Annotated in this window: 31 protein-coding genes and 1 pseudogene; 20 read left to right on the forward strand and 12 right to left on the reverse strand. The window is 62.6% G+C overall.

Annotation, left to right across the window (positions count from 1 at the left end):
- The first annotated feature begins 1,491 nt into the window (after positions 1-1,491).
- Both VLU25_06775 and VLU25_06780 read left to right on the forward strand, forming a co-directional pair.
- The gene (locus tag VLU25_06775) at positions 1,492-1,827 is read left to right on the forward strand and encodes a helix-turn-helix transcriptional regulator (GenBank protein HSR67628.1); all 336 of its coding nucleotides are present in this window, start codon (positions 1,492-1,494) and stop codon (positions 1,825-1,827) included.
- The gene (locus VLU25_06780) at positions 1,820-4,516 is read left to right on the forward strand and encodes an ABC transporter permease (GenBank protein HSR67629.1); all 2,697 of its coding nucleotides are present in this window, start codon (positions 1,820-1,822) and stop codon (positions 4,514-4,516) included. Before VLU25_06775 ends, VLU25_06780 begins: the two co-directional genes overlap by 8 nt.
- 439 nt (positions 4,517-4,955) lie before the next feature.
- Here the strand turns inward: VLU25_06780 and VLU25_06785 are convergent.
- Both VLU25_06785 and VLU25_06790 read right to left on the reverse strand, forming a co-directional pair.
- Positions 4,956-5,924: pseudogene (locus tag VLU25_06785) on the reverse strand (glycosyltransferase).
- A 7-nt stretch (positions 5,925-5,931) separates the two neighbouring features.
- Positions 5,932-9,189 carry a hypothetical protein gene (locus VLU25_06790; protein ID HSR67630.1) on the reverse strand — a complete coding sequence of 1,086 codons (3,258 nt, stop codon included), beginning with the start codon at positions 9,187-9,189 and terminating at the stop codon, positions 5,932-5,934.
- A 91-nt stretch (positions 9,190-9,280) separates the two neighbouring features.
- Here VLU25_06790 and VLU25_06795 point away from each other — a divergent pair, with 91 nt between their 5' ends.
- Both VLU25_06795 and VLU25_06800 read left to right on the forward strand, forming a co-directional pair.
- Complete coding sequence (locus VLU25_06795; protein HSR67631.1) at positions 9,281-9,835, forward strand: CDP-alcohol phosphatidyltransferase family protein; 555 nt, start codon at positions 9,281-9,283, stop codon at positions 9,833-9,835.
- Positions 9,836-9,854: 19 nt separating this feature from the next.
- Positions 9,855-11,027, forward strand: a complete 1,173-nt coding sequence (locus VLU25_06800; GenBank protein HSR67632.1) for a glycosyltransferase — start codon at positions 9,855-9,857, stop codon at positions 11,025-11,027.
- Here VLU25_06800 and VLU25_06805 read toward each other — a convergent pair.
- The 5 genes from VLU25_06805 to VLU25_06825 all read right to left on the reverse strand — a co-directional run bounded on the left by VLU25_06805 (position 10,987) and on the right by VLU25_06825 (position 16,957).
- Complete coding sequence (locus VLU25_06805) at positions 10,987-11,463, reverse strand: YbaK/EbsC family protein (GenBank protein ID HSR67633.1); 477 nt, start codon at positions 11,461-11,463, stop codon at positions 10,987-10,989. The two genes, VLU25_06800 and VLU25_06805, sit on opposite strands and share 41 nt — an antisense overlap.
- A 276-nt stretch (positions 11,464-11,739) precedes the next feature.
- Entirely contained in the window at positions 11,740-13,818 is a 2,079-nt protein-coding gene (locus VLU25_06810; protein HSR67634.1) for an acetate--CoA ligase family protein, read from the reverse strand.
- Positions 13,818-15,524: a CRTAC1 family protein gene (locus VLU25_06815; GenBank protein HSR67635.1), complete on the reverse strand. Its 1,707-nt coding sequence runs from the start codon at positions 15,522-15,524 to the stop codon at positions 13,818-13,820. Before VLU25_06815 ends, VLU25_06810 begins: the two co-directional genes overlap by 1 nt.
- Positions 15,521-16,072, reverse strand: a complete 552-nt coding sequence (locus tag VLU25_06820; protein ID HSR67636.1) for a hypothetical protein — start codon at positions 16,070-16,072, stop codon at positions 15,521-15,523. The genes VLU25_06815 and VLU25_06820 overlap by 4 nt, the downstream gene beginning before the upstream one ends.
- 465 nt (positions 16,073-16,537) lie before the next feature.
- Complete coding sequence (locus VLU25_06825) at positions 16,538-16,957, reverse strand: hypothetical protein (protein HSR67637.1); 420 nt, start codon at positions 16,955-16,957, stop codon at positions 16,538-16,540.
- A 181-nt stretch (positions 16,958-17,138) separates the two neighbouring features.
- On the opposite strand from VLU25_06825, the gene VLU25_06830 reads away from it, so the two are divergent.
- The 5 genes from VLU25_06830 to VLU25_06850 all read left to right on the forward strand — a co-directional run bounded on the left by VLU25_06830 (position 17,139) and on the right by VLU25_06850 (position 23,449).
- Positions 17,139-18,083 (forward strand): MoxR family ATPase, encoded by a 945-nt coding sequence (locus VLU25_06830; GenBank protein ID HSR67638.1) that lies wholly within the window; start codon positions 17,139-17,141, stop codon positions 18,081-18,083.
- Between the two features lie 102 nt (positions 18,084-18,185).
- Complete coding sequence (locus VLU25_06835; protein HSR67639.1) at positions 18,186-19,394, forward strand: VWA domain-containing protein; 1,209 nt, start codon at positions 18,186-18,188, stop codon at positions 19,392-19,394.
- Positions 19,395-19,593: 199 nt separating this feature from the next.
- Positions 19,594-20,514 (forward strand): xanthine dehydrogenase family protein subunit M, encoded by a 921-nt coding sequence (locus VLU25_06840; protein HSR67640.1) that lies wholly within the window; start codon positions 19,594-19,596, stop codon positions 20,512-20,514.
- Positions 20,511-21,014 carry a (2Fe-2S)-binding protein gene (locus VLU25_06845; GenBank protein ID HSR67641.1) on the forward strand — a complete coding sequence of 168 codons (504 nt, stop codon included), beginning with the start codon at positions 20,511-20,513 and terminating at the stop codon, positions 21,012-21,014. Before VLU25_06840 ends, VLU25_06845 begins: the two co-directional genes overlap by 4 nt.
- 113 nt (positions 21,015-21,127) lie before the next feature.
- The gene (locus VLU25_06850; protein HSR67642.1) at positions 21,128-23,449 is read left to right on the forward strand and encodes an aerobic carbon-monoxide dehydrogenase large subunit; all 2,322 of its coding nucleotides are present in this window, start codon (positions 21,128-21,130) and stop codon (positions 23,447-23,449) included.
- 45 nt (positions 23,450-23,494) lie between these two features.
- Here the strand turns inward: VLU25_06850 and VLU25_06855 are convergent, their stop codons facing one another.
- Positions 23,495-25,183 (reverse strand): NAD-binding protein, encoded by a 1,689-nt coding sequence (locus VLU25_06855; GenBank protein HSR67643.1) that lies wholly within the window; start codon positions 25,181-25,183, stop codon positions 23,495-23,497.
- A 197-nt stretch (positions 25,184-25,380) separates the two neighbouring features.
- Here VLU25_06855 and VLU25_06860 point away from each other — a divergent pair, with 197 nt between their 5' ends.
- From VLU25_06860 to VLU25_06875, 4 genes are all read left to right on the forward strand, one after another.
- A complete protein-coding gene (locus VLU25_06860; protein HSR67644.1) occupies positions 25,381-26,214 on the forward strand; it encodes an XdhC family protein in 834 nt (277 codons plus the stop codon).
- A gap of 122 nt (positions 26,215-26,336) precedes the next feature.
- Positions 26,337-29,711 carry an RHS repeat-associated core domain-containing protein gene (locus VLU25_06865; GenBank protein HSR67645.1) on the forward strand — a complete coding sequence of 1,125 codons (3,375 nt, stop codon included), beginning with the start codon at positions 26,337-26,339 and terminating at the stop codon, positions 29,709-29,711.
- 11 nt (positions 29,712-29,722) lie between these two features.
- Positions 29,723-30,166 carry a carboxypeptidase-like regulatory domain-containing protein gene (locus tag VLU25_06870; protein ID HSR67646.1) on the forward strand — a complete coding sequence of 148 codons (444 nt, stop codon included), beginning with the start codon at positions 29,723-29,725 and terminating at the stop codon, positions 30,164-30,166.
- Between the two features lie 127 nt (positions 30,167-30,293).
- Complete coding sequence (locus tag VLU25_06875; GenBank protein ID HSR67647.1) at positions 30,294-30,560, forward strand: hypothetical protein; 267 nt, start codon at positions 30,294-30,296, stop codon at positions 30,558-30,560.
- Positions 30,561-30,575: 15 nt separating this feature from the next.
- Here the strand turns inward: VLU25_06875 and VLU25_06880 are convergent, their stop codons facing one another.
- On the reverse strand, positions 30,576-31,178 hold the full coding sequence (locus VLU25_06880) for a response regulator transcription factor (protein ID HSR67648.1): 603 nt from the start codon (positions 31,176-31,178) through the stop codon (positions 30,576-30,578).
- A gap of 183 nt (positions 31,179-31,361) precedes the next feature.
- On the reverse strand, positions 31,362-32,081 hold the full coding sequence (locus VLU25_06885) for a hypothetical protein (GenBank protein ID HSR67649.1): 720 nt from the start codon (positions 32,079-32,081) through the stop codon (positions 31,362-31,364).
- A 216-nt stretch (positions 32,082-32,297) separates the two neighbouring features.
- Between VLU25_06885 and VLU25_06890 the strand changes: the two genes are divergently transcribed.
- From VLU25_06890 to VLU25_06920, 7 genes are all read left to right on the forward strand, one after another.
- A complete protein-coding gene (locus VLU25_06890; GenBank protein ID HSR67650.1) occupies positions 32,298-32,690 on the forward strand; it encodes a BlaI/MecI/CopY family transcriptional regulator in 393 nt (130 codons plus the stop codon).
- Between the two features lie 21 nt (positions 32,691-32,711).
- The gene (locus VLU25_06895; protein ID HSR67651.1) at positions 32,712-35,966 is read left to right on the forward strand and encodes a M56 family metallopeptidase; all 3,255 of its coding nucleotides are present in this window, start codon (positions 32,712-32,714) and stop codon (positions 35,964-35,966) included.
- Positions 35,967-36,059: 93 nt separating this feature from the next.
- A complete protein-coding gene (locus tag VLU25_06900; protein HSR67652.1) occupies positions 36,060-36,692 on the forward strand; it encodes a hypothetical protein in 633 nt (210 codons plus the stop codon).
- A gap of 28 nt (positions 36,693-36,720) precedes the next feature.
- Complete coding sequence (locus tag VLU25_06905; GenBank protein ID HSR67653.1) at positions 36,721-37,182, forward strand: acyl-CoA thioesterase; 462 nt, start codon at positions 36,721-36,723, stop codon at positions 37,180-37,182.
- Positions 37,183-37,281: 99 nt separating this feature from the next.
- Entirely contained in the window at positions 37,282-37,719 is a 438-nt protein-coding gene (locus VLU25_06910) for a hypothetical protein (GenBank protein HSR67654.1), read from the forward strand.
- Between the two features lie 24 nt (positions 37,720-37,743).
- The gene (locus VLU25_06915; protein HSR67655.1) at positions 37,744-38,355 is read left to right on the forward strand and encodes an RNA polymerase sigma factor; all 612 of its coding nucleotides are present in this window, start codon (positions 37,744-37,746) and stop codon (positions 38,353-38,355) included.
- Positions 38,352-38,828, forward strand: a complete 477-nt coding sequence (locus VLU25_06920) for a hypothetical protein (protein HSR67656.1) — start codon at positions 38,352-38,354, stop codon at positions 38,826-38,828. The genes VLU25_06915 and VLU25_06920 overlap by 4 nt, the downstream gene beginning before the upstream one ends.
- Before the next feature lie 82 nt (positions 38,829-38,910).
- Here the strand turns inward: VLU25_06920 and lpxC are convergent, their stop codons facing one another.
- Positions 38,911-39,774 (reverse strand): UDP-3-O-acyl-N-acetylglucosamine deacetylase, encoded by an 864-nt coding sequence (gene lpxC / locus VLU25_06925; protein ID HSR67657.1) that lies wholly within the window; start codon positions 39,772-39,774, stop codon positions 38,911-38,913.
- Between the two features lie 155 nt (positions 39,775-39,929).
- Positions 39,930-41,483 carry a cellulose synthase family protein gene (locus tag VLU25_06930; protein ID HSR67658.1) on the reverse strand — a complete coding sequence of 518 codons (1,554 nt, stop codon included), beginning with the start codon at positions 41,481-41,483 and terminating at the stop codon, positions 39,930-39,932.
- Positions 41,484-41,694: the final 211 nt, after the last annotated feature.

A 41,694-nucleotide genomic window follows, 5' to 3' on the forward strand; every position in this document is an offset into this window, starting at 1 on the left:
GCCTATCGATCTTGAGTTGTCCGAGATATGGAGGGACACCTGAAGCCAGCGCTCTGAATGAGAGCATATATGAGGAGAAGGCTTAGAGTTTCGGCGGTGTGATAGTATCTACATTCAAGACAAAGCTTCATTATCCTGTTATCGACTGACTTTTCTGGAGGCCGTCCGGAAACCAAAGCTGCGACTGCGCCACGTTCAATCCCGAGTTTCAACGCCTCGAGGATGCCTTGATTGCGGCCCGATGACGAGAAACCAATTAGAAGTGTCTTGCCGATGGACTCCTTCGATTGCCCCCGCAGGTGAATCTCCAACCATTTGGCCAGCCATGCCCTGTACGTGAAATCCTTGATATGGGCAGAGATGGCGGCTCCGCTGGCAGGTGCGAGTGTGCGCTTGGGAGTAAGCCGCGCAATATCTGAAGCGGCGTGATCGGCTATGGCCAGATTGCCTCCGCTGCCGAAGAGAGCGATGCAAGTAGCTCTGGAAAAGGCTTCCGCTAACTCTCTCCAAGTATCGGACCTCGTGACCTCGGAAAAACGGTTCTCAAGATTCTCGATGTCTAGAGTTGACCGTCGATAGCCAGAAGATGATAATCGGGAGTTATCACCTAATAGTCTTTTGCAGAAAGGGTCTGGATCTCGATTGTGCGGCCGCATTGGTGGGCAAACACGATGCGTCATGGCGGATCGCTGAGCCGGCCTCGGACTCAGAGCCGGTCCTCACTCCGCTATTCCAGGTTCAGCCCTGGGAGGAACCCGAAATCGCCGTCGGACAGCCTGCGCCATCTTTCTCGCTGGAAGACCGCACCGGCGAGACGGTCACTTTGGAACAGCTTCGAGGACGCCTGGTCGTGCTTTCCATCTGGTTGTCGAGCTGGTGCCCCAAGTGCCGCCAGCTCAAGGGCGAACTTGAAGACATCGCGGCCCGACACGCCGATGATCCCCTAACGGTAGTCGGTATCAACGTCTGGGAGGTTTCCCAAGCCAACTTGAGCCGCTATCTGCAAAACCACAACCCCTCCTACACCATCCTCCTGGAGGGAGACGCCGTGGCCTCCAGCTACCGCCTGCCCATGCTCCCCGGCATCTTCCTCATCGGGGCCCGACGGCCGCTTCCTGGAAGTCGACTCGGGAGTCGGCTGGCGACACCTGTCGGAACTGCGCATGATGATCGAGTCTCACCTGCCGTAGTGGCCGTCTCAGTCGTGCCGCTTTCGCTTCTTGTCGGTTTCACCTTCGCCAGGCTCGATTTCGGTAATGTAGTCATCCGCCTCGTAGGCCAGGACGGCGTGGCCCGCCCGATTGACGTAAGCAAAGCGGTTGTCGCCTATTCGAACATGGGCGAGACCCATCACGAAAGAAGTGGCGAAGCGGGAATCGATTCGAAAGACTTCTGCTCCGTTCCAGTCCAGGTCGTTGGGACAAACTTGAGGTTGTCATCCGTCTTTCGACAGTATATATTGGAGCGCAATATATTGGAGGTCAACAAATCTTGGATGCCATCGAAGAACTCAAGAAGGGCACCGGCGAGATGCTGGTTCTGTGCGTGCTGGCCCACAAGCCGAGGTATGGATACGACATCGCCGGAGAGATCGGACGGCTGACGGAAGGGGCCGTCAGCTACAAGGCGGCTTCCCTCTATCCGCTTCTTTATCGCATGGAGCGGCGCAAGTGGATTGAGGGGAGATGGGTGGAGAAGGCCGGCCAGCGCAGGCGCCGCTATTACCGTGTCACCGACAGGGGGCAGGAGATTCTGCGGTCCAAGTCCAAGAGCTGGGAAGGTTTCGTCAGGGCCATAGACAAGGTGCTCGAGGTGCAGCATGCCTGATTGGAAGACCTACGTAGTCAAGAACCTGCGCGGCCGCGGGCTGACGGGTGAGCGGCAAGAGGAATTCGCCGAGGAGCTGTCGCAGCAGATGGAGGACGCCTACGCCGCCGCCCGACGCCAAGGGTTGTCGGAGGAGGAAGCCGTCGAGAGTGCCAAGGCCGAGGTCGAGGACTGGGACCGGCTGGTCCGCGACATCCGCACCGCTGCCAATCCCTTGACCAAACCCCTTCCCGAGTCCTGGATCGTGCGACGGAGGGAGATGGGATTAGTGCCCATTTCGGGGATCCGGATGGCTTGGCGTTCACTGTCGCGGCGGCCCGGCTTTCTGCTGGTCACCGTAGTGGCGCTGACCCTGGGCGTGGGAATTCCCACCACCATGTACTCCATCGTCAACGGAGTGCTGCGCGACTTGCCCTTCGAGGATGGCGACCGCATTTTTTACATCGGGCTCTCCAACCCGGTACGCGGATACAACCTGCGTCAGGCCCCGGCGGACGTTTTCCGCTACTGGCGCCAGCACCAGACCAGCTTCGAGGAACTGGCTGCCTACGGCGATTCCACCGCCAGTCTGAGCGGGGACGGCCATCACGCCGAACAGGTGAGGATTGGCTATCTCGATCCGCAGGTGCTCGGCGTCCTGCGGGTGGAGCCCCCGCTGGGACGCGGATTCGTCGCTGAGGACGCCGCCGCGGGAGCCGAGCCGGTGGTCCTGCTGGGACACTCGGTGTGGGAGAACCGTTACGCTTCCGACCCGAGCGTCTTGGGACGTCAGGTCCGCGTCGACGCCCAGCCTCACACCATCGTCGGAGTGATGCCCGAAGGCTTCCGCTTTCCCGCCAAAGAAGTGCTGTGGACGCCCCTCAGCCTGGAGGCTCGGGAGCAGGGCACGGACCCGCTGTCGGTCGATGTCCGCGCCAACGTCCTGGGCCGCCTCGAGGACGGAGCCACGCTTTCTCAGGCGCGGGCCGAGTTCGAGACCTTCTCGATGCAGCTTGAGGACGTGGGACCCGAGGAGCGCAAGGCCGACCGGGCCGTCATCGTCCCCTACACCCAGGAACGCATGGGCGATGTGGCGCCCATCCTCTACACCATGCTGGCGGCGGTTTCCTTCTTGCTCATCGCCGCCTGCGCCAACGTGGCCAATCTATTGCTGGCGCGCTCCCTCTCGCGCACCCGCGAGATCGCCATCCGCTCGGCTCTGGGAGCCAGCCGCTGGAGGATCGCCTCCATGGTCTTCGGCGAGTCCTTCCTGATCGCGGCTCTGGGCGGAGTGCTGGGACTGGCGATAGCCACCTTGGGCGTCATGTTCTTCAACCACGGCATTGCCGGGATGAGCGGCGACATGGCCTTCTGGATCGACATCAGGGTGGACGCACCCACACTGCTCTTCGCTGCAGCCATGGTGTTCCTGGGCAGCCTGGCGGCGGGAGCCGTCCCGGCCTGGCGCACCTCGCGCACCGACATCCAGCAGGTGCTTCAGCAGGAATCGCTGACCGGGACCCTCAAGATGGGCCGTTTCAGCCGGGTGATCCTGGGAGGTCAGATCGCCCTCTCCTGCGCCCTGCTGGCCATCTCCTGCCTGATGATCAAAGGCGTCATTCAGCTCAAGACTTTCGACTTCGGCATCCCCGCCCAGCGCACGCTGACGGCGGCCATCGAGCTGCCCCGCACTTCCTACCCGGAGCATGCCCAGCGTTACGATTTCTATTCCCGTCTGGGAGAGGAGATGCGGGCCCGGCCCGGAGTGGAAGAGGTGGCGTTCACCTCCACCCTGCCCGGACGCGGCAGCGCCGGCTGGCCGGTGGAGATCGAAGGGCAGGCGGTCGAGCGCCAAGAGGACCTGCCGCTGACGGCACGGGTGACCGTCTCCGAGAACTTCTTCAGCCTGCTGCAAGCCCGCGTCCTGAGCGGACGCGACTTCACCGCTTCCGACGATCTCAACGCTCTCCGGGTGGCCATCGTCAACGAAGGCTTCGCCCGCCGCTTCTTCCCCGGCCAGAATCCGCTGGGCAAGCAGATCACGCTGGGGCGGAGTTCCTGGAAAGAATCTCCCCGCACCATCGTGGGGGTGGTCCCCAACCTGCTCATCGTCAACCTGGAGTTCAATCTGCCCGACGCCGACGGGGTCTACGTGCCCATGAGGCAGAGCGCCAACTCGATGGACATCTTGGTGCGGGCTTCCGCGCCCATGGCCATGGCGGGTGTGTTGCGCGACGCCGTCGAGCGCCTCGATGCCGACTTGCCCGTGGCCCAGGTCGATCGCCTCGACCGGGCCGTCCTGGAAGACAAGGCCCTGTTAGAGGTCTTCGGCGGACTCTTTCTCTTCTTCGGTCTGGCCGCCCTTTTCCTCTCCACGCTGGGACTCTACGGCATCGTGGCCTTCACGGTGCAGCAAAGGGTGCGCGAGATGGGCATCCGGCGGGCCTTGGGAGCCTCAAGCGTCCACATCCTCTCCCAGTCCCTGCGTCGCGGGACACTGCAGGTGGGGGCCGGGATCGTGCTGGGCCTGACCATCGCCGCGCTTATGAGTCCGATGCTGGCGGAAGGCTTCTTCCGCACCGATCCCCACGATCCCTCCGTCTTCCTGCTGACGGCCGCCGTCCTGGCCGGCACCGGACTGCTGGCCTGTCTGGTTCCGGCCCGGCGCGCTTTGCGGACCTCACCGCTGGATGCGTTGCGCTACGAGTGACCTCGGCTAGACGGTCCTTAAGGCCCAGCGTGAACGCTCCCAGCAGTCCCACGGCGCAGAGGGCGAAGAAGAAAACGGGGCGGAGATTGGCCAGGTAGAGGCAAAGCGCGATGCCCAACATGGCGTAGAGCCCAGCCGCCAGCTCGATCCAGAGAGTCGGATCCCGAGGCACCCGATAGCTGCCTCCGCCCTTGGGAGTGCGGAGGAAAGACGCTCGCCGCCTGGTGAGTCCGGCCAGGACGCCGCAGGCCACGGCGGGGGCGATACCGACGGCGACGATGGGCAACATCAGCAGGCCCGGCATCCGGCGCAACCAATCTTTGTAAAGAATTGTCTGGGACTGAAAGAAGAGAACGGGCTGCGCCAAGCCAAAGACGCCGAAGATGAGCAACTGAGGAGGAAACCGGTACTCCAGATAGACCAGGGGAGGCAGCGAGGCCAGCAGCACCAGGACCGCCCAACTGGTCAGGTAGCCCATCATGGTCAGCAGCGCGTAGGAGCGCGCCATGAGCGAGAATTCGGCGGCTTGCAGAATCGCTCTTCCGGACTTCACGACACATTGCGTCGAGCCCTGGGCCCAACGGTTCTGCTGGCTCTTGTAAGCTGAAATGGTGGCCGGGAGCTCCGCCGGTGCGCCGATTTCGGGCAGGAAGAGGAATTGCCATCCTTTCAAGGCGGCGCGAATGCTCAGGCAAAGGTCTTCGCAGAGGGTGTCGGACTGCCAGCCTCCGCTGCTCTCCACGCACTGGCGCCGCCACACCCCGGCGGACCCATTGAACTTGGGGAAGAACCCGGCTTCGAAGCGAACGAACTGTTCCATGGCGAAGTGCTTGTCGATAGCGATGGCTTGAGCCCGGGTGACCCAGGAATCCCGCCAGTTGCGGTGCTCCCAGCGCACCTGTACGAGGCCCAGCCTGGGATTGCCCATCAAGTGGGGGATTGTCGTTCGCAGAAAGTCGCGGGGAGGGAGAAAGTCGGCATCGAAGAGGGCCAGAAATTCACCCTCCGCGCTGCTCAGAGCCGCCTGCAGCGCTCCCGCCTTGAAACCCGTTCGTGCGTTGCGGTGAATCAGTTCGATGGACACACCTTGAGCCTGGTGGAAGGCGACTCTTTGTGCGGCGCGCTGGGTGGTGTCATCCGAGGAATCGTCGATTACCTGGATCTGCAGCCTGTCCCGCGGATAGTCGAGAGCCACCGCCGAATCGATGAGTTCTGCGACCACGTATCGTTCATTGAAGACAGGCAATTGAACGGTCACCTTGGGGAGTTGCGCCCCAGGTGGACTGAAACAGGGGTGCCGACGGTCCTTTAGCCCCTCTCTCAGCGCCAGCGTGAGAAAGCCCAACGCCCCGAAGACTGCCAGAGTACCGAGAGCGGCGAGGTAGCAGGCGATGAGGATGGTGGTCATGAACCCCTCAGTTCAAGCTGGGAATGACCGGCTGGGTGGCAAAGACCCCGGGTTGCGTCCGAAGCACCAGTACCGACACTTTTCCGCTGGTGGAAGCTGTCAGCAGCCCGCTGAAGCGGGAGAGATCCAGTTCCTCCTCGGCCCAGGGGATCTCGTTGACGAACAGGGCCCGGTGACCGAGTGGCGGAAGCGTCAACTCGGCGGAGGCGATCTGATCCCCGTCGCTGTTGTGGAGCCGCAGCTCCAATGCGACGCTGCTTTCCTCCAGGTTCATCAGAGCCAGACCCGTGTTCAAAGACTCCTCCTCAATTCGCTCCATGGGCGAGAAGAAGCCGTTCCTCAGCAACGAGCCGGCTCCCACGCCAGCCACGCCGACATCTCCACCGAACAGGATGAGTCCCGCCAGAGCCTGATCGGAGCAGACGGTCACTGAGCCGGTTACCAGCGGGCCTTCTCCGTCCGTGGTGAGGATTCGGAGTGCTCCTGCGGGAAGCGTTAGATTTCTTTGCCCTTCCGCCTCTTCCCCCTCCAGGTCGACCGTCAAGGGAGCGCCTTGATCATCGCGCAGGATGATCCTGACCGAGGCCTGCCTGGAACTGAGATTCAAGAGCAGAATCTGGCTGAAGAGCGAAAGGCCTTCGCCCCCGTCTCCGAAATGGGCGAAGTAGAGTTTCTGAAACAGGTCGGCCGGCGGAGTTTGGCCGCGGGACCGCCTTGAGGCAATCGCGATCTGATCCCGGGACAGGAAGCGGTTGGCCACCGGCAAGGTGGCAATCTCCCCCGGACGCGACTGCAGGACCGTGGCCGCCAGGGGCATCGGGCTGTCGGCCTCCAGAACTCCGCGAAACTGTGAAAAATCGAGTTCAGATCCGTTCACGCTCTGCCACTGGAACTCATCCACGAAGAGGGCGCGGTGCCCTCGCGCCGCCAGGGACAGGTCGTTGCGCGCCAGTAAAAGGCTGTCGGAATCGAAGAGGCTGAAGCGGACTTGCGAGGGCGAGCCGCCCAGATTGTGGACGGCGATGCCGGTCCGCGTGCCACTGGCCTGGTCGCTTTCCATAATGGCCGAGAAACCGCCCTCCATGACGTGCGAGATGCCCACGCCGGCGAATCCGGCGCTGCCGCCGAAGAGCAGGTTGCCGCCAATGGCCCGATCAGAGGTCACGCTCACCGACCCGGCCGTGATCTCGCCTTCGCCATCGGTCTGCAGCAGTCTGAGCCCACCCGCCGGGATGCTCAGCGAGGTGGTGCCCTCCACCGGGGCGCCGTTGATATTCACGGTCAGCAACTGGCCGTCGTCGCCCCTGATCTCGACTTCCACTTCGGCGCTCGCTGCTTCATTGGGATTGAAGAGGGCGACGGTGCTGGACAGGTTCACCCCCTGAGAGGCGCCGCCGTTGGCAAACTGGGCGAAATGAAAAGTCAGTTCGGCGTCACCCGGGGGAGGGCCTGTCAAGAATTCCGCCAAGCGCGGACCGCCGGGGTCGGGCAAACCGTTGCGGTCAAAGTCGAGCAGGGTCGTGTCGGGGACGCCGTCGCCGTTGCTGTCCGCAAGGGGAAGAAAGTAACGGCCTCCCTCAAAAGTGATGGGCCATCCGGCGAAGTCGGGATTGCCGTCGCCGGTCACATCCGCCAGAAGCGGGTTGAGGCTGAAGGAGGGCAAAAAGAGGAAGCCGCCGATTTCGATGTCGTCCGTCACGCCGTCCTGATTGTTGTCCTGGAACGCCACGCTGCTCATCTGGGTGCTTTGACCTTCGACTTCGCTCTCCACCACCAGGGAGCGCAACCGGTAGCTCTGGTCGAATCTGTCGGCTGAGATGATGTGCCTGTCGGCATCTACACCCATCACCTGCCGCAGGAAAGCTTTCTTGAGGCGCTGCCAGAAACTGCTGGGCGGCGGAAAAGTGGGCGGATCGACCGCGCAGGATTGAAAACGCCCGGTCACCGGATGAGGGTCGCTGCAGATAACCTGCCAGACGATGTCGGGGGTATCAGCTTGGAAGACGCGTATCAGGTTGCCCTCCCGCTCCACGATCAGGCGGTTGTCCTGGCCCGGCTCCGGAACATCGTCGAAATCGCTGTCGACCAAGGCCTGCCGCAGCACGTCCAAATCGGGCGCGGGGGAGAGAAAGGGGCCCGTGTCATCCTCCAGATCGACGACGTGAATGTTGAAGTTGGGATTGCCTCCGTCCTGGTCGAGAACAGAGAAGGCGATTCGCCTTCCGTCGGGCGACCAAGTGGGATGGGATGCCGGCGATTCGGTGATTTGAGTCAACTGGGTGCCGTCGAGGTTGACCGTGTAGATCTGATTGGGTCCCCCGGCAGTGCGCCGTGTAAAGGCGACCCGGGTCCCGTCGGGAGAAACGCGGGGAAAGAAATTAGCCACCCCGTAGCTTCCCGAGTTGGTCAGGAACTGCCCGCTGCCGGAACCGTCGCTGTTGAGGATGACCAGATCCCCGGGGACGGCTCCGATCCCGTCGAAGGTGTTTTGCTCATCGCGGGGCAAGCTGATCACCAGCCGCGAACCGTCAGGAGTCAGGTCGAACCCGTCAATGAAGCGCGGCCGCTGGGGAAATGTACACTCCTCCTCCAGCACTAGGGTTCCGGACTGGTCCGCGAACTGCCCGTCCAGTTCGGCGAAAAGCCCCACCCGCATCTCGGTGTCCCCGCAGCGCCCGACTGAACTGACGCGCCAGGCCGCCCTGGAACCGTCCCGGGAGACGATGACGTGATACCCGCCCAGTCCCCCTCCGATGTTGGCGAAAGCCGCCCGCAGCTTCACATCGAAGGCTGGGTCCGAGCCATCTTCGACTGTCCGCGTGAAGGGCGCCAGGCTGCTGTCGAAGGTCAGGTACTCGTGGTTGAGGGTCGTTTCAGCCAGCATCAAAAGCCCCGATTGGCCGACCCAGCTCAAAGACCCCGCAAATCCAAGCGGGGATGGCGGGCCGATGGCGGCCACCCCTTCCGAGGTCCCGTCTGCGCTGGCCAGACCGATCGCGGCACCGCTCCCGAACTGGTTGGGGTCGATGATGTAGGCGATTTGCTCTCCGCCGTTATCCCAGGCCGGATAGGCTTCGTGCCGGGGGCTGAAGGTGATCCGGCTCGACTCGGGGAAGGTCTGTCCCAGCCCCGGCAATCGGTTTTCCGTGCCGGCCACACGACTTGCCCTCGGGATCTTCTCCTGGAAGCCGCCCAAGACGCCGATGAGTACGATGAGGGTGATCGATGCGGCCGCTGCCCAACGGAACAGTCGACCCTTTCGCATCGAATCAGTCTAGCATCGCCCCTCAGGGCTCCACAAATCCTCAGGCGCGGGACAGCCGGTTGCCGGTCGAGTATGATGATGTCGCTGACCTATGATTCCCAGAAAAGGACTCCATCTCTCGGCCGCGGATTGGGCCACGGCCTCGCGTATCGCACTGACCCTCCCCATCACTTTCGCCCTGGCCTGGGAACTGTCGGGAATCGCTCTCGTCCTCTACCTGCTGGCCCCTGTCAGCGACCTCATCGACGGGCCTCTGGCGCGCCGTTCCGAGAGACCGACTCTGGGACCGGCCTTCGATGGCGTCGCCGACGTGATCTTCGCGGTCTTTGGCATCGGATGGGCCTACTGGAAGCTGCCCCTACAGCGCCCCTGGATGGAGATCTACCTGGCTTTGCTCCTGCCCCTGGCGGCCGTCTATGCACTCGTCTGCTGGCGCAAGACAGGCCGCGTGCTGCTGCTGCATTTGTGGAGCGGCAAGCTGATGGGTTGGGCCGGCTTTCTCTGGTTCGGGCTGGCCTACTGGGCGGATGCCGGGCTGTGGACGGTGCACCTGGCGGCCTGGGCGGCACTCTTCCACTACTCTGAGAGTCTCATCTACATTCTCCGCGGACGCCGCGATCCTGACGGCCGCAGCGCGTTTTCATAAGTCCCGGGAAGGCGGTCTGTTGAAAATCGGAATGCTGGCCGATCTCTACCACCCTCACCTGAGCGGGGTCACCATCCACATCGACCAGCTCAAGCGGTACCTGGAAGGCGCCGGCCATCAGGTCTGGACATTTACTTTCGGTCCCCGGCTGCCGCAAGATGCCGCTCATCGGATCGTACGCTCTCCTCCACTCCCCGTGGCCCCGCGCTATGGGGGCAAGCGGTTGCACCTGGGTGCCCGCTTGAGCCGCTCAGCCCGCGAGAAGCTCGATTCCATGGACCTGATTCACGCCCATCATCCCTTCATCTCGGGATGGCTTGGAACTCGCCGCGCCAAGCGCCGACAGCCCCTGGTGTTCACGGCCCACACTCGCTACGATCTTCATCTCGCCGCCCTCGCCCCGCGGCCCTTCCTGGGGGTCGGCCAAGTGCTGCTGCGCAGCTATTTGCGCTGGTTCTGCCCCCGTTGCTCCCTCGTCCTCGCGCCCTCTCGGGCCATGCGCCAACGGCTGGAGGGCTGGAAGGCAAGAGGGCGATTTCAAGTCATCCCCCATGGGATCGATCTCGAAGCCTTTGCAGGTAAAAACGGCCTTGCCCAGCGCCGCCGGCTCGGTCTTCCTGAGGACGCCAAGGTCCTCATCTTCGTCGGCCGGCTGGGCAGGGAGAAAGATCTCGACGTCCTGCTAGAGGTCTTGGAGGCCTTATCACTCCGTTGGAGCGGACTTCGCCTGCTCTTGGTGGGAGACGGCCCCGAGCGTGCCCGCCTGGAACGCAGGAGAACTCGCCTGCAGGCGCCTGATTCGGTTGGCCTGTTGGGCACTTGCCCGCCACAGGAGATCCCTGCTCTCCTGGCGGCGGCAGACCTCTTCGTGACGGCCTCACGCAGCGAGGTCTTCCCCCTTTCAGTCATCGAAGCCCAAGCCGCCGGACTGCCTGTAGTCGGTTTTCGGGCCCCGGGGCTGAACGACATCGTGGCCGACGGTCATAGCGGACTGCTGGCGCGCTCCAGGCGGGGCCTGAAGGAGAGCATCTCCAGATTGCTGGAGGACAGGTCCCTGCGCCGCCGAATGAGCCGGAACGCACGCGTCCGCTCCCGGCACTTTGCGCTGGAGTCCATGGGAAGCAGGACGCTGCAGGCGTACCTGGAACTTCTCAATTCGGAACGGCCTGCACTGAAAAGTCGAGCACCTTAGGCTGCACCAGTTTTTCGAAGTCCTGGTAGCGAAGCTGCATCAACTCGGTGTGCGTGCCTGCGTTGAACGCGATCTCCTCGTCCTCGCTCAGGGCGCCGGCCACGTAGACGGGCATCCCGTAGAGATTGCCGAAGGGCGGCATGGCGCCAGGCTCGCAATCCGGGAACAGGCCCTTGAACTCGTCTTCTGTGGCCAGTTCCGCAACCTCAGCCCCGCTCAGTTCTGCCAGCTTGTCCAGATCGACTTGCCGCGATGCCGGAAGCACTGCCATGGCCATTTCCCCGTCCAGGCGGACCATGACCGTCTTGGCCAGTTCCATGCCGGGAATCTTGGCCGAGGCCGCGATCTCCTGGGCGGTATAGGCGGGAGAGTGGCTGATCATTACGTACTTAACGCCGTTCTCATTGAGAAATGCTTTGAGTTTTTGGACTGGCATGGGTATGTCCCTCCTCGTCTCCAGTCCAATTATCCCCCCATGCATCAACGGACACAAACCGTTTGCAGTGATCCTTTTTGCCCGTCATCCGGCTCCGGATGTCATATATGAGATGCAGTTCGGCCACTCATCGATTGAACGAACATAAGCAAGCCGATCCCCTCGAGGGCCATCTCTTTCCACCTGAGTTGGTCATGCAGCACCAGCGGGCTCTGCAGTTGTCGCCTGAGCAGCAGCGATACATCGTTTCCGAGGTCCAGCAAGCCCAGTCGCAGTTCACGGGACTGCAGTGGAAGCTGCGGGACTCCCCCGCACGTCCAGGGCGACGCAGCCCTGGCCTTGGGGCAGGACGGCCAGGGGGTTGATTTCCAGTTCCTCGATCTGGGGCAGGTCGAGGGCGATTTGGCTCAGGCGCAGGATGACGTCGACCGCTGCCTCGATGTCCGCCGGAGGGAGATGGCGCCAGCCTTTGAGGCGGACTCCGGCCCGGGTGGCGTCGAGCATCTCCCGCGTCTGGCGCGGGCTTAATGGCGCAACCGCGGTGGAGATGTCGCGAAGCAGTTCAACCTCAACGCCGCCGCGGCCCGCCACCACCAGGACGCCGAACTGCGGATCGCGGCGCACTCCGGCCAGGATCTCCTGTCCGCCGCTGATCATCTTCTGGACCCAGACGCCGTCAACCGACAGGCCGGGCCGGGCGCTGCGAGCCGAGTCGATGATCCTCTCGAAGGCCTCCCTCACCTCGGCTTTGCTTTCCAGCTCCAGGACGACTCCCCCCACGTCGGTCTTATGGGAGATCTCGGCGCTTCGCAGCTTGAGCGCCACCGGGAATCCGATCTCTTCGGCCTGCTGGGCGGCTTCTTCGGCATCAGCGGCGGGCAGCGATTCCGCTATGGGAATGCCATAGGCTGCCAAGAGGGCAGGGAGGTCGGACTTGTGCAGGGCGCGGGCGGCCGCCTCAGGGTCGGGTGCCTGAGGATGTGCGGGGGGCTCAGGCGGCGTGTCCAGCCAAAGCCGGCGGGCCCGCATGGCCTTGAGCGCCGAAACCGCCCGCTCCGGGAAGGCGAAATTGGGAATGCGGCGCCGGTGCAGGATGCGCAAGGCTTCATCCACCGAAGCCAGTCCCATCATGGATGCCAGGACCGGCTTGCTGTGAGCGGCGGCTACCTCGCTCACGACCTCGGCCAAGCTGGTGGGCAAGAACCAGTTCTGAGGAGCCTGGATGACCAGTGCCGCGTCCACCGACGGATCGGAGAGAAGCGCGTCCAGGGCCACCCCGTAGGTGCCCGGTCCTGAACCGGCCAGTACGTCCACCGGGTTGGCCACCGAGGCCGCCTGGGGAAGACGGGTCCGCAAGTAGTCTCGCGTCTGGCTGCTCAAGGGCGCCAATTCCAGACCCGCGGACTCGAACAGATCCACCGCCAATATGGCCGGCCCCCCTGCGTTGGTCAGCACCGCAACCCGGTTGCCGGATGGAAGCGGCTGCCAGGCCAAGGCTCGGGCCCAGTCGAAAAGCTCCTCCACGCCATGGGCGCTGAGGGCGCCGCTTTGACGGAAAGCGGCTTGGTAGGCTTCGGCGCTTCCCGCCAGGGCGCCGGTATGCGAGGCTACAGCCTGGGCGGCGCTTTTGGCTCGCCCGGCCTTGATGACGACCACAGGCTTCTTGCGGGCCGCCTTCTCGATGGCTTGCATGAAGGCCAGCCCATCGCCAACCCCCTCCAAATAGGCCGCAATAACCTGGGTCCTGTTGTCGGAGGCAAAGGTCTCCAGCACCTCGGTCTCACTAACGTCCATTTGGTTTCCCAGGCTGACCATGCGCGAATAGCCCACTCCCGAAGCCCTGGCCCAGTCGATGACGGCCGCGCACAGAGCCCCCGACTGGGAAAGAAAGCCGATACCGCCGGGCCGCGGGGTGCCGGTTACAAAAGTGGAGTTGATGGGACAATGAGTGTCTATGGTGCCGATGCAGTTGGGACCCAGGATACGCATCCCGTAGCCGGCAGCGACTTGGCCCACCTCTTTCTCGCGCCGGCGCCCCTCGGGACCGATCTCGCGGAAGCCTCCGCTGATGATGATGGCGTGCCGGATGCCCCTCTCCCCGCATTCTCCGACGATGGAGCCGACCATCTCGGCGGGAACGACCACGACCGCCAGATCGACCGGGTCGGGAACCTCAGTCACGGTTGGATAGCATTGCAGGCCGAGTATCTCCCCCGCCTTGGGGTTGACCGGGTAGATGCGGCCCCGGTAACGGCTTTCCACCAGGTTGCGGACCACTCCGTGGCCCAGCTTGAGCGGATCGGCCGAGGCGCCGATGACGGCCACGCCGCGGGGTGTGAAAAAAGCTTCCAGCATCAGTCTTTCGCTGCGGCTTCTTTTGGTATTTCTAAGAACTGGTTGACGGCCACCTTTTCCAGCAGGGTTTTCTTGCCATCAGGCCAGACCACTTCCACGCGATCCGCTTCGCGGGCGCTTCCCAGTCCGAAGTGGAGGCGAGGGTCGTGGGCCGAGAGGAAGGAGCCGCTGCTGGCGATGTCTCTCCGTTGGGTCGTTCCTTCGGCCGTCACGTAAACCGAGGTTCCGATCACGCCGCCGGCTCCCGGCGGAGCCTGGCAGGTCACGGTCAGCCAGTTGCCGCCTTGGGTGTCGTTTCGCAGGAGAGTGGGAGGCGCGTCCAGATTGGTGAAGAGCAGATCGAGGTCTCCGTCGTTGTCGAAGTCGGCCACCGCCAGCCCCCGGCTCGAGTGGGCAATCCCGAAGGCCGGGCCGGCCGCCGCAGTGGCGTCCTGAAAGGTCCCGCGGCCGGAATTGAGCAAGAGCTGGTTGGTCTGACGATAGCGCATCCCGACCTCCGGATGGAGATCGACCTGGGGGTAGATGTGGCCGTGGGCGATGACCAGGTCCAGGTCGGCGTCCTGGTCCAGGTCGGCAAAGGCGGCGCCCCAGGAAAGCGGGGCGTAGGTGGCGTCGCCGACTCCTGACTCGATGCTGGCGTCCTCGAAGAAGCCTCCTCCCAGACCCTTGTAGAGGGTGCTGAAGTCTTCCGAGAAATTGGTCACGAAGACGTCCAGGAAGCCGTTCAGGTGGGCGTCGCCGACGGCGATTCCCATTCCTGCCTGGGCGGATCCGTTGTGATCGAGGGCCGATCCGTTCCAGAGTCCGATCTCTTCGAAAGTGCCGTCGCCTCGGTTGCGGTAGAAGTAGTTGGCATCGGAGTCGTTGGCCACGTAGAGGTCGCTGTCTCCGTCGCCGTCGAAGTCGGCGGCCCGGACCGCGAAACCGAATCCTCGTCCCCGGTCTTCCAGCCCCGCCGAGTCGGTGGCCTCCTCAAACCGTCCGTTGCCGAGCGCCAGGAAAAAGCGGTCCCTGGCGCCTTCCAGTCCGAAGGGCCCCATGGCCACCTTGGCCACCCCCTTCCAATCCAGCGAGGGGCTGGCCTTGAGGACGTCTTCAAGCGAGGCCTCGATGTAGGCGGCGATGTAGAGGTCGAGGTCGCCGTCCCGGTCGGCGTCGAAAAAGGCGGCACCCGTGTTCCAGCCCGGCGTCTGGATGCCGGCCTGGGCTGCTACGTCCCGGAAGGTTCCGTCCCCCTGGTTGCGGAAGAGGACATTGGGGCCGAAGTTGGTGACCAGGATGTCGGGCCAGCCGTCGTCGTCGAAATCGGCCACCGCCACACCGCTGCCCCAGTGGTCGGGGTCGCCCACGCCGGCCTGGCGAGTGACATCCCGAAAGGTGCCGTCGCCCTGGTTGCGGTAGAGCGCGTTCTGCCCTTTTTCCACAACCTGGCTGCCCTCCAGCTTCCACCCGTTGACCAGATAGAGGTCCATCCATCCGTCGCGGTCATAGTCCAGCCAAGCCGCGCCGGCACCGGCCGAGTCGAGCAGATGATCTTTACCGGGCCGTCCGGCCAGGAGGACTCTGGTCAGCCCGGCTTGGGCCGAGACTTCCTCGAAGTGGATCCGAGGCTCTTCAGCCCAGGCACCGGCAGACGCCACTGCCATCGCCACGGCAAGTGCCGGAAGGAGCTTGGGGGTGCGGTTGTTGAGAAAGGAAAGGCTCATTCCATTGACGCCATGAGCCTCTCGTATTCGTCGGCGACCTTCTGCCATTCCTCTACCAGCTCGGAGGCGTCGGGATCGGCGGCCATACGCGCGATCCTGTTGGCCGAGTCGAGAAAGGACTTCTTGGCGGCGCGGGTCACGATAACGAATCCCTCGTCGTAAAGGCCCTGCCGCTCTCCCTCGGCGTTGTGATGGTGGCCTCCTTCCAGAAGACGCTTGCGCACGGCCGCCACCGCCGCATCTCCCTCGTTGGCCAGTTGAGAAACGAGGGTCGCCAGTCTTTCCAGGTCGGCCTTCACGTCCTCGCCGGCCTCGATGCCGGCCCTGGCGCGCATCGCCACTGCCCTGGCGTGGGTATAGGCGGTGGCCAGAATGGAACGGACCAGGTTCTCTTCGGATTCCTTGGCGCTTAAAATCACGTCGGCCAGGCTCTCGTAGGTAGCGACCAACTCGGCTGGAGTCGATGTCGCCGGGGAGCCCTCCTGAGGGGGCGAAGCGGTGGCCGAACCAGTCAGGCCGAGAATAACGATCAGCAGGAATGCTTTCATGGAATCATCCTCCTTTATGATGAAATCCGGGTACGGTTTCCTCACATTCCTGTATAGCTTCTCGGGCCTTGCGGAGCAAGCAAGTCACTAAAACAGTTCACTGCGGTTCGAGAGGTTCAAGGCTGAAGGTACCCAAAGCCTCGACGAGGGAGCGGCCCTCTGCCACGCTGCTGAATACATAACTCGTGTAGGATCTGAAATGAACGAATAACGCGATGAAACTGAACAAAACGTTAAGTTGGCCTGGTGTCACCTTCTGCAATTTGTAGCGAGCGACCTCATACCGCCGAGGGCAATTGAGCCTTCACCGCGGTCGCTGAAACTTGACCCGTGTGTGAACTTGTTGGCCACCTAGTGGCCCTAGGGCGCCCCTAGCCGATCTGCCAACGCCAAGAAAAACGAGTCCCGGCAGCCGCGCCCGGCGGCCAGGACCCGCCTCAGTCAGCCCCAATTTGCGCCTTGGCGTCAGGATATGCTGTTGATCTTGTCGATCAGGCCCTGTCGACCGGCCTCGGCTTTCTCGGCGGTGGCGTACTGGAGGTTGACGGTCACTCCGTCCATCTGAACCAGGAAACCGGCGCCTTCCGGGTCCTCGCGGGTCGGCTGGGATGTGATCGCTCCAATACTGTTGACGGCCGTGACGCTCAAGGTAACCCCACCGCTGGAATAGAGAAAACGAGGGTTGATTTTGCTCTTGACCTTTTCATGCATGGCCTTGGCCCGTGCCTCGTCTTGGCTGACTACTCCCGTCTCCGACCCCTCCAGGTAAATCGAGAAGCTAAAGCTGGCCTGACCGCCATCCGGTGGCGGGATCTTCTGCACGTCGGAAAGGCCCGTAAGATTGGCGGAATTGATGTAAATGGAACCGACTTGAACCAACGACATGGGCTACCTCCAAGAATCAATTGTTTAGGCCATTCACCAACCTTATTTGTACTCCCTTAGATTCGTGAGCGCAACCTCAAAACAACAGGATACTCTCTCCTGCCACCAGCTTGTCTCACCTAAGGGACCTGGCTTGGAGCCGGATTCCCCTTGGGCCTTCCTCTGGTATCCTGAATAACTTATGGGCTCAAAGGCAGCATGGGGCAGCATACCGGAGTCGATCGGCGAGACTCTGAAGGGACTGGATCAGCAGGGTTATCTGGCCGATGAGGCGCTGGCGACTTGCCTCTACCTGGCGCTGCGCATGCAGCGTCCGCTCTTCTTGGAGGGCGAGCCGGGGGTGGGCAAGACCGAACTGGCCAAGGTGGTCGCCAAAGTCCTGGATACTCGATTGATCCGGCTGCAATGTTATGAAGGGCTCGATCTGAACCAGTCCGTCTATGAATGGGACTATCCCAGGCAGTTGCTGGAGATTCAGGCGCGGGGCAGCGGCGCTTCTCATGAAGGGGAGGGCATAGCCGATCTCTTCAGCGAGAAGTTTCTCCTCAAGCGTCCGTTGCTGCAGGCCATCGAAGCCAGCCACGATCAGGCTCCCGTTCTGCTGATCGATGAACTGGACCGGGCCGACGAGGAATTCGAGAGCTTTTTGCTGGAGTTGTTGGCCGACTTTCAGGTCACCGTTCCCGAGTTGGGGACGCTCAAGGCGGAGCACAAGCCGGTCGTCTTCCTGACCTCCAACCGCACCCGCGAGATCCACGACGCACTCAAGCGCCGCTGCGTCTATCACTGGATCGAGTACCCCAGCTTCGAGAAAGAACTGGCCATCGTCCGCCGCAAGGTGCCCGGCCTGGAGGAGCAGGTCAGCCGTCAGGCGGTGGCCTTCATCCAGAAGGTTCGCGAGCAGGACCTCTACAAGCTACCCGGCGTGGCCGAGACTCTGGATTGGGCCGAGGCGCTCTGCCAGCTCGATCTCAAGAGCCTGGATGCGGCTGCGGTGGGAGCCACTTTGGGCTTCTTCCTCAAACACCAGGACGACATCGAACAGCTTCGCGATTCCACGGCTGAGATCTTGAACTCCGCTCAGGCTATTGACAGCGAGCAGCCTCATGCCGCCGAGAGCAATTAGGCCTTCAGCGCGGTCGCTGAAACTTGATTCGTGTGTGAACTTGTTAGCCACCTGGTGGCCCTAGGCCATAATGAACCACTTGAGGATCTGATCGCTGGCGTCATGAGCAGCTTTACGGGGAGCCCATTTCCAGGTGACGGTTTGGAGGGCCAAGGCCTTTTCGCACGCATCGTGCGTTTCGGGAGGGAACTGCGCGCCGCCGGACTGCCCGTGTCTCCTCAACAAAGCCGGGGGCTGGCCCGCGGTCTCAGGTGGATCGATCCGCTCTCGCGGACTCAGTTCTACTGGGCCGCCCGCGCCCTGCTCGTCTACCGCAAGGAAGACCTTGAGCTTTTCGCCCGGCTTTTTGAGCGCTTCTGGGGATACGGGGGGGAGACGGGTGAGGCGTCTCCCCGCAAGGCTCCCCGGGCTCCCCGCCACCGTCCCCGGACGCTGCGCTCGGCACAGCCCCTGATGCTGGCTTCGATGATGGCGGCCCGGGCCTCGGCCCACCATCCCGAGCGGGAGGTGGCTGACCGCAGCCGCGCCTACAGTTCGGCGGAAGTCCTGCAACGCAAGGACTTCGCCCGCATGAGCGAGGAAGAGCGGCAGGCCGTCCGCCGCCTGCTTTTGCAGATGGACTGGGACATCAGCCGCAGGCGCAGCCGGCGCCGCATAGCGGACCGCCGCCGGGGCCAGCTCGACCTGCGCAAGGTCTTGCGCCAGGCTTCCCGGCAGGACGGGAAGGTGATCCGCCTGCCTCGCCGCCGCCGCAAGATCAAACCGCGTCCCCTGGTGCTGATCGCCGACGTGAGCGGATCGATGGAGCTCTACGCCCGCCTGCTGCTTCAGTTCTTTCACGTCATCAGCCTCTCGTCGCTCCAGGTTGAGAGCTTCGTCTTCGCCACCCGCCTTACCCGCATCACCAACGCCTTGGGCTTGCGCCACCCCGAACAGGCTTTGCAGGAGGTGGCGGAGGAGGTCTTCGACTTCGCAGGCGGCACCCGCATCGGCGAGTGTTTGGGCCGCTTCAACCGCCGCTGGGCAAGGCGCGTCCTGCGTCGCGGAGCCGTGGTGATGGTGGCCAGCGACGGCTGCGACCGCGGCGATCCCGAGCAGCTCAAGCGCGAGGTTCAGCGCCTGAGACGGAGCTGTCACCGCCTCATCTGGCTCAATCCCCGCCTGGGACAGGCCTCTTATCAACCCCTGGCCCAAGGCATGGCGACCGCCCTGCCCTTGGTCGACGATTTCCTTCCCGTTCACAACCTGCGCTCGCTGCAAGAACTCGCACGGCATCTGCAGAGTCTGTCCGGTGTCCGCGCCCGCGCTTGAGTCCGCCTGCCGCCATTGACGCTGGGGGCGGCGAGCCTGGATGATCGGGTGGCGATCCGGGGGGCAATCATGAAGCCTATTCCTTGCTGGCCCTGAGTGCCTTTCAGCCCCTTGGACGTCGTTTTGCTGCCTCTGGTGGGCGGTCGTCTCCTGCTGACCCGCAATCCGCACTTTGAAACTTGACATGTAAAGCTTTAAGGTGAAAGCTAGAATCTCCACCACTCAGTTCGGAAAGGAGACCGACGTGATTCCAGGGCCTTTTGATTACCACGCTCCAGACTCGCTCGAGGAGGCGCTTTCCCTTCTCGGCGAGCACGGGGATGACGCCAAGATCCTGGCCGGTGGACAGAGTTTGATCCCGGCCATGCGATTTCGGCTGGCCTTGCCGGCCGTCCTCATTGACATCAACCGTTTGAGCGATCTCGAATACGTGCGCCAGGACAACGGCAGCCTGGCCATCGGCGCCATGACGCGCGAAACCCACATCGAGCACAGCGAGCAGGTCAAAACCGCTTACCCCATGCTGGCCGACGCCGCAGAGGTGATTGCCGATCCGCTGGTGCGCAACCGCGCCACCGTGGGCGGAAACCTGGCTCACGCCGATCCGGCCAACGATCATCCGGCCGTTATGCTGGCTTATCAGGCTGAACTGGTGGCCGCAGGACCTGGGGGAGAGCGGGTTATCCCCATCGACGAGTTTTTCACTGGATTTTTCGAGAACGCGCTCTCTTCCGACGAGATCCTGACCCAGATTCGGATTCCAAAGCCGGGCGCGGACTGGGGAGGCGCCTACCTCAAGATCGAGCGCAAGGTAGGCGACTACGCGGTCGCCGCCGTGGCCGTCCAGCTTCAGATCAATGACGGCGCCTGCGCCAGCGTCAGAATCGGCCTGACCAACGTCAATCCCCAGCCCATGCGGGCCACCGAGGCCGAACAGGCCCTGGCCGGACGCGAGTTGAGCGACCAGGTATTGGAGGAGGCGGGCAAGGCGGCAGCCGCCCAGTGCGAGCCCTCCCCCGACCTGCGCGGCTCGGTGGAATACAAGCGCGACCTGGTGCGCATCCTCACCAAGCGTGCCATCCGCAAAGCCCTGCAGCGTGCGAAAGGAGCGTCCTCATGAGCCGTCACGATGTCAGCCTCACAGTCAACGGCGAGCAGGTCACGGGCCAAGTCGAGGCGCGCCTGCTGCTGGTCCATTTTCTGCGCGAGAACCTTTCCCTCACCGGCACCCATATCGGCTGCGACACCACCAGTTGCGGAGCCTGCACCGTGCTTCTCGATGGAGAACCGGTCAAGAGCTGCACCGTCTTCGCGGTCCAGGCCCAGGGCGCCCGGGTGGAGACCATCGAGGGGGTGGCGCAAGATGGCCAACTGCATCCCTTGCAGGAGGGATTCTGGGAGAAGCACGGGTTGCAATGCGGCTATTGCACTCCCGGCATGATCATGACCGCCAAGGCTTTCCTGGCCTCCGACCCCGATCCCAGCGAGGAGGCCATCCGCCGCGCCATTTCCGGCAATCTGTGCCGGTGCACGGGCTACAACAAGATCGTTGAGGCCGTTCAATACGCCGCCCGGAAGCTGTCACAGCAATCCAGCGAGAAAGAAGAGGCCACCGCATGAGCAAGCATTTGGAAGACCGTTTCGAGCATCACACTCCGCTCAAGGAAGGCGTCTCAGCTCGGGTCGACACGCAAGACGACGTCCAAGTCAAGACTCCCGGCAAGATCTGCGGCATGGGCCACCGCATGAAGCGCAAGGAAGATCCCCGCTTCATCCAAGGCCACGGACGCTACATCGACGACATCAAGCTTCCCGGCATGCTCTACATGGACATCGTGCGCAGTCCTCACGCCCATGCCAAGATCGTCAACATCGACGCCTCCGCCGCTCTTGAGATGGACGGTGTTCTGGCCGTCATCACGGGCCAGGACCTGAAAGAGGCGGGCGATCTGCACTGGATGCCCACCCTCATGTCCGACACCCAGATGGTGCTGCCCATCGAAAAGGTGGTTTACGCCTCTCAGGAAGTCTGCGTCATCATCGCCACCGACCGCTACATCGCGGCCGATGCGGTGGAGCAGGTCTTCGTCGAATACGAACCCTTGGATCCGGTCATCGATCCCTTCCAGGCCCTGGAAGACAAAGTGATCGTGCGCGACGACAAAGAGGAGAAGACCAACCACATCTGGCACTGGGAGGCCGGCGACAAGGAAGCCGCCGACAAGGTCTTCGCAGAAGCCGCCACGGTGGTCGAGCAGAAGATGTACTTGCCGCGCATTCATGTCTCTTCCATCGAGACCTGCGGGATGGTGGCAAACTACGACAAGGTGCGGGAACGCATGCAGATCTACATGACCTCCCAGGCGCCCCACGCCCACCGCACCGTCTTCTCCATGGTCAGCGGACTGCCCGAGCACAAGGTGCAGATCATCTCTCCCGACATCGGGGGAGGCTTCGGCGGCAAAGTGCCCGTCTACCCCGGATACGTCTGCTGCGCAGTGGCCAGTCTGGTCACCGGCAAGCCGGTCAAATGGATCGAGGACCGCAGCGAGAACCTGCAAGCCGACAGCTTTGCCCGCGACTATCACATCGAGGCCCAGATGGCGGCCGACGAAGACGGCAAGATCACGGGACTGCGGGTCAAGACGGTTTCCGACTGCGGAGCCGCCGACGCCGCCGCCAATCCCTCCAAGTTCCCGGCCGGACTCTACTCCATCTGCACCGGCTCCTACGACATGAAGGCGGCCCACGTCGAAGTCGACGGCGTCTACACCACCAAGCCTCCCGGAGGCGTGGCCTACCGCTGCTCCTTCCGGGTCACCGAAGCCGTCCACATGATCGAGCGGATGGCCGACATCATGGCTCATGAACTGGGTGAGGACCCGGCCGACTTCCGGCTCAAGAACTTCATCCAGCCCGAGCAGTTTCCCTACAAGTCGCCCACCGGATGGGAATACGACAGCGGAAACTACCCGGCGGCCCTCAAGAAGGCCATGGACATCATCGACTACCCGGCCTTGCGCAAGGAGCAAGCCGAGAAGCGTGAGCGCGGCGAACTGATGGGGATCGGCATCAGCAGCTTCACCGAAGTGGTGGGCGCGGGGCCTTCCCGCGACTTCGACATCCTGGGCATCAAGATGTTCGACTCGGCGGAGATCCGCATCCATCCGACGGGCAAGGCCATCGCCCGCTTCGGCACCAAGTCGCAGGGACAAGGACACGAAACCACCTACGCCCAGATCATCGCCGAGGAACTGGGACTGCCCGCGGCCGACGTGGAGGTCGAAGAGGGAGACACCGAGACCGCACCCTACGGATTGGGCACCTACGCCAGCCGTTCCACCCCAACGGCGGGCGCGGCGGGGGCGGTGGCGGCCCGCAAGATCAAGGCCAAGGCCAAGAAGATCGCCGCCTACCTGCTGGAGGTCAAGGAAGACGACCTGGAATGGAACGTCGACCGCTTTCAGGTCAAGGGATCGCCCGATCAGGCCAAGACCATCCAGGAAATCGCCTTTGCCGCCTACACCGACCATCCGCCCGGCATGGAGGCGGGGCTGGAGGCGGTCGACTACTACGACCCGCCCAACCTGACCTTTCCCTTCGGCAGCTACATTTGCGTGGTCGATATCGACAAGGGCACCGGCGAGGTCAAGGTGAGGCGTTTCGTGGCCGTCGACGACTGCGGACACATCATCAATCCCATGATCGTGGAGGGACAGATCGAAGGCGGTCTCACCATGGGCCTGGCTCCCGCTCTCTTCGAAGAGATCGTCTACGACGAGACCGGACAGAACCTGACCGGCACCTTCGCCGACTACCTGGTGCCCACGGCCATGGAATCGCCCAAGTGGGAATTGGGCAAGACCATCACCCCCTCGCCCCACCATCCGCTGGGAGCCAAGGGAGTGGGCGAGTCCCCCACCGTGGGCGCTCCGCCGGCCATCGCCAACGCCGTGGTCGACGCCCTTTGGCACCTGGGAGTCCGCCACCTGGAGATTCCCATCACACCCCAACGGGTTTGGCAGGCCTTGAGGAAGGCGGGGGTCAGCGAGTAGAGTCGAAGAGCCTTCCGCCCTGGAGTCTCGGCTCGCCTTGCACTCTCATCCCTGCATGGCCATAAAGCGGTTTTCCGACTCCACCGTGCCGATCAGCACCAGTTCGGCGCCAGCGGTCAACAGGAAGTCGGGCCCAGGATTGATCACGGTTCGGCCGTCCATGTTGACGGCGATGATGCTGCAGCCGGTTTGCTCGCGGATCGATGTCTCGCCGACCTTGCGGTTGACGAGCGAGGCGGGCAGGGGGGCGCTGAAAACGTCCAGGCCCTCCGCCACCATCAAGACGTCGCTGCGCTTAAGCAGGTTGAAGACAGTGGCCGCCCCCATCGAGGCATACGAGATGACGAAATCGCACCCGGCACGGTGCAGCGTGCGGACGTTGCGCTCCAGGGTCACCCTGGAGACGATCTGGATGTCGGGGCGGACCCGCCGACAGTGAATGGCCAGGTAGATATTGGTGTCGTCGTCATGGGTGGTGATGACGACGGCCGGAGCTTTGCTGATGCCGGCCTGCTCCAGCGTTTCAGCATCAGATGCGTCGCCCAGCACGAGCTTGTCGACTTGCCTGACCCGGTCGGGGACGCGCTCTACGATGCGGAAGTCGAGTCCTCTGGCCGTCAGGGTCTTGATCATGGCGCGCCCCACGCGTCCGCCCCCGATGATCAAGACCGGGGCCGGCGCCGTTGCCTCCAGGTCGGCGAAGAGTTCGTCGAATGCTTCCAATTGGGCGCGTGATCCTGCCAGAACCAGCACGGTGTCGGACCGGATTTCCGTCTCGGCGCGCGGGATTTCGAATTTACCCCTCTGCCAGACGCCGGCGATCGTCACCCCGGCCTGCTGGCGGATGCCGCTTTCCGCGATCTTCTTGCCCACCAGCGGCGTGTCCGCGGCCAGAGCTTCGGCAATCAGCACCTGGCCGACCTGGCCGAACACCTGGGATACGGTTTTGCCGCCGCGCGTACGCCTGGCCAGGGCCTCGCCCATCATCTGGCTCAGTTCCAGCACGCGGGTGACGCCGCTGATGCGCAGAACCTGGGCCGAATTGGCACTGTCGGCAGTGGCTGCGATAGGCACCTCGGGGCTGATGTCGCGGACGGCGAAAGCCACGCTGGTATTGGCGATGTCGCTGCCCGTGCTGACCACCATGGCGGCCTGCTCCACCCGTACCCGCCGGTAGACCTCCGAGTCGTCATGTTCGCCCCTGACGACAGTCAGCCCCTCGTCGTGAAGGCGCAACGCCTCCTCCCTTTCAGCTACCACCAGCACGTAGGAATAGCGGTATTGCTCAAGCTTCTCGATCAGCGTCCGCGCGATCGGCCCGTAGTGGGTCAGAACGACGTGCCCGCTGCTCTCCTCGGGCAGGGAACGCGGCACCCGCTGGGTGGCCTGGGCCTTCATGAAGGGCAGATAGAAAAACTCCAAGAAGGTGAAGGGGAGTAAAACCAGCAGAAAGAGCATGCCCGAGAGCAGGACCAGGATTGAGAAGGCCCGCCCGATGTCGCTTTCGAAGGTGATGTCGCCGAAGCCCAGCGTCGACATCACCGTCAGCGTCCAGTAAAAGCCGGTCAGCCAACTGAAGTCTCGGCCCTCCCAAGCCATCAGGTAATGAAAGGTCGTACTGTAGATGGCGATCAACACCAGAAAGGACACCAGATAGTAGAGGAGAATCCTCAGATCCCTCTGGGTCCGGCGCGTCCTCAAGTGTCCGGCCAGGAACGGCGGCATCCATTTCATCGCCCTCATTCTACCCGCTCGCAGTGTAGCCTGGGCGTAGCGCCGGATCTCGATACCTGGCTTCAAGGCACAACTGCCTCCTCGGGCGCCCCGAGCCATCTCTGGTATGATCTGGGGGATTAACCATGGGGAATGAGAAACATGGCTGCGATTCACAAGGCCTGGGATTCGTAGACTTCTTCGCTCGCGCGGAGGAGTTGCGAAAGACTGGCCAACCCTTCGTGACGGCTACAGTGGTGCGGGTGCAGCCGCCCACTTCAGGAAAACCGGGCGACAAGGCCCTCATCACTCAAGATGGCCGCATCTCCGGCTGGATCGGGGGCAGTTGCGTGGAGCCGGTGGTGTTGCGCGAGGCCCGGGCTGCCTTCGAGGACGGCCAGTGCCGCCTGGTGCGGCTGGCGCCGGGCTCTGAGGAAGACCGCCAGGGTCTTTTCTTTCACCGTATGACCTGCTTTAGCGGAGGCGCCATGGAAGTCTACATCGAACCCAATCTGCCCCTTCCCAGGCTGCTCATCTTCGGAACCTCTCCCATCGCCGAAAGCTTGGCGCGCCTGGCCGAGGCGGCCCGATTCGAGGTGCTGGCCCTAAAAGAGAACGACCTTCAGGCTCTGCAGCAGGACGGGTCAAGAGAAAGCCCCTGTTGCAGCGGCGGCAAAGTCGCCCTGGCCCCCTCCGACTACGCCGTCATCGCCACCCACGGCACCTTCGACGACTCCGCCCTCGGCTATTGCCTCAAGCGCAAGCCCGCCTACCTGGGCCTGCTGGCCAGCCGCCGCCGCGCTGCCGCCATCCGCAAGGGCTTGAAGAAAAAGGGCTATTCTTCTGACGACTTGCAGCGCATCCAGGCCCCGGCCGGCCTCGACCTCAACGCCAAGACGCCTGAAGAGGTGGCCATCAGCATCCTGGCCCAGATCGTCGCCCGGCGCCGCTCGGCCCAAGGTCCTGATGCCTCTGCCTCTCCAGAGAAGCAGGAAGCCGTCGAGTCCTCCACCACCGCATCGTCGTCCTCCTGCTGCCGCGATTCCGATTAGCAATCGGCTGGTCCCACCGTTTTTACACCGGCACAAAGCTCCTATGAAAATTGGGAGGTTCGTCCGATGCGCTTCGAGATCTCCTTGCCCTATGCTGACGGCTGCGCAACCTGCCCAAAGAAGTGTGGATCTATGACGTCAATCCGTCTACTGGAGGGCTGACGCTACGCTCGCAGACGCGCTTCAACTACGATCGCTACGACGCCACTGCCAACCACGCCGCACTGGTCAGCAGGAGCAACATCGTCAATCTGCAGACAGGCTTTACGACCAGCTACAAGACCCGGGGCAACGCCACCTCGGCCGAGCGCTGGCTCAATACGGCCTCCAGTTGGGTTACGGCTTGGACTCAATATGACGTCGCCGGCAATGCGGTCAAGTCGATCGATCCCCGCAGCCACGCCACCGACTTTGACTACACCGACAACTTCGGCGCTCCCAACGGGGAAGCCCGCACGACAACCAACCCCGCCGAATTGGGGAGCACCCTCAAGGCCTTCGCTTTCGTCAAGAAGGTCACCAATCCGCTCAGCCAGGCCTCATACGCTCAATACGACTACTGGACGGGCCAGGCGGTCGACGAAGAAGACCTGAATGGGCGGGTCCGCCGCACCAGCTACGACCTGATGGGGCGCCCGCGCCAGAGAATCCTTCCCGACGGCGGCCAAACCGACATCTATTATTCGGACATCGATTCGGCGACCCTGCACGGCGGCTCGAATGTCTTCAAGCCCCAAACAGTCACGCCCTTCCGGCGCAAGGTCTTCACCAAGGTCGACACCGGCTTGGACCGCATCGACCTGACTATTTTCGATGGTTTGGGAAGGGTGAGCTTGGCAGGTACCAGCAACGATGCCTACCTGGACTGGACCCGCACCGAGTATCATGGCATTTTCGGGGTGCGGCGGACTTCCAATCCACTATCGCTGACGCCTCTGGCAACCAACGAGATCCCCACCGCTACTTTCAACCAATGGACCACCTACACCTACGATGCTTTGGGGCGGATTACCGTCGTCACGACGCCTGACGGGCAAACTGCCATGACCACCTATCAGGGCAACCAAACCACCGCGTCCGATCAGATCGGGAGCGGACGGCGAGCCATTAGCGACGCCCTGGGGCGTCTGGCTACCGCAATCGAACCCGATCCGGCCAACGGCTCCTACACAACGGGCTACACCACCACCTATGAATACAATGCCCTGGACCAATTGACCAAGGTTACGCAGGATCCTCAGCAGCGGACCTTTACCTACGACACGCTGGGGCGCCTCACAGGCGCTACAATGCCCGAATGGGGCGCCTCCACCGCGGCTTCCGGCACTACCAGCTACGCCTACGACGCGTCCTCTAACTTGACTCAGAAGACCGATCCCCGCGGTGTTTCGACGTTTTGGAACAGCTATGACGGCCTCAACCGTCCTGCCAGCAAGAGCTACAACGATTCCCCGGCAACGCCTACCGTCACCTACACCTACGACTCGCTCAGCGCCAGCAATGGCAAGGGGCGCCTGACCAGCATGAGCGACGGAGCGGGCAGCGAGAGCTACAGCTACGATATGATGGGCCGGGTAACGTCCATGACGCGCACCACCACCGGCGCCCCTCAATCCCTGACCGGCAACTACACCTACAATTCGGCGGGAGGAGTCAAAACCGCCGCCTATCCGGGCGTTTCCAACGGCGCCGGAGGTGTTCCTCTCACCATCGCCTACGGCTACGACAACGCGGGTCGGCAGGTTTCTGCCGAGTACAGCAATGGTTCGTCGGGCCAGGTGATGGTCAGTGACTACGCCTTCGTCTTCAGCGCTTCCGGCGCCACCGAGACCACTACGCTGGGAAACGGAACCACCGAGACCATCCTCTACAACAACCGCATGCAGCCCTGGGACCGCAGCGTCCCCGGTATTCTCGATCTGACCTACACCTTCAACCGTCCAGTTGACGCCAAGAACAACGGCAACATACTCAAGGTTGTGGACGCCATGGTGACGGGCTGGGACTTCGACTACGGCTATGACCGCCTCAACCGCCTCAGCACGGCCACGCGCGGCTCCAACCTGCTGAACTTCGCCTACGACCGCTGGGGCAACCGTCTCAGCCAGTGCTCGAACTCCACCGCCGCTCCCAGCGTCAAGTTCACGCTCAACGCCAACAATAAGAACCGCATCGCCTCGGGCGTCAACGGCACTTCGGCCACCACCTGCAACCTCACGCCCTCGCAGGCCTTCACCTACGACAACGCGGGCAACCTGCTCACTGAGCCGTCCGACGCCTGGACAGGCCGGGGCGCCATGACCTACGCCTACGATGCCGAAAGCCGCATCAAGTCGACTAGCGGCGGAGCGACCGCCACGTTCGGCTATGACGGTCAGGGCCGGCGAGTCAAGAAGACCGTAGGAGGCTCGACCCGCTACTACTTCTACGATGTGCTGGGCAACCCTGTGTGGGAGTCCTACTCGGGCATCTGGGAGACTTACAACCTTTACTTCAACGGGAAGATGGTCTTCACCCAGACCGCCGCCATGAGTCCCCCCAAGGTCTGGCTTTACACTGACCACCTGGGGACCGTCCGGGTCAAGGCCAACGAGTCCGGCAGCGTCATCTCCGGCACCCGCCTCCACTACAGCCCCTTCGGCGAACGCCTCAACAGCAAAACCGACCCCGTCAAATACGAGTTCACGGGCAAGGAACGCGACGCCGAAACCAGTCTCGACTATATGGGTGCGAGGTACCTGTCCTCCGGCCAAGGGAGGTTCACAGCAACCGATCCTATTACCGTGGCAGCCAGCCGCGTAGCGGATCCTCAGCAGATGAATCTTTACGCGTACGCACGAAATAATCCACTAACCCACCTTGATCCCACTGGCATGATCATAGATAACAGTGGACTAAGTGAAGACGAACTCAAGAAATGGAGACGAATCAGGGAAGTCATTGAACGACGGGATGAGAATGGCAACCTTGTCCATCCAAAGCTCAAAGAAACCTTCGACCGGCTAGAAGCTGATCCCCGACGATTCTTTATCGTAAACGCGGACCTCGGCAAAAGGAGCGCGGGCCGATTCCTGATTACGAAGTTTGATGGCCCGGATGACTTCAGCGAAGCCAAGATATTTCTTAACTTCAAAGTCATCAAAAAGATGCGCTCTCCGACCCAAGGTGATTTCGACCCTTCCTTCAAGAAATATGAGGGGCTGTTCGGCAAGAACGGCTTCATCCTCCGAGCTTCGGAAGCATTTGGCCACGAGGGGAGCCACGCGATTTTCGCTTTGGATAACTTGCAGCAGGAAATCAGAACACAGCAACTCTTGAACCAGCGTGATGCTGCCTTGCAAGCCCTTCCGAGAGGCAAGGGGAGGTATCCGTTGCCTCCCGATGTGCTTCACTTGATGCAAGCTGCGGAACAGGCCCTCATACCCTCTGAGCGCTTTGCCCAGCAGATGACAAAGATAATCCACGATGAACTGAGGGCTGGACAGGGAAAGAAGTGAGAGGAGATTCCATGAGGACATTCGTAGTATTGATAGCCATTCTGGCCGCGCCTGCGATAATGAAGACCGCTGGTCTCCACGAGCAAAGCGCCCCTCCAGCTTGTGAAAACATGGAGTATGAGGACCGCAATCAGTTTGAGTACGATCCTCTCAAGGTGGGGCGTGTGCGCGGGACAGCTCTGGATCCAGACGGCGTCCGCGTGCCAGGTGCTTGCATTGGGGTGTTTTCAGAACCTGATCACCAGTTGGTATCGAGCGTCCAGACAGATGGCGAGGGTCGATTTGAATTCCCTGAAGTGCCCAAGGGCAACTACCGTCTTGTCTCGAGCTTTCCGGGTTTCTGTCCGGCTAACGCCAGGATCCGTGTCGAGCCCAAGAAACAAAACCGGAAGAGTCTCCTTCTGCGTCTCGAACTACCCAACATAGACGGTTGCAGCTATTTCGAACTGAAGTGAGGGAGTGTCCAAAAGGGGGTGCGAGAAGTAGGGGGCTCCTTTACGTTGGGGTGCAAGATGGTTGGTGTTCGGCATTCGATGACAGCACTGCTAACGGTTGCTTGGCTGCTTTTCGGGTCGCCGTGCTTTGAGCGACGACTTGATCCGGGATTTCGTAGACCAGCTCGGAACCGCCCTCGTCAACGATCCCAAGACTGACCTGTTTGCCTTGGCCAGGTTGACCACCCGGCAAATGCCCCGGGGTGAATCCGCCGAGATGGACTCTTTGCGCAATCCTCTACCCGCCCGTTTTTACGCCTCTTTCGTCCCGATCGGCCAGGGAATGATTTACTTCGTATGGACGCGCCAGGAAGGTGAATGGCGTATTCATCATGCTTCGCTGGCCTGCATGTGAGCAGGACACCGGGCCTCATTCTTGAAGCGGAGAGACGAGGCCGCGGCGCAGGGCGTAGAGGACCAGCTTCATGCGGTTGGATACGCCCAGCTTGGAGAAGATGGAGGTGAGGTGGTGGCGCACCGTGGTCTCGCTGACGAAGAGGCGCTCGGCCACCTCCTTGGTGGTCAGCCCCTCTGAAAGCACGGCAACGATCTCGCGCTCGCGCCTGGTCAGGGAGGCCATCTTGGCCTGGTCGCTGTCCCTCGGCTGAGGATCGCGGCGGCGCACGCGGTTGAGCAGCCTTGAATAGAGGCCGGGGTCCATCCAGACGCGCCCCTCGGCGACGGCGCTTAAGGCGTTGTACAGTTCCTCAGGGGAGGCGCCGGCCAACACGATTCCCTGTACACCCCGCATGATCGCTTCTTCGAAGAGACCGTCGTCGCGAACGTCGGCCAGCAAGACCGCTTTGGCGGAGGGAGCCGTCTTGAGCAATGCGTTCAGGGCTGGGAGGAGAACGTCTGCTCCCCCGGCGAGGCCGATGACGACGACATCGGCCTCGACCCTCGAGAGCAGCGAAAGAGCGTCCTCACCGGGTGCGGCATCACCGGCTACATCGAATTCGGATCGCTCCTGCAAAAGGGACCGGAGGCCTCTGCGAACCAATGTGTGCTGATGAACCACAACGATGGTGGTGTGCCGATGGCTATCCATCCTTAAGGCCAAAGATAATGAACCGGACTTGTCAAAACATAGCCTAAGAGCGTTCCTCCATCGATGTCAATCTAATAATGGCGGAGAAAATTCGGAGGGCGGGCGGTTTCAGTGGCGGGGGGCGACCAGCAGGACGACGTCGGCTTGGGCGTGAGAGGCCAGGCCGCCGGGAGCCCTGATGCCTTGCTTTTCAAGAGCCTGCTGGAGGAGTCCGGCGTGCTGGGGAGGGTTCTCGCTGTTGCGGATCAGGACGGCCAGCCCCCGCAATTGATTGCTGGGAAGCGGGAAATCGCTGGTAATCTGAACCAGCCAGCCTCCGGCCTTGATGGCGTCATGCAGTTGACGGGCGTATTGCAGGGCCTCGGGATCGTCCGGCACCGAGGCCACCAGCACGCTCCCCTTCAGCTCTTTGAGCGTCTCGCTGATTCCCTCGGCCTGGGATTGCCTGAGGCGCCGCCAGTCGGCACGCCGGCGGGCCTGACGGACCTCCTGGCGGGCCGCCTGCAAGTCCTGAAGGGCCTGGTCGCGCTCGCTGCTGAGGGACTCGATCTGTTCTTGGAGCGTCTCGTTCTCCTTGAGCAGGGCCTGATTCTCTTCCTCCAGGCGCAGGTTGTCGGCCCGCGCCTGGATGTGCATCTGCTGCTCCTGAAGGTTGGGCTGAGCCTCGGCGCTGCGCCGCTCCCCGCGCAGGGCCTGGGCGCGGTATTGCAGCACCAGCACGGCGGCCATGCACAAGGCCGCCAGCACCGCCAGCACAATTGCCCAGCGGGCGTAAGAACTCTGACGCTTCTCAAGCCGTTGAAGTTGAATTCGTTCTTTGATGCTCATTGCGCCTTAGAATACCGCCTGGAAGGACGGATGGCGAGTCCCTCCGCCCAGACGTTGTTTGAGGAACTCTTATCGTGAGAGAATGCGGGCCTTGCAGAGAAAGGGCTTGACCCTCGAAGCTGCGGGTGTTAAATTTGCCGCACTAATTCCATGAGCCTGTGTGCCCTTCCGGCTGCGAGAATAGAGGGAGGTGGACGGGCTCGAAGGAGGAAAAAAGTGGCGAAGAAGCCGATACATCAAAAACTCAGCCGCCGAGAGCGGCAGATCATGGACATCATCTACCGTGAGAACCGGTGCACGGCTCAGGAAGTCATGGAGATGATGGAGGATGCACCCGGCTACTCCACGGTACGCACCCTTCTGGGCGTCTTGGAACGAAAAGGTTACCTGCAGCACGAACGCAAGAGCTACCACTACGAATATTTCCCGACCACTCCGGCTTCCGAGGTCCGAACCACGGCTTTGGAGCATCTGATGGATACCTTTTTCCAAGGATCACCCACACGCGTCGTTTCCGCGTTGATGGACCTGAAAGGCGAAACGCTGACCGAGAAGGAGTATAAGGAGTTGACCCGGCTGATCGAGAAAGCACAAGCCGACGAGTCGTAATACGGAAAGCGACATGATGCCATGACGGAGTTCATTGGCGGCGCGCTGGCGGCGGTGGACGGTGCCTACTGGTTGCCGTTGCTGCTCAACGCGGCGCTCAAGGGAAGCATAATCCTGGGATTGGCGGTGTTGATGCGCCGCCTCTTGAGGCGATCCTCCGCTTCCATCCGCCATGCCGTCGGCGCCTCGGCCCTGGCAGCCTTGCTGGCCCTTCCGCTGATGTGGACCCTGCTGCCGGCCTGGCACCTACCTCTGCTTTCCGCTCCACCCGATCTTTCACAATGGACCGAGTCGGCGCCTTCGCAGGAGTCCCGACCGACCTCACAGACTCTTGTCCAAGCCCAAAGCAGGCGGTCGATGGACCTTTCCGCCTCGCCTCAAGCTGCAACCCGCCCTTCATCCGCCGACCTCAACGCATCCCGAAAGGTTGCCGGCGTCGCGCCCCCGGCCCAAGCCGCGGCTGCGCCAGACGTGGGTCCGGCGAGCGCTGTCGTCGTCCGTGAGGCCTCCCCATCGCAGGCGCCTGTGGTCAAGCCGCGCCGTTGGGCTTGGGCTGCTTCTTGGCTGAGAACCTACTGGCCGGCTCTGACCGCTCTACTCTGGCTGGGCGTAGCATGCTTGCTCTTGCTGCGGCTCTTCTACGCCATGCTGGGCGTCTGGTGGATCACCTCGCGCTCCCTCCCCTGCCCCGATGCAAGCTGGCAACGCTTGATCGACCAGTTGGGGCGGCGCATGGGACTGATGCGTCCGGTACGCATCGTTTTCAGCGACCACCTCGAAGTCGCCCTCAGCGTGGGACTGTGGAAACCCGTCATCATCGTTCCCAGTGAAGCCCGCCGATGGAACCGCTCGCGGCTGGAGTCCATCATTCTTCACGAATTGGCCCATGTCAGGCGGTGGGACAACGTCTTCAACGTGCTGGCTCAAGTGGTCTCCTCTCTCTACTGGTTCCATCCCCTGGTCTGGAGAGTGCAGTCGCGGCTCACCATCGACCGCGAACAGGCTTGCGACGACGCTGTGCTGGCGGCCGGCGCCCGGGCACCCGACTACGCCCAACACCTGCTGCAGGTGGCGCGGGCCGTGCTGCCCACCCGGAGGCGCCTGCTGCGGACCGTGGAAGTCTCCCAGTCCTCGGCCCTCAAAGACCGGCTGGAAGCCATTCTGGAAACCGGCCGCAACCGGAGCTCGCTGGGCGGTCTGAGCGCAGCCGTGTTGATGATTATCCTGCTCATGGCGGCTCCTCTGGCAGCCCTGCGCCCCTGGGCCGACACGACCATCTCGTTGTCGCGCCCCAAGGCCGGCAAGATGATTGCCAAGCGGTCCCCTGCAGGGAGCAAAGAGCCGCAGGAGCTGCCCGAGGCGCCCTGGAGATTGGCGTCGGCGCGCCAGCCTCCGACCTGGGAGCCGGCTCGGCGGGCCTTTACCCCTGAGTCCGGCGACGAGAACGGCCCTTTCTCCTCCTCCTCGGTGAGCGGCCTCTGGCCCAGAATGGGTTCCGGTCCTGAAGGGGGAGCTGCCGCTAACCAGCCCAGCCGGTCCCGTCCCCTGGACGGTTTTTCGGAGATTCCTGAGCGCACCGGACTGCCCTTGGTTGATCCCTCCCGCCTGTCTTTGACCGGCATCTTCTTGCCGGAGGCCCCTGGCGATGGAGGGGGCGAGGAGCAACCTGGACGGCCCATCGACAATCCGCGTAACCGGGTAGAGGATGACGAGGGAGACACGCCCCAGCAGCCTCAAGATCCCGATTCCGGTGAGGACGGCGGCGACCAAGGGGGCCAGGAAGACCCCGGTCAGGATCCCGAACCCCAGGAGCCCGAGGAAGAGCTTTCGCTGGACGCCATCACTCCTGAGGGAATGCAAGGTCCCTTCGGCCAAGCCCTGGACGTCAATGACAGCGGCACCGTGGTCGGCATCGCCACCACTGAGGAGGGCGAATTCAGACCTTTCGTGTGGGACCAAGGCTCGGGAGCCCGACTGCTCGATACGCTGGGCGGATTCGGCGGCAGCCAGTTGGTCTATGGAGTGAACCAGTGGGCCACCTCGGCTGCCCGTGCCGTCGGCGTCAACGACCGCCAAGAGGTGATCGGAATCAGTTCCGATCAAGATGGACGCATCCGCAGCTTCTATTGGTCGGAAAGCACCGGCATGCTCGACATGGGCTCGCTGGGCGGCGGCGAGACGCAGGTTCGGGCCATCAACGAGAGAGGGCAGGCGGTTGGCTTCAGCCTTACCGCCGCAGGCCGTCGGCGCGCCTTCGTTTGGACTCTCGAAGGCGGCATGCGCGACTTGGGCGGCGACCCGCAGTTGATCAGCGAAGCCCACAGCATCAACGACCTGGGCCAGGTGGTGGGTGAAATCGGATTCCGGCCTTTCCTGTGGGAAGAGGAGGCGGGCATGTTCCGCCTGGCCTCTGAAGAGATCATGGGCAGCGCCCAGGACATCAACGACTCCACTTCGGTGGTGGGATGGGCCATCTTCCGCCGGGGAGAGCCGCGCAAGGCCTTCATTTGGAGCCCCGACGCCGGCATGGAGAATCTGGGCACCCTGGGTCAGGAGTTCGACTCCAGCCGGGCCGTGGCCATCAACCAAGAAGGCGCAGTGCTGGGCTCCAGCAGCACTCCTCCCAATCCTTTCCTGGGCATTCAAACGCAGCGGGCCTTCCTGTGGACACGCCGCGACGCCATGACCGACATCGACGAGTATGGCGGCGGCGGCGAGCACGTGCCCGAGCTGGCCTTCAACAACCAACAGCGGGTAGCCTCGCGGCTGCCCCGCAACCCCCTCTCGGGCAGCGTGCAATCCTACCTGTGGGTGCCGGGCCAGGGAACGATGCTGCTGAACGGCGGCGAAGAAGAGGAGTATCACGTCTCCTCGCCCACCGCCCTTAACGATCTCGGCGAGATCGCGGGAACGGCGCTGGTATCGCGGGCCGATAGCTACTTCGGCGACATCTACCGCCCCGTCGTCTGGCGTCCCTCGGGATTGCAGCGTCAAGCCGGCGCCGGAGGAAGCGATCCTTTGAGCGATCTGCGCGACGAGTTGGACGGCCTTGACGACTCGGTCGATTCCGGCGTGCGCGAGGTCCTCGAAGCCCGTCTGCAGGCGGCCGCCCGTAAGTGGCAAGCGGGAATGCCGCGCCAAGCCCAGATCGATCTCTACCGCTTGGCCGTGATGGCCGAGCAGGCCCTGCAGCGGCAGGAATTGCCTCAAGCCCAGGGCAGCCGGTTGCTCGAGTCCGCCGTGGCGCTGATGAACTCTCTTTCCCGTGACCGGTAAGACTGGCCCCTTCCCGGGGGCGATCACCGCCTCTCCCAAATGTCTTAAAGCTGGCGCCGGATCGTGCCGATACCTGTTTGCAGGAGTCGGATCATGAAGGATAGCGATCATTCCCCGGACCATAACGTTGTCAGCGTCGTCTGCCCCCAGCATGGCGTCCGCTATAACCCCCAGGTCTCGGACGGCTGCGTGATCTGCCGCCGGGACCGGCAGGAAGCGGGAGAAGACTCGGAGCAAGGAGGGCGCTGGGGACTGATGACGGCCTCGGTGCTGGGACTGGTTCTGGTCGTCCTCGTGATCTCCGCTGTGCTGCGCCCGTCCGACCGGGCTCAGGCCGCCGATCAGAAAACGCCCCCCAAGCCTCGTACGGTGATGACCGCCCTCAGCGAGCAGGGCCTGGACCCGCAGCCCTTCCGCCCCCAAATCGAGAGGCTGGAAAAGCTGCTCTACCAGGGATCGCCTTCGGCGCCTCTGGGGGGCGAAATCGAGAGCGCGGTGGCCGAGTTGGCCAAGCAGGTGGGGCAGCAAAGCTCACCCCTGGTAGGCACGGCGGTCACCTTGCGGCTGCTTACCTTCAAGGACTGGATCGGCGCCCGCTCCGACGTCGGATACGGCGTGCTCGACCTTTCCCAAGCTCGGCTCCATTGGGAAAGCGAGGTGCGCGACAAGGTCTTCTTGCCCGCCGACTGGTTCCAGTCCGCTAGGTCAGGCTCGGCCCGCCGCTGATCGAGCCCTTCGCGATACAATCCCCGGCATGGAAAAGAAAGTCGCCGATTCGCGCACCACCATGACCGAGGTGGTGCTTCCCAACGACACCAACGTTTATGGCAACATCCTGGGCGGCAAGGTCATGCACCTGATCGACATCGCCGCCGCCATCGCCGCCTATCGCCACTGCCGCCAGCCGGTCGCCACCGTCTCGGTCGATTCACTGCACTTTCTGCATCCCATCAAGATGGGGCACATCATCATGCTGGAAGCCTGTGTGACGCGGGCTTTCACCACTTCGATGGAGGTCGAGGTCCGGGTCTACTCCGAGGATCCGCTGAGCGGGGAGAGGAAGCGAACCAGCAAAGCCTTCCTGACCTTCGTGGCCATCGACGAAGAGGGCCGGCCATCGAAGGTGGAGCCCATCGTCCCGGTCAGCGAGTCTGAGAAGCAGCGCTACGAAGAAGCCCAGCAGCGCCGCCGCCGCCGCCTGCAAGAGGCGACTTAACCCTCTTTCGCCAAGGCTATGGAGGCAAACCGAGTCTCGCCTCAAGTGAGTTAACCGTGACCCCTTGCCGAGCGTATGAAGGGGGTGAAAGGAGACAGGATGCGCGAAATCGATGCAATCTTGGGAGTCTCGGTCGTCTGCACCCTCATCGGCTGGATCTTCTACGTGATTTCAAACTGGTGGTTGCAGAACCGGCGCCTGACTCTGACCATGGAGTTTCACAAGAGGCTGTTGGACCGCATGGGCAACAGCGAAGAATTCGGACGCTTCCTGGAGAGCCAGGCCGGACAGAACATGATGCAGTCCCTTTCTGAACAGCCGGTGCCGCGTTTTTTGGGCGGATCGGGCGTCCTCAGGGCTTTGCAGGCCTCGGTGGTATTCCTCATGCTGTCTCTGGCCATGTTCGCGTTGCGCTGGATCTATCCTCTCGACGAGGGATACCTGGTAATGGGAATATTGACGATGGCGGTGGGGCTGGGACTGCTGCTCTCGTCGCTGCTGTCTTACGGATTGCGGGATCGATTGGAGCGGTCGTGAACGACCGCGCGGGAGGAAGCTTGAATGTGGAGCAATGCGGCTTTCTGGTATCGCGTCGCCCCGCTGACCGGCCACGCTGAAGAACAGGGCCTGGTCATGGACGAGGCGAGATTCAAAGCCTTTTATCAACAGACGTCGCGTCCTCTGTGGGGCTATCTCTATCGCCTTTGCGGCAAGCCCGCGCTGGCCGACGACATACTGCAGGACGCTTACTGCCGCTTCCTTCAGGCCGATTTGAAGGAGGCCGAGTTGCCCCAGTTGAGGTCTTACCTCTACCGCATCGCCTCCAACCTGCTCACCGACCACTACCGCAAGACGGGACGCGAAAGCTCGCTGGAAGAACGGCCCGAGCGGGTCGCCCCGGATTCTGATCTGGCCGACACCACCATGCGGCGCACCGACCTTCAGCGCGCCTTGCTCCAGGTCAGCCCCAACGAGCGCGTCATGCTGTGGATGGCCTACGTGGAGGGCTCGGCCCACCGTGAGATCGCACGCCGATTGGGACTGAAGGAAAAGAGCATCAAGGTCTTGCTCTTCAGGGCCCGCCGCAAGCTGGCCGAGACCCTCAAGGAAATGGGAGTGGAGAGCACCGCGGACTTCTTTGCTCCAGGTTCAACCAACAGGAGCCGTCCATGAAACAGCCCTGTCCACGCCAGGAAGAAATCCGCCAGGCCTTCATCGACGGCCCCTTGGAAGGTGACGTGCGCTCTCACGCGCTGCAATGCCCCGATTGCAGCCAAGCCCTGGCCGTGGCCTCGGCCCTGCGCGAGATGGCGGCCCAGGAACCTCCCCAGCCGGTCTTGCCCCGGGCCGAGTTCCTGTGGATGAAGGCCCGCATGGAGCAGCGAGTGAAATTGCAACGACGGCGCCAACTGGGCGTGGCCTGGATATCGGCTGCCGCCGTCCTGCTGCTGCTGCTGGGCGTGGCTCAACTGCTGGCCTGGCTGTGGGGCGGAATCGCCGCTTCTCTGCCGCCGCAAGGCCTCGCCCAGTTGACCGACTCTCTCTCTGGAATCGCCCGGCTGGTGGGTGTCATGACCACCCTCAGCCTGGCCACAGCTCTCCTCAGCGGACTGCTGCTGCGCGTGCTGGGGCGTCGCCTGGCCTAGAGGCAGGCGAGCGCCCTCATACCGCCGAGAGCATTGGGCGGTATGAGGCTGCTCGCTATCTTGGCTAAGCTAAGCTAGTGGCCTAGACCGCCGGGGCCAGGCGCGATTCGCGGCAAAGCCGGCTCAGGGCGGGATTGCGGGCCAATTCGGTGGCCAGCCGGGTGTGCAGGGCGTGTCCGGCCTTGTAGGCCACGACATGGCCGACAACCGGATGTCCGCACAGGGAAATGTCCCCGATCAGATCCAGGACCTTGTGGCGCACAAACTCGTCTTCGGCCCTCAGCTCGCCGTTCATGATGCCGTCCTTGCTCAGCACCACCGCGTTCTCCAGTGAACCTCCCCGCACCAGGCCGCTCTTGAGCAGTTGCTCCACCTCGTCGTAGAACCCGAAGGTGCGGGCGAAGGCGATCTCACGCGCGTAAGTCTCGGACCCGACTTCAAGGTCGAGCTTCTGACGTCCGATGGCGGGATGCTCGAAGTCGATTTCATAAGTGATGCGGAAACCGTCGAAAGGCCTGATCTCGATGTACTTGTCGCCTTCTTGCAGGCGCAGGGTGCGCTCCACCTGCAGGTAGACGCGCTCCGATTCTTGGGTGCGGGTTCCGGCCTTGTTCAGCATCTCCACGAAGGGTCGGGCTGAGCCGTCCATGATGGGCACTTCCAGAGAATCGATGTCGACGTAGCAGTTGTCGATGCCCTGGCCGTAGAGTGCGGAGAGCAGGTGCTCCACCGTGGAAAGCATGACGCCGCGCTTCATCAGCGTGGTGGCCAGCACCACGCGTGAGACATGCTTGCGCAGCGCCTCGATTTCGAAGCCCTGCAAATCGGTGCGGCGGAAAACGATGCCGGTGTCGGCGGGAGCGGGTTGAAGGGTGATGGATACCTGGCATCCGGTATGCAGTCCGACTCCCCGGACCGAAACCGGCTTCGAAATCGTTCGTTGCATTCAGAGTCTCCCCGTTCACCCACTCCTGACGCAATCTTCATTCCAACTCCGGCAGCCCGAAAACGGGGCACCTTTGGGCCGTTTTCAGGCTCGCACCGTGCATTTTCAACAACAGTGGTGTTGTTTCGATGCCACACTTCAGGGCGCAAACGAGGTTAGCGGGAAGGCTGGGGAGTGGCGGCGGCGCGGCGCAGCAGCGCTTGGCGCAGATTCTGCAAAGGCTGCCAGAGGGAGAGCGCTCCGATGTAAAGGAATCCGTTCATGAAGAGGATCAGAAAAGGCAACGACGCGTAGTGACCGTGGTTGAAGGCGTAAAAAATGACCCCGGCGAAGAGCAGGCCCAAGGTGATCTCGATCAGCGGAGCCAGTCCGATGCGGGCCCGGTAGCGCTTGTCGGTCCAGCGGTCGCCGGACTGTCTGATGGAGAACTTGGGAGTGCGGATGAACTCGGAATCGATGCCCAACAGGCCTTCCATCACGGCCTTGGCGTTGTTGACCGAGAGTCCGATGCCGGTGCTCAGCACCATGGGCAGGTAGCGCAGCCGGGAGAGCCAGTCGCGGTGGACTGCCCGCTGGGAAACCACGTAGAAGGAACTGACCGAAAAGGTGGCGGCCGCGAAAAGAGGCAAGTCGATAAGCACCAATTCCAGCCACCCGTGCTGCACGCGGATGATCAGGGCCGGGAAGAGCAGCAGGCTCAGCAGCACCATCAATGGATAGCAGACGTTGGCCGTCAGGTGGTAGAAGGCTTCCACTTTGAGCCGCGCGGGCAGGCGGCTTCGCAGCAGGCGCGGCAGCAGTTTGCGCGCGGTCTGGATGGATCCTTTGGCCCAACGGTACTGCTGCGATTTAAAGCTATTGACGTCCACCGGAATCTCGGCCGGGGCGGTGAAGTCGGAAATGAAAACGAACTTCCAGCCCTTGAGCTGAGCACGGTACGAGAGGTCGAGGTCTTCGGTCAGCGTGTCATGTTGCCAGCTCCCCGCCTCTTCGATGGCCTGGCGCCGCCAGATTCCGGCGGTGCCGTTGAAGTTGAAGAAGCGTCCCGAGCGATGGCGGGTGGCGCTTTCCAGCACGAAGTGTCCGTCCAACAAGATCGACTGCACCTTGGTGAGCAGCGAATAGTCACCGTTGATGTGATCCCATCGCACCTGCACCATGCCGACCTGGGAATCGGAAAAATAGTCCAGCGTGCGCTGCAGGGTGTCGGGATGGGGCACGAAGTCGGCATCGAAAATGGCGATGAACTCGCCCTTGGCCTTCTTGAGGCCGTAGTGCAGCGCTCCCGCCTTGAATCCTTCCCGGTCGGGACGGCGCAGATAGTGGATGTCGAAGCCCTTGGCGGCATAGTGGCGGACTCGCCGCCGAGCCACCTGCCGGGTCTCGTCATCGGAATCGTCGAGGACCTGAATTTCCAGCAGATGCCGAGGATAGTCGAGGCGGCAAACGGCGTCGATGAGCCGTTCCACCACGTAGACTTCGTTGTAGAGGGGCAGTTGGACCGTCACCCGCGGCTGTTTGTCCAAGCGTCCTTCGGGCTTGGGGACCCGATGGCGGTACTTGTGGTGCAGATAGACCAGTTGATAGCGGTGCAGGCCGTAGATCGAGAGGATGCACAAGACCAGGAAGTAGGCCGCCAGGATTGAGGTGCTCAACCCGGGATGACCGTGCAGAAAAGTGGCGGGATCGGTCGCTATCCAGTCGATCAAAACGGCTCCTCGGGGGGTCTCTCTGTCGGATTCCTCTCCAAATTGGGCTGAAGACGGCGCCCAAGCTGCGGGCGGGGCTCATTATACCCAAGGCTCCTCCCGCCAGGAGTCGGAAACAAGACACCCTTATCGAGTCGGGCGCCTTTTCCTGGTGCTGCCGGTCATAAGTTCTGAGCCAGGCGGTCGTTTTTTGTCCCTGCAAGGGACAGAT

It is taken from the genome of Acidobacteriota bacterium, from assembly GCA_035471785.1.
Taxonomy (GTDB): domain Bacteria; phylum Acidobacteriota; class UBA6911; order RPQK01; family DATIPO01; genus JANQFM01.

Bases quoted from the DNA above. Each gene is read 5' to 3' on its own strand.
- VLU25_06780 (HSR67629.1), top strand. From the start codon at position 1,820: ATGCCTGATTGGAAGACCTACGTAGTCAAGAACCTGCGCGGCCGCGGG.
- VLU25_06790 (HSR67630.1), bottom strand. From the start codon at position 9,189: ATGCGAAAGGGTCGACTGTTCCGTTGGGCAGCGGCCGCATCGATCACC.
- VLU25_06795 (HSR67631.1), top strand. From the start codon at position 9,281: ATGATTCCCAGAAAAGGACTCCATCTCTCGGCCGCGGATTGGGCCACG.
- VLU25_06805 (HSR67633.1), bottom strand. From the start codon at position 11,463: ATGCCAGTCCAAAAACTCAAAGCATTTCTCAATGAGAACGGCGTTAAG.
- VLU25_06810 (HSR67634.1), bottom strand. From the start codon at position 13,818: ATGCTGGAAGCTTTTTTCACACCCCGCGGCGTGGCCGTCATCGGCGCC.
- VLU25_06815 (HSR67635.1), bottom strand. From the start codon at position 15,524: ATGAGCCTTTCCTTTCTCAACAACCGCACCCCCAAGCTCCTTCCGGCA.
- VLU25_06820 (HSR67636.1), bottom strand. From the start codon at position 16,072: ATGAAAGCATTCCTGCTGATCGTTATTCTCGGCCTGACTGGTTCGGCC.
- VLU25_06825 (HSR67637.1), bottom strand. From the start codon at position 16,957: ATGTCGTTGGTTCAAGTCGGTTCCATTTACATCAATTCCGCCAATCTT.
- VLU25_06830 (HSR67638.1), top strand. From the start codon at position 17,139: ATGGGCTCAAAGGCAGCATGGGGCAGCATACCGGAGTCGATCGGCGAG.
- VLU25_06835 (HSR67639.1), top strand. From the start codon at position 18,186: ATGAGCAGCTTTACGGGGAGCCCATTTCCAGGTGACGGTTTGGAGGGC.
- VLU25_06845 (HSR67641.1), top strand. From the start codon at position 20,511: ATGAGCCGTCACGATGTCAGCCTCACAGTCAACGGCGAGCAGGTCACG.
- VLU25_06850 (HSR67642.1), top strand. From the start codon at position 21,128: ATGGGCCACCGCATGAAGCGCAAGGAAGATCCCCGCTTCATCCAAGGC.
- VLU25_06855 (HSR67643.1), bottom strand. From the start codon at position 25,183: ATGAAATGGATGCCGCCGTTCCTGGCCGGACACTTGAGGACGCGCCGG.
- VLU25_06870 (HSR67646.1), top strand. From the start codon at position 29,723: ATGAGGACATTCGTAGTATTGATAGCCATTCTGGCCGCGCCTGCGATA.
- VLU25_06885 (HSR67649.1), bottom strand. From the start codon at position 32,081: ATGAGCATCAAAGAACGAATTCAACTTCAACGGCTTGAGAAGCGTCAG.
- VLU25_06895 (HSR67651.1), top strand. From the start codon at position 32,712: ATGACGGAGTTCATTGGCGGCGCGCTGGCGGCGGTGGACGGTGCCTAC.
- VLU25_06900 (HSR67652.1), top strand. From the start codon at position 36,060: ATGAAGGATAGCGATCATTCCCCGGACCATAACGTTGTCAGCGTCGTC.
- VLU25_06905 (HSR67653.1), top strand. From the start codon at position 36,721: ATGGAAAAGAAAGTCGCCGATTCGCGCACCACCATGACCGAGGTGGTG.
- VLU25_06910 (HSR67654.1), top strand. From the start codon at position 37,282: ATGCGCGAAATCGATGCAATCTTGGGAGTCTCGGTCGTCTGCACCCTC.
- VLU25_06915 (HSR67655.1), top strand. From the start codon at position 37,744: ATGTGGAGCAATGCGGCTTTCTGGTATCGCGTCGCCCCGCTGACCGGC.
- VLU25_06920 (HSR67656.1), top strand. From the start codon at position 38,352: ATGAAACAGCCCTGTCCACGCCAGGAAGAAATCCGCCAGGCCTTCATC.
- lpxC (HSR67657.1), bottom strand. From the start codon at position 39,774: ATGCAACGAACGATTTCGAAGCCGGTTTCGGTCCGGGGAGTCGGACTG.